Source organism: Niallia sp. FSL M8-0099, from assembly GCF_038006945.1.
Classification (GTDB): domain Bacteria; phylum Bacillota; class Bacilli; order Bacillales; family Cytobacillaceae; genus Niallia; species Niallia circulans.
Genome location: NZ_JBBOWF010000001.1, coordinates 2,650,605 through 2,708,275, shown reverse-complemented (window position 1 = coordinate 2,708,275; position 57,671 = coordinate 2,650,605). Strand labels below are relative to the sequence as shown.

Sequence of the window (57,671 nt, the reverse complement as noted above, 5' to 3'; positions counted from 1 at the left end):
CAAGTCGGCAAAAAAGAATATGCACAGTGGGTTACATTATTTGGATTTATTTACATTCTATTTATGGTAGCGAATATTGTAAATGACTTATTCCAGAAAATCAAAGCAGTATTTTTATTCCAAGGGTAAAGGAGGATATCATCATTGAAATTCTTCAAATAGTTGGAATTGCACTTGTTTCCACATTTTTAGCACTCGTTGTAAAAGAACAAAAGCCAAATATCGCCTTTTTATTAGTTGTTTTTGTCGGCTGTGCCATCTTTCTTTTTCTTGTAGACCAAATAGCTGCAATCATCCAAATGGTGGAAAGGATCGCATTGAATGCAAAAGTAAATACCGTTTATGTCGAAACGATTCTAAAAATAATTGGTATTGCCTATATTGCAGAATTTGCTGTGCAAATTACAAAAGATGCGGGACAAGGATCAATCGCATCCAAGATTGAACTAGCAGGGAAGATATTGATATTGGCAATGGCTGTTCCGATCTTAACCGTCTTAGTTGAAACTATTTTAAATATGATTCCCAATTAACTTAGGAAACCGCTTATTTCGAGGTGAAAAAATTGAAAACAAAGCTGAAAGTCGTCCTACTCGTTATGGCAGCTCTCTTTTTTCTATATCAACCGATTGTACAAGCCTCACCTCATGAATCACCAGACTCTCAAGAAGCAGAAGAAATAAAGGAAGAAGGAATGGATCCGACAAAATTAGTTGAATCTCAACTAGAATCTCTGGATCTCAATGAATTAACAACTTTTTGGGATTCCATTAAAACAGAGTATGGTGGTTTTCTCCCAGAAAGTCAAAAAGGCAGTCTATATGATTTTATGACAGGGAATAAAAACTTTGATTTACAAGGGTTCTTCCATGGAATGCTTCAATTTGCTTTCCACGAGATTATTGTAAATGGCAAATTATTAGGTTCGTTAATTCTACTGACTATTTTTAGTGTCATGCTTCAAATGCTTCAGAATTCATTTGAGAAAAGCTCCATCAGTAAGGTGGCATATGCGATTGTCTTTATGGTTTTAATTATTCTGGCATTAAATAGCTTCCATGTCGCTATCACTTATGCCAGTGATGCTATTTCGAATATGACTCATTTTATATTAGCCTTTGTCCCGCTATTGCTGGCGCTTATGGCAGCCTCTGGCGGTGCCATATCTGCTGCATTCTTCCATCCGGTTATATTATTTTTGATGAATACAAGCGGTATGTTAATTGAATATATTGTGCTGCCTTTATTATTCTTATCAACGCTGCTTCATGTTGTCAGCAGTTTGTCCGAACAATATAAAGTTACTCAGCTAGCTAATTTGCTGCGTAATATTAGTATTGGGATTCTAGGGATTTTCTTAACTATCTTCCTAGGAGTAATTTCTGTGCAAGGAGCATCTTCTGCAATCACGGATGGAATTACAATCAAAACAGCTAAGTTTGTAACTGGTAATTTCATCCCGGTGATTGGACGAATGTTTACCGATGCAACAGATACAGTCATTAATGCTTCGTTATTATTAAAAAACACGGTTGGAATCGCAGGAGTAGTTATTCTCCTTCTTCTCGTAGCTTTTCCAGCCATAAAAATTTTAATGATTTCTTTTATCTATAAATTTGCAGCAGCGATTCTACAGCCAATTGGCGGCGGGCCTGTTATTAAATGTTTGGATGTTATTAGTAAAAGTGTCATTTATGTCTTTGCGGCACTTGCGATTGTATCCCTGATGTTTTTTCTAAGCATTACAGTGATCATTGTTGCTAGTAATCTAACGATGATGGTTAGGTAAAAAGGGGGCGAAAGAATGAATTTTATTACAGAATGGGTTACAAATATTATTCTATTTATTTTGTTAGCAACGGTCGTAGATATGCTACTGCCTAACTCTACCTTTCAGAAATATGCAAAGATGGTCGCAGGCCTGCTCTTAATAACCGTCATTTTAACACCTGTATTTAAGCTGATATCCAGTGACTTTGAAGCAGTGTTTTCAGCTAGTGCCATGGGTGAACCTGAACAAAAAAATATGAATAATTCCATTGAATTAAAAAAAAGAGAAATACAAGCCTCACTTGATGAATATACATTAAATAAAATGGCTGTCCAATTAAAAGAGGATGCAAATGAGGAGTTGATAGCAAATTACGGAATGGAGATTAATTCAATTCAATTATCAATTGACAAAGAAAAAGAGGGTGGCTTTCCTGCAAATCTAACTGAAATGGTTATTCATATGAAGGAAAGCCAGGATCCCAATAATGTTGTGGAAGCTGTAAACCCTGTTCGAATTGATACACAGCAACCTCTTCTTGATAAAAAGGAAACAAAGCAAATGGACACAGAAAGTATTATTTCCTTTCTTTCTGAAAAGTGGGAAGTGCGAAATGATGCAATTGTAATTATGTACGAAGGAGGGGAGGAGGGGAAAAATGGATAAAAAGGACAAAGGGCCATTAAGCTGGTTGAAAAATGTTCTGTCAAGCGACGGAAACGAAAAAAAACAGGGGAAAACCACTTATATTGTCATCGTTGTATTATTTGGAGCAGCCATTATGCTGTTAAGCAATATGTTCTTTAAAGACAATAAAGCTCAAGAAGTCGCTGCTTATAATAATGAAGCATCTTCTGAAGAGGCGGAAGAGACATTTGGGCAAAAAGCCAATAGTAGTAATTTAACCATTGCTGATTATGAAGAACAATATAAAAAAGAAATTAAAGAAGCCATATCAGCGATAGCAGGGGTTAAAGACGCTATTGTCTATGTAAATATAGAAGGATCAGAAAAGAAAGTATATGAAAAAAACCAATCCCAAACGATCCAGAAAACAGAAGAAAAGGATACTCAGGGAGGGAATCGAAATGTGGAAGAAACATCGAATGAAGAAACAGTTGTATTAGTACCGAATGGGGATAAACAAGTTCCGCTTGTAGTGGAGACGATGAAACCTAAAATTGCAGGAGTTCTCGTTGTTGCAAAAGGAGCTGGAGATATAAAAGTAAAAACGATGATTGTAGAAGCAGTTACTCGGGCGCTGGATGTTCCTAGTCATAGAGTTTCTGTACAACCTAAACAAAACTAAGGGGGAAGAATAGATGTTATTAAAAAAGCAAACGGTATGGTTGTTAACAATGTTAAGCTTGGTAGTGGTGTTATCGGTATACTATATTACTTCACCGGAATCCCGTGTAAATGAATTTGCAGCAACAGAGGATAATAATAAAGGAAAAAGCAATGATGCAGAAGAAGCAGCGAAAGATAGCAAAGGAGAAAGCACGGTTACTACTACTGATTCTGAAGCAGTATTTGAACAAATGCGCCTAGATCTAATGGAACAACGTGACAAAATGAAAGAAGAGTTAGTAACTATTCAAGGATCTAAAGATAAAACTGCAGAAGAAAAAAATGAAGCAACTGAAAAAATCAACGAACTACAAGAAATGACAGATAATGAAAAGATAATGGAAAGCCTTATTAAAGCAGAAAACTATGAAGATGTACTTGTTCAGACTGCTGATGATGGCACAGTAAAAGTAACAGTGAAAGCAGAAGAACTTTCTGCAGATGCTGCCAATGAAATCGTTCAGCTAGTCCGCAAAAATATGGATGCACCAAATGCAAATGTTGCGGTAAAAATTGATCCGAAATAAATAGAGCTGTGAAGCAGCAAGGACAAGAAGAGGGGAAAAGCGAATAGTACGTTTAAAACTGTAGATCACTGCTAGAAAGTGACTACAGTTTTTTAAATAACTAAAAGCAGCAGGAAGAAGAATACAACTATTTCCTCTAACATAATCTTATCACTATTGAAGAGTAAATTTGGTAAAGCGTCCGAAGAGCAGCAGCCTCGTTAAAGGAATAAGCATGGAATTTTAAAATAATGGTTATTAGAGAAAAACTTCTGCTATTCATTCCTCCTCACGATAATTAATTTTTGCTCTTTTTAAAGTAAATATAATAGTAAGCGATTTCGGATTAATTGGTTAGCTTTGAATAGTTATTTTATAAAGATAGTGGTATGATAAGTAGGGAGAAAGAGAGATGATTTCCTACAGATTTAACTTTCTGAGAAAAATATGGAAAAAGGTTTAGTAGCAAAAAAGTCATGTTTTAAAGATGCTTATTGAATTATCATAAGGTCTTATCGTATGATATTAGTATCTAGTCCTAATAGAATGTTTTAAGGGGTGCAATTATATGTTAAAGATTTCAGAAATTAAAGAACTAATAAAATTAATAGATGAATCGACTATTAGCAATTTTTTATATGAACAAGATGGCGTGAAAGTTGAAATTAAAAAGAACATGGTGGAAATAGCAGCACAAGCTCCAGTTGTGACAAAAACATTTCAACCAGAAGAAGTAAAAGCAACAAAAGAAGTAGCAGTGGAAAGTGTAGTTGCAGACACACCTGCAAAATCAAGTGATGATAACTTACATAAAATTACTTCTCCAATGGTAGGAACTTTTTATCAATCAGCCTCTCCAGACTCTCCTGCATTTGTAAAAGTGGGGGATAAGGTTACAAAGGATTCTGTTGTTTGTATCGTAGAAGCGATGAAATTATTTAACGAAATTACAGCAGAAGTAGATGGCGAAATTGTAGAAATCCTTGTAAAAGATGGAGAACTTGTTGAGTACGGGGAACCATTATTCCTAGTAAAGGCGTAACAAAGAGGGGTTAATCCATGATAAAAAAACTATTAATCGCAAATAGAGGAGAAATAGCTGTTCGTATCATCAGAGCTTGTCGTGAGCTGGATATTCAAACGGTAGCTATATACTCAGAAGCTGATCGTGAGGCTTTACATGTCCAAATTGCAGATGAAGCATATTGTGTTGGACCGAAAGCTTCAAAAGACAGTTATTTAAACTTTACAAACATAATTAGTGTAGCAACTTTAACAGGATGTGATGCTATCCATCCTGGATATGGTTTTTTAGCAGAGAATGCTGATTTTGCGGAACTTTGCAGAGATTGCAAAATCACGTTTGTAGGACCTAGTCCAGAGGCTATTAATAAAATGGGGACAAAAGATGTTGCAAGAGAAACAATGCGACAGGCTGGTGTGCCAATCGTACCTGGTTCCCAAGGCATTATTAAAGATGTAGAAGAGGGAATGGAACTTGCAAAAGAAATAGGATATCCAGTAATTATTAAAGCTACAGCTGGTGGCGGCGGTAAAGGTATCCGTGTAGCCAAAACGGAAGAAGAGTTGATTAAGGGGATTAACATTACCCAGCAAGAAGCATTAACGGCATTTGGTAATGCAGGTGTTTATTTAGAAAAATATATCGAGGACTTCCGCCATGTAGAGGTACAAGTGCTTGCTGATAATTATGGGAATGTCATTCACTTAGGCGAAAGAGATTGCTCGATTCAGCGAAGATTACAAAAGCTGTTGGAAGAAACACCATCTCCAGTATTAACCGAAGAAATGCGGGCGAAAATGGGAGATGCTGCTGTAAAAGCTGCAGCTGCAGTAAATTATACAGGTGCAGGAACTGTTGAATTTATCTTTGATTATCAGAATCAAGCATTTTACTTCATGGAAATGAATACGCGTATTCAAGTAGAACACCCAGTAACAGAAATGGTAACAGGTATTGATTTAATTAAAGAACAAATACTAGTTGCATCAGGTAAACCTCTTGAACATAATCAAAAGGATGTTACATTTACTGGCTGGGCAATTGAATGCCGTATCAATGCAGAAAATCCTGCGAAAAATTTCATGCCTTCACCAGGGAAAATTAAGATGTATTTACCGCCAGGTGGTTTAGGAGTACGTATTGATTCAGCTGCTTATCCTGGTTACACGATCCCACCGTACTATGATAGTATGATTGCGAAAGTGATTGCCTATGGATCTACTAGACAAGAAGCTATTTCTCGCATGAAACGAGCACTGAGTGAATTTGTAATCGAAGGTGTCGATACTACGATTCCGTTTCACTTAAATCTCCTTAATCATGAAAAGTTTGTGGCAGGCAACTTCAACACAAAGTTTTTAGAAATGTATGATTTAATGAAATCAGAAGATTAAAAGGAGGAATAGGTAATGAGCGAAACAACAAGTTTAGAAATGAACCAAGAGTATACTGGTCTAGGAAAAGTAGAAATTGCTCCTGAAGTAATTGAGGTTATCGCAAGTATTGCTGCTTCTGAAGTAGAAGGTGTAGCTCAAATGAGAAGCAATTTTGCAACTGGCGTTGTGGAAAAGTTCGGAAAAAAGCTCCATAACAAAGGGATAAAAGTCGACCTCAGTGAAGAAGGAATAAAAGTAGAAGTATTTTGCGTAATGAATTTTGGTGTATCTATTCCGCATGTTGCTCAGCAGATTCAAGATAATATTCGTCAAACATTAATCAATATGACTGGGTTGGAAACAGAGGAAGTAAATATTCATATTGTTGGTGTTCAGTTCGAAACAGCAAAACAAGAACCTGAATTACAGCAAGAAATGTAAGGAATAATACTCCCTAAAAATTAGCATAGAATGACTTTAAATAACAAAGGCTGAACAGGAAAGAATAAAATAGAAACTAATAGGTCTTCCTCTTAGTTTCTATAAGTTTTTTCTATGGACAGCCTTTGTTTTTGTGAGAATGACCAGAATAGTAAACTAATTATAGGTTTTTTTCTCGTAAGATAGAGTTTTGTTTTTATTTATGCTATTATTCATGTAGCATAGATAAATAGGTTGTCTTAAACCTATGGAAGGATTTTAAAGGAGCTTAAATAATGAAGAGAAGAACTGCCAGAGAAAAGGCCTTACAGGCACTATTTCAAATTGATATTAGTGATATAGACAAAGAAACAGCAATAGAGCATGTATTAGAAGGAGAAAAATCTGATCCCTACCTTACAAAATTAGTGGATGGGGTATTAAATAATCAAGTTTCTATTGATGAAACCATAAAGCAATATTTAGAAAATTGGACGCTAGAAAGAATTGCAAATGTAGACCGAAACATTCTACGTCTAGCCACATATGAAATGATTTATGGACAAGCAGATGATGTACCTGTAAATGTTGCGATTGATGAAGCAGTGGAGATTGCCAAACTTTATGGTGATGATCAATCTGGTAGATTTGTTAATGGATTATTATCTAAGATAAAAGAAAATCAGTAATATTAAGAGAAACGTTGGTTTGATGAAAAAAGCTGATTAGTGGACAATGTAAATCTTTTATGCAATATCGGCAAATAAGATTTGTTATCATCCTAAATTGTTTCCTTCTATAACCTATAAACATGAATGATTAAGGGATGTGGTGTATGATACTACACCCCTTTTTCCATCCTGTATAAGGAGTTTTTATAAATGGAATCACGGTATTTAACAGTACATGCTTTGACGAAATACATAAAAAGAAAATTTGATGCAGATCCTCATTTACAGCAAGTCATGGTAAAAGGGGAAATATCCAATTTTAAGCAGCATTCAAGTGGGCATATGTATTTCACCTTAAAAGATGAAAAAGCCAGAATTTTAGCAGTTATGTTTGCCCGGAATAATCAGCAAATGAAGTTTACGCCTGAAAATGGGATGAAGGTGCTGATTAAAGCAAGTATTACCGTATACGAATCAAGCGGTCAATATCAAATGTATGTGGTTGATATGCAGCCAGATGGAATTGGTCAGCTCTATCTAGCTTATGAGCAGTTGAAAGCTAAATTGGAACAAGAAGGATTGTTTCTTGCAGACCATAAACAGACAATTCCTAAATATCCGAAAACAATTGGTGTTATTACCTCACCGACTGGCGCTGCAATTAGAGACATTATTACAACCATTAAAAGACGCTATCCGATTGCTAACATCCAGATTTACCCCGCGTTAGTACAAGGTGAAACAGCGGCTCCTTCTATTGTAAAGGCGATTCAACAGGCGAATGAACAGGAGTCTCCTGCAATTGATGTCCTCATAGTAGGCAGGGGTGGCGGTTCCATTGAAGAATTATGGGCTTTTAACGAAGAAATCGTTGCTAGAGCCATTTACACTTCCAGAATTCCCATTATTTCTGCTGTCGGTCATGAGACAGACTTTACCATTGCAGATTTCGTTGCAGATATGCGGGCACCGACACCAACTGGTGCAGCAGAGCTCGCTGTTCCTCATATCGATGAGCTGGTGGAAAGGATTTTGTCTAGACAAAGCCGTTTAATAAGAGGGATAAAAGAAAAAGTAGAATTGCAAAAGTTACGTTTAAATAGAATTAAACGTTCCTATGCTTTTCGTTATCCTAAAGTTTTATACGATCAAAAAATGGAGCAATTAGACAAACAGACAGAATTATTAATACGTAATGTTCAAAGAGTTTTTGAGCAAAAGAATAATCAGCATCAATTAATAAAAAAGCAGCTAGTAAGGAATCACCCGCATCAATATGTGATGAAGGCCCAACAAGATTTGGCTAATTTACAAAAAAACATGATTCGTAATACGGAGCTTATTCTTCAAGCAAAAAAGCAGTCTTTTCTTTCGACAATAGGAAAGATGGATGCATTAAGTCCGTTGAAAATAATGGAAAGAGGCTACAATGTAGCATATGATCAAAATGGGAAATTAATAGCTAGTATAAAGCAAGTTAAGCCTAAGGAGCATATTGAATTAAACTTGGCTGATGGTACGGTAGAGGCAGAAATTATGGAGATAAAGGAGAGATAAACATGGCAACTAATCGAGAAAATAAGCCAACCTTTGAAGAAGCTATGGAAGAATTAGAACGAATCGTTGAAAAACTAGAAGAAGGAGATGTTCCATTAGAAGAGGCTATCAACACGTATAAAAAAGGAATGGAGCTTTCTAAATACTGTCATGAAAAATTAAAAAATGTCGAAGAACAATTAGCAGAAGTAGTGCTAGAAAACGGCAAAAAACAACCTTTTTCCATCGCTGAGGAGGAATAACACTTGAATAAAATTTCTTTGTCAGCATTTACAAAAAACTATAAAGAAGTACTGGAAAAAGAACTAAAGAAAAATGTCGAAAAGCTTAATGCTCCTTCCAGTTTAAAAGATTCTATGCTCTATTCCCTAAATGCAGGGGGGAAGAGAATCCGGCCGCTGCTTTTATTTGCTACCCTGCAAGCATTTGGAAAAGATCCACTTGAAGGTTTGCTTCCAGCAGCTGCCATTGAAATGATTCATACGTATTCTTTGATTCATGATGATTTACCAAGTATGGATGATGATGACCTGCGAAGAGGCTTACCGACGAATCATAAAGTTTACGGAGAAGCGACAGCTATTCTAGCAGGAGATGCACTTCTTACATATAGTTTTCAAATGATGACATATATGACAAAACAAAATATTCCATCTGAAAAGATTCTTACTAGTATTGGCTTTTTAGCAAAAGCAGCTGGAGCAGAAGGGATGGTAGGTGGACAAATTGCCGATATTGAAGGGGAAAGCAAGACTTTAAATCAAAGAGATCTTGAACATATACATCTACATAAAACAGGAAAGCTAATAGAAGTAAGTATTTTAATTGGCGCGATATTAGCAGATGCTGCTGACGCGGAGTTAGAAACATTAAAACGTTTTGCTTATCATCTAGGCTTAGCCTTCCAAATTAGAGATGACATTCTCGATTTAGAAGGGGATGAAGAAGTGATTGGAAAGCCAATTGGCAGCGATATGGATAACCACAAAAGCACCTATCCGAAAATATTAACTATGGATGGAGCAAAAAGAGAATTGGATTTGCATATTAAACAGGCTAAAGGTCTTCTAGCCGGTTTAAATTTTGATCGCTTTCTATTAGAAGAAATTACAGATTTAATTGCCTATAGAAATAATTAAAATATCCTCTTTAAACGGTTTAAAAGCTTTTTATAGATGGTATATAATAAAACTAAGCGAAATATATATAAGGGAAATTTAGAATAACGAATAACACATATCAGGGTGTCTCAATATTTGACATCACTAGAGCTTTTTCAAAAGATAAATTTGTAAAATGCGCTAGTGATGCTCCGCTTTGAGGCATCCTTCTTTTAAGCACGGAAAGTCTTCTGTGTGCTAACTATGTAGAATTACTACTATTATCAGTGAAGGAATGGTATAATACATATTTAATAATACGAATAAATTAGGTTTTTTGATAAAAATAAGGTATTCTAATATATAATACAATCTTGACAAAAAGAAATGGTTAAACGGAAGGAAGATATACCAATTAATGAGTGGTTTTCATCGCTTTATTGGTTATATACTGAATGAAAGTGAGTTGTTACAAATGGATTTAATGTCAATAGAAAATCCAGCATTTTTAAAAGGATTATCGAACGAGGAACTGAATATCCTTAGTGAAGATATCCGTCACTTTTTAATTAATAGACTTTCTCAAACTGGCGGCCATATTGGTCCGAACTTAGGAGTGGTGGAATTAACCATTGCTCTTCATAAATGTTTTGATAGCCCAAAGGATAAATTTCTTTGGGATGTAGGTCACCAATCTTATGTTCATAAAATATTAACTGGCCGTGCTAAGGATTTCGATACGCTTAGACAATACAAAGGCTTAAGTGGTTTTCCAAAAATGAATGAAAGTGAGCACGACGTATGGGAAACAGGTCATAGCTCTACTTCCTTATCTGCTGCAATGGGTATGGCTGTTGCAAGAGATTTAAAAAAGGAAGATTCCTACATCATTCCTATTATTGGGGATGGAGCTTTAACAGGGGGTATGGCTCTCGAGGCACTAAATCATATTGGCGATGAAAAGAAAAACATGATTGTTATCTTGAATGATAATGAAATGTCGATTGCTCCAAATGTTGGTGCTCTTCACCAAGTATTAGGCAGATTAAGAACTGCTGGGAAGTATCAATGGGTAAAAGATGAACTAGAAATGCTCTTAAAGAAAATTCCTGCCGTAGGTGGCAAGATGGCTGCAACTGCTGAAAGAATTAAAGATAGTCTTAAATATTTGTTAGTTTCCGGTGTTTTTTTCGAAGAGTTAGGTTTTACGTATTTAGGTCCAGTAGATGGTCATGATTATAACGACTTATTTGAACAGTTAAACTATGCAAAGAAAACATCTGGCCCAGTTTTACTGCATGTCATTACGAAAAAAGGCAAAGGATTTTCTCCAGCTGAAAAGGATAAAATCGGTACATGGCATGGAACAGGTCCTTATAAGATTGAGACAGGAGATTTTGTAAAACCTGCTATCACTGCACCTGCATGGAGTAAACTAGTGAGTGATACAGTGTTAAAGTTGGCAAGAAAAGACGAGCGAATCGTTGCTGTTACTCCTGCCATGCCAGTTGGTTCAAAATTGGAATCATTTGCAAAAGAATTTCCTAGTCGAATGCTTGATGTCGGGATAGCGGAACAGCATGCTGTAACATTAGCAGCTGGACTTGCCACACAAAAAATGAAGCCGTTTTTAGCCATTTATTCGACATTTTTACAAAGAGCATATGATCAAATGCTTCATGATGTTTGCCGCCAGAAATTAAATGTCTTTATTGGCATCGATCGTGCCGGCTTAGTAGGAGCAGATGGAGAAACCCATCAAGGTATTTATGATATTGCGTTTTTACGTCATATGCCAAACTTGGTTTTAATGATGCCAAAGGATGAAAATGAAGGGCAGCACATGGTAAATACGGCTATCCAGTACAATGATGGCCCAATTGCGATGAGATTTCCGCGGGGAAATGGGATTGGTGTGGAGCTTGATTCTACATTAAAGACGATTCCAATTGGTACATGGGAAGTATTAAGAGAAGGTTCTGATGCTGCAATTCTTACATTTGGAACAACGATTGAAATGGCAATGGAAGCAGCCAGCCAGCTTGAATTACAAGGGATTCATGTTAAAGTGGTAAATGCGAGATTCATTAAGCCGTTAGACGAGAAAATGCTTTCTGACTTATTGAAAAAGCAAATACCAATTTTAACGATTGAAGAAGCAGTACTGCAAGGCGGATTTGGAAGTTATTGTATCGAATATGCCCATGACCATGGTTTTGGAGCAAATGTAATAGATCGCATGGGAATTCCAGATGAATTTATTGAACATGGAGATGTAAATTCATTATTAGAAGAAATAAATTTAACAAAAGAGGAAGTTGTAAAAAGAATTTCAGCCATTGCTAGAAAAAAACAAAAGAGGGCTTAGAGCATTCATGAAGAAAGAAAGAATTGATGTATTATTAGTTGAGCAAGGTTTATTCGAAACAAGGGAAAAGGCAAAAAGAGCTGTAATGGCTGGGATTGTCTACTGTGAAGAGAATAGACTAGATAAACCCGGTGAAAAAATAAATACAGATTCTAAGTTATCTGTTAAAGGAAAGACACTTCAATATGTGTCAAGAGGTGGCTTAAAGCTTGAAAAGGCACTTAAAATATTTGATGTCGATATGAAAGATAAAGTCTTACTTGATATTGGCTCCTCGACAGGAGGATTTACGGATTGTGCCCTGCAAAATGGTGCAAAACAATCTTATGCCTTAGATGTAGGCTATAATCAATTAGCGTGGAAGCTTAGACAAGATGAACGTGTGATTGTCATGGAAAGAACCAACTTTCGTTATGTAACTCCTGTCGATTTAAAAGGTGAGATGCCGAATATTGCTTCAATTGATGTTTCTTTTATTTCGCTAAAGCTAATTTTACCAGTTTTAAAGACACTATTAGTATCCGGCAGTGATGTTATTGCTTTAGTGAAGCCGCAATTTGAAGCTGGAAGAGAACAAGTTGGGAAAAAAGGGATTGTCAGAGACCGTAAAGTCCATGAGTCCGTTTTAGAGAAAATTATAGCTTTTTCTATAGAAGAAGGATATATTGTTAAAAACCTATCATTTTCACCAATTACAGGCGGAGATGGAAATATTGAATTTTTACTCCACCTCTATTGGGATGAGCGTGCAGAGGAAAAAACGCATTATTTTCAAATAAAAGAGACGGTAGAAGCGGCACATTCCGAATTGAAAGCAAAAAAAGAAACGGAAGAATAAGCTATGTAAAAGGGTTTGACTGCAGCAAGAGAACTATTAGTAACGTGGGATGCTAATAGAAAGGTTCTCCATGCAGGCTGACCCTTTTTGGTTTGTCTATCATGAATAAAGATAGAGCGGAGATGTAATTTGTTTTCTTTGTTCTTGTAAAAAGACGAACAAACACGGTAAAATAGATAAAAGGAAGATTGTCTAAAAAAATCGAATGAACGTATGATAAGGAACAAATACTTTTAATAAAAAGTGATACATATGGAATAAAAATGATAACCAATGATAAAGGATGGAATATATGAATAAGGGCCAGAGGCATATAAAAATAAGAGAAATCATTACGAATAATGATATCGAAACACAAGACGAATTAGTAGATGAACTGAAAAGTGCTGGATATAATGTAACACAAGCTACTGTATCAAGAGATATTAAAGAGCTGCATTTAGTGAAAGTGCCACTTCAGGATGGCAGATATAAATATAGCTTACCAGCTGATCAGCGCTTTAATCCATTACAAAAATTAAAAAGAATGTTAATGGATTCCTTTGTGAAAATCGATTCAGCTGAAAATTTGCTTGTCCTAAAATCACTGCCAGGGAATGCACAAGCGATCGGAGCATTAATTGATAATCTTGATTGGGATGAAATATTAGGAACGATTTGTGGAGATGATACTTGTCTAATTATTTGTCGCACTGCAGATGATGGCAAGAAAATTAGTGATCGTTTTCTTGATATGCTTTAATTTGGGGGGACATTAATTGCTAAGTGAATTATCGATTAAAAATTTTGCAATCATTGAAAGTCTATCCATATCATTTAAAAAGGGACTGACCGTATTAACTGGTGAAACAGGTGCAGGAAAGTCTATCATTATTGATGCGATCAATTTATTAGTTGGAGGACGCGGTTCGGCGGAATTTGTTCGCCATGGAGAAGAAAAAGCAGAAATAGAAGGGCTATTTTATATAGAAGACGGTCATCCTTGTTTTCAAAAAATGAATGAGTTTGGTATCGATATAGATGAGGGTGCTATTGTATTAAGAAGAGATATAGCTTTATCTGGTAAGAGTGTCTGCCGGATAAATGGCAAGCTTATCACAATCGCTGTATTAAGAGAAATAGGTTCCACTTTAATTGATATTCATGGTCAGCATGAACATCAAGAATTAATGGATGAAACGAAGCACTTACAGTTGCTGGATACTTTTGCAATGGGAGAATTAGCTCCTGTTTTAGAAGAATATGAAGAAATTTATCGCTCTTATACTCAAACTCAAAAGAAACTAATGAATTTAACAGAAAATGAACAGCAAATGGCTCAAAGACTTGATTTATTACAATTTCAGTTTAATGAAATTGAAAGTGCTCATTTGAAAATTAATGAAGATGATGAGCTGTTAGAAGAAAGGAAGAAATTAAGCAATTTCGAGAAAATTTATGATAGCATACAAACAGGCTATACTGCTCTTAGGGGAGAACAAAAAGGGCTGGATTGGCTTGGTGAGGTCATGGGGAATATGGAGGAAGCTGCAAGCTTAGACACTGAATACAAGGATATGGCTGAGTCTGTCTCCAATAGCTATTATATTTTAGAGGATATTGCAAGACAGATGAGAAGTGCTTTAGATTACCTAGAATATGACCCCGAAAGGTTAAATGAGATTGAAACAAGACTAAATGAAATCAATACCTTAAAACGCAAATATGGAAAAACAGTAGCAGAGATCCTAGAGTATGCTGCAAAAATAGAGGAAGAATTAGAAACATTACAAAATAAAGAAACCCATATCGATTTATTGGAAAAGGAGTTAGCTTCTCTTAAAAAAGATCTTTTAGTGGAAGCAAAGGAATTGACTGCCTTAAGAAAGAGAGCAGCTCTTCGTCTGACAGATAGTATTCATCAAGAATTAAAAGAACTCTACATGGAAAAGACTGTTTTTGAAGTAAGAATTCATGCTGATGAGAACAATGTTACGAAAAAAGGGATAGATGAAGTGGAATTTTACATTTCTACAAATCCTGGAGAACCGTTAAAACCACTATCCAAAATTGTGTCCGGTGGAGAGCTTTCCAGAATGATGCTTGCTTTAAAAAGCATTTTCTCTAAGCATCAAGGGGTGACATCCATCATATTTGATGAGGTAGATACTGGGGTGAGTGGAAGAGTAGCACAAGCAATCGCTGAAAAAATCCACCATGTGTCGGTTGATTCTCAAGTGCTCTGTATTTCCCATCTGCCGCAGGTGGCAGCAATGGCAGATACCCATTTATTTATCGCAAAAAAAATTGAGGATGGCCGCACATCTACGTCTGTCACACCATTAGTGCAGCAAGATAAGGTAAAAGAGATCGGACGAATGATTTCAGGAGCGGAAATTACGGAATTAACAAAAAAACATGCAAAAGAACTGTTAAAATTAGCGCAAAAAGCTAAGAATAAAATATAGACACGTAAAACCTCTGTATATGTGCAGAGGTTTATTTTATTCTTATGAAGAGTTGTCTATTTAATGGTGCCTGGGAAACTAATTGCAAGGATTATCCATTATGGGTAGGTTTTTAAAATTTTTAACAGTTATAAATGATGCTGTTACAGGCAAACTTATAAATGTAGCCGGAGAAGTAGTGGTGAAAAGAAGCGAGGAGAGTGAAGTGAATTGAAAAGTGATATCCTTAGAAAAATAATTGGTGGGATTCTCCTTGTTTCATTAATATCTTTAGTATGTAATCAATCATTTCAAGAATATCTTCATATCCCAAAAAGCATTACATTGTTTGAAGGACAATCAATGGAGATCAACAATAGTGAGGCGATTTCTGTGACAACAAATGTGGCAGACGAAGATTCGGTTGTTGCATTAAGTCAAGAAAAAGGGAAATTTTCCTTGCAAGGAAAAGTTAGTGGGAAAGATGAGATGATGCTTGAACTTGCAGGTTTTCCAATAAAAAAAGTGGATGTGAATGTTCTTAAAGACTTTAAAGTAATTCCCGGTGGTCAGTCCATTGGGGTGAAACTAAATACTGTTGGCGTACTGGTGGTTGGGCACCATCAGGTAAATACAGAAGAAGGAAAGCAATCACCTGGTGAAAAGGCCGGGATAAAAGTTGGCGATATGATAGTCGAAATAAATGGAATGAAAATAGAAAAAATGGCAGATGTAGCACCTTTTGTTCAAAAAGCAGGCGAAGGAAACAAACCTTTAGAGTTGGTTGTAAAAAGAGAGAAAGAGGAGTTTAAAACAAAGTTAATGCCCTTAAAGGAAAAAGGGGATAACATATTTAAATTAGGGCTTTATATAAGGGATTCAGCAGCTGGGATTGGAACAATGACTTTCTATCACCCAGATTCCATGAAATATGGAGCTTTAGGACATGTAATCTCAGATATGGATACAAAAAAACCAATCGTTGTGGATGATGGAGAAGTACTAAGATCTACTGTAACAAGTATTGAAAAAGGAAGTAACGGAAATCCTGGTGAAAAATTAGCGAGATTTTCAGAAGATAAAGAAATAATCGGGGATATCAAAACAAATAGTCCTTTTGGAATATTTGGTGTATTAAATAAACAAATTAAAAATGGAATAATGGATAAGCCGATGCCGATTACGTTATCAGACCAAGTGAAAGAAGGACCAGCGCAAATTTTAACGGTTGTGGATAATGATCAGGTGAAGCTATTTGATATAGAAGTAGTAAGCTCTGTACCTCAAAAGTATCCTGCAACAAAAGGGCTAGTCATCAAAGTGACAGATAAAGAATTATTAAGCAAAACAGGCGGTATCGTTCAAGGAATGAGCGGAAGTCCAATTATTCAAGATGGTAAGGTCATTGGTGCTGTAACCCATGTATTTGTAAATGATCCGACAAGCGGATATGGAGTTCACATTGAATGGATGTTAAATGAGGCAGGTATCGATATATATGAAAAAGGGCAAAAAGCTTCATAAAAATTAAAATGTCTCATGTAAAAGGATGAATCGACAATCCTTTTACATGAGACATTATACTACTACATATTTTGCATGATAAAATCTAACAAATAACCAACTGTGATAAACAATCCAAACATGGTGTTTGTTAAACCAGTGTTTTTCATGGCAATCGGTGTTTGGCTTCGATCTCCTTTGAAGCCCTTAATGGCATCTAATGGTTTTTTGAAACTAAGCAGTACGATTAATAACCAAGGACTAAAGAAACCGAGAGCAACGAAAATAATAATCCAGAGGTAGGATAAGATAAATAATGCCGCAAGTAGGTTAACCGCTTTGTTAAAGCCGATAAGTATAGCAATCGTTTTTCTGCCGCCTAATGTATCCTCTTCAATATCTCTAATGTTATTCGATAAATTAATCGCACCAATAAGAATAGCGATTGGAACAGAAATAAGGATGCTTTCTTGGCTAATGTGACCTGTTTGGATAAAGAAAGAGATAAGGATGAAGATACATCCCATACATATACCAGAAAACACTTCTCCAAAAGGTGTATAAGCTATTGGAAGCGGGCCTCCTGTATATAAATAGCCAATCGCCATACCGAGTAAGCCGACTAATGCAATCCACCAAGAAGTATTAGAACAAATATAAATACCTAAAAGTAGTGCAAGTATATATAGGCTGATCGCCATATTTAAAACTAATTTTGGCTTCATCCCATGATGAACAATTGCTCCGCCTATTCCTACTGAATCAGCAGTATCAATTCCTCTTACATAATCATAGTACTCATTAAATAAGTTGGTTGCGATTTGAATAATCAAACAAGCAAACATCATGGCAAAAAATAAACCCCAGTTTGTTGAGGCATGAGGGAAAGATAATACCGTACCAATGGAAACTGGTACAAAAGAAGCTGTTAACGTATGCGGTCTCGTTAGCTTCCATAGTATTTTATAAGTGTTGTTTTCCTTAGTGACGTTCTCCATAAAAAAATCCTTTCTATACTTTGGGAAAATGAAAACACAAATACTTAATAAATTTGTGCAACCTTTATCTGTTTTATGCAGATAAAGGTAAAAACAAAAAAACTAGACGTTTTTTTGTCCAACTTTAATAATACCGTATAAAGTTGTATCCCAACAAGAAAATATTCATAAAAAAGTCATAATTTTTTCTTCCAAATAAAGAAGTGTTTGGCTATATGGAAGATAAGTAACTTGATTGCTTTTGCTATAGGCTAGTGTTGTGTATAATATAGCCATAAAGATTTTTCGACAAAAAAATGAAATGTATCGAAATCAGTCGAAAACGTGAGAAAATGAGAGAATTAATAGGGTTTTTCCTATTTTTTAAGTTTTTTTTATAAAATCAAAGGATTTTTGGTTGCTTTGTCGAAAATGTCCTTTAGAATAAAAATATAGATAAAATTAGAGACATTTGGATTGAGGGAGGAAACAATCGTTGAAGAAAATAAAAGTATGCATTGTTGATGACAATCGTGAACTGGTAGGATTATTGGAAGAGTATATAGATGCTCAGGACGACATGGAAGTAATTGGTGTAGCGCATAACGGCCAGGAGTGTTTAGAACTAGTGGAGCAGCTTGAACCAGATGTGATGGTGCTAGACATTATCATGCCTCATTTAGATGGTTTAGCCGTATTAGAAAGAATGCGCCAAATGAATAAACCTATGCCTAACGTGATTATGTTAACTGCCTTTGGTCAAGAAGATGTTACAAAAAAAGCGGTTGAATTAGGTGCCTCTTATTTTATTTTAAAACCGTTTGATATGGAGTATTTAGCAAGCCATATTCGCCAAGTAAGTGGCAAAACAACCGGATTTGTCAGAAAATCTTCTTCTTCTTTCAAAACACAAGAACCAAAAACGAAGAATTTGGACGCAAGCATTACAAGTATTATTCACGAGATTGGAGTTCCTGCCCATATTAAAGGATACCTCTATTTACGCGAAGCCATTTCCATGGTTTATAATGATATCGAATTATTAGGATCCATTACAAAAGTATTGTATCCAGATATCGCAAAGAAATTTAATACAACAGCAAGCCGAGTCGAGCGGGCAATCCGTCATGCTATTGAAGTGGCATGGAGCAGAGGCAACATCGACTCCATCTCATCCCTATTCGGCTACACTGTCAGCATGTCCAAAGCAAAGCCGACTAACTCAGAATTTATCGCGATTGTGGCAGATAAATTAAGGCTGGAACATAAGGCTTCTTGAGAGGGTTAGGGCTGTTGGTAGGAGAGGGTTTTAGAGAAACGGTAAATTGTTTACAACTTGTCACAAGTGATGTAGCCGATAACTTTACTGACCAACTAACAATATTTTAAATAGCAATTTATAAAAGCATCTCTTAGTTTATTGAGTTTGTATTAAACTCGATAATTTAGGAGGTGCTTTTTCTTTTGAGTATGAGCGAAATGGACTATCAAATCGATTCTTTTATGTTGTATTGCGATTCTAAACATTTATCCAAGAAAAACCTCGCAAGTTAAGAACAAACACTTTAACTCTTCGCAATGTACTTATAAAACGAGTTTAAGATTGATGATGCAAGTAAGGCCAAATCAAGTCATATTAGAAATTACATTAAGTATTTACAAGATGTGGTAAGTATACAGTGGTTGTTAAAGAGAGATGTATTAATTCCTAAAAAACCCCAATTTATTATATAGTAGTAATATATTCAATTAGGATAGTTCAGAATGTATATGAAAGTGAAAAGATTTGGAGTATTTTTCCTATGTTTCACATATTAATTTTGAAAAGTATGATGAGACATTTGGAATGGCTGAAAATATTGAGCAACTAAAGAAAGAGAGTTTAGATATATCTAATGAAGAAGTTACAAAATCTTCAGATTTAATTAGTACGTTTTCAATTAGTAGAACTCCTTCTTGGTATCCAAGTCAAAATAAGCGAGATAAATTGATGGTTGTATTTGAAAAAAATAAAGGATAATTATAGGGATACTTTATCAATTGCAGCTAATACAACTTTGGTTCAATATGTTAAGGATGGAAATTATAAAAAGATAGCTAAAAGAATATTAAAAATGGGTGTTAAAAATAATGCGTTATCAATGGCTGTTACTCTAGTATATTTCACACGCAATGTAGCTAAATATCACATTTGAAATAAAAGGACTGAGGATAATGTTTTTAAAGAATTTTGTTTATTCTTTTGTCGTTTATCCTGTTATCTTCTTTACTGTATTTTTACTATATGGGATATTTGATGATAGACCTTATCATAGTACTCCATCTGAAGTAGCAATTATTCTTTGCATTTACTACTTTTTCCTAAGTGTATATCATGGAATTATTAAAAAGTGGACTAAAAAAGAGAATGAATCTTAGTGAAGGAACCAAATTATTATTCTTTAAATTCTATAAAGATAGTTAATTTTCATAAAAAGAGGGTGGGACAAAACAAAATATATATTGGATAAAGACGAATAATCTCTAATTCAGTGGTGAAACCAATTCGTTCCTTTACACTACAGACACACGATGCGCGGGGGAGCAACCTAAGTCTCCTCGGCTAAAGCCTGTGGGGTCTTAGGCTTTGCTCTGCTTCCCGCAGGAGTGGAGTATCCTCCGTTCCATTTCACTCCTTTTTTAAAGCTTATTTAGTTTTTAAGCAAACTACAATTACTAGGAAAAAAACAGAGCAGACTGAATACACGTAGACTCCTATGGGAGCTGCGAGAAAGTCCAAGACCCCGCAGGAACGAGGAGGCTTGGCGCTCGCCCCATGGAAAGCGAAGTGTATTCAGTCTGCGGGTGATTACCACAAACCTTTTTTCTTAAAATACATAAAAACCCCGAACAATTATAGGAATATTTTCTAATATGTACGTGTAATTGTTCGGGGTTATATTGGGTTGAAATACTTATGTCTCACCCTCTTTTATTTTGAAAATAACGTAAAAAATACTAAGGATAAAGTGTGTTTTAAATGTTAATATGGAAACTTAACAAAAGAAGATGTCAACTTATAATTATAAAAGTAACTATTAGAAATCAGCCGGATTCCATTTTGAATCGGGGTTACTTTAAAGGAGAGATTATAATGGAGACAATCGCTTTTAATGATTTCATGAAGGAAATTATAAGAAAGAAAAATACTACTCATCCAAAAGTAGAAATACGAAATCAGTTTCGCATTTAAAGGAGAATCTCACTCCCCAACATTGGTGGATGAAAACTTACAGACAAAAAAGTCCATGGAAGTAAGTTAATTAGTAGGGTAGGCACATCTATTAATATTCCGTTATTGTTAGCTAAACTAGTCTTTGTTGAGTTATATTACCGCGATTATTTAACTGAGTAATCCAAAATAAGGAATTTATTTTAAAAAATTGAAAAATAATCGTTCAAAGATTTGCTTTCTGCAGATTAACCTGTTACTATTAAGGAGACTTATTTTTGTTCTTTAGAAAATAGTTGAGAAATACATATTTCTTTATTTTTTACTACGAGCAAGGATAGTAATACATTTGTGCATAAAGCACATAGGAGGAAACAAGAAATGGCTACAGGTAAAGTAAAATGGTTTAACGCAGAAAAAGGTTTTGGATTCATCGAAACAGAAGAAGGACAAGATGTATTCGTACATTTCAGCGCTATTCAAACTGAAGGTTTCAAAACTTTAGACGAAGGTCAAGAAGTAAGTTTTGACATAGAAGAAGGTCAACGCGGACCTCAAGCTGCTAACGTAGTAAAAAACTAATTTAACAAAAGTAATACAGGCTCTGACTTAGGTTAGGGCCTGTTTTTTTCATCTGACCAAAAACATTACATAAATGGCCATATATAATGAAGTTCTACATAAGGAAGTGATTTGTTATGACGAAAATATTTGCACACCGAGGTTTTTCGGCACATTATCCAGAGAATACAATGATGGCTTTTATCGAGGCAGAAAAGGCAGAGGCTGATGGGATTGAAATTGATATTCAAATGTCTAAGGATGGGGAAATAGTCATCATCCATGATGAAAAGGTAGATCGAACAACGAATGCTTCTGGCTATGTGCAAGCATTCAATTATAAAGAGTTAAGATCATTTAATGCAGGACATCGATTTAAGCAAGTCGAGAATGAGCCTATTCCCACTTTAATCGAATTGTTTGATTGGATGCAAGATAATGACATAATCTGCAATATTGAAATGAAGAATAACAAGATTGCTTATGAAGGAATGGAAGAGAAAACAATTGCTCTCATCCGCAAATACGGTTTTGAAAAAAGAATTATTTTCTCCTCCTTTAATCATTATAGTCTCGTACATACCTATCGCATCGCTCCAGAAATTGAAACGGCCCCTTTATTGTCTGATGGAATTTATCAGCCTTGGATTTATGCCAATGCTATAAATGCCAAAGGATTTCACCCTAATTATAAACGGATAAATCGAGAGATAATAAAATCTTCAGAAGAAAATAATATTAAAGTTAGGGCATATACGGTAAATAATCCGAAAACGATGCAAGCATTAATGGATGCTGGAATATCTGCCATTATTACAGATGAGCCAATTATTGCACGAACTGTCCTGACACAATCATAATATAATGGGTTTTCTGCTGTAATCTCTAGTTTAGAGAAGAGGCGGAAAACCTTTTTTTGCGAAAAAAGAATTCTTAAGCAACTATTTGAATACTTCTCCTTAACATGTTAGCGATCTCAAAATGTTAAAACAGACATAACCTTTTTACTTTTCAGAAATAAAAGAAAATGGGAAAAAAATTGCATATTTTTTAGGGAGTAGGTATAGTATAGATATGAAATATATTGCACGGATAGACAGATGGGAAGTGTGCGAATGATTGATCGAATGATACAGTCAACCTCTTATACGCTTTTTGATGAAATAAAGGAAGGCATAATTATAATAGATGATCGCGGCGTTATCTCTTATTTCAATAAAAGTGCGCAAAGTTTGATGCAGAACCAATATCCGCTTCAAATAGATCAGCATATTTTATCCATTATCCCTAACAGTGGGATGATGAGAGTATTACATACGAAAAGAATAGAAGAGCAGAAAAAGTTTGCTATTTCCGAAGTGGATTATCTTCTTATTTCCCGTTATCCGCTAATAGGAAAAGATAATAATGTAATTGGTGCTGTAGCGGTTTTACAAGAAGAAAGCCAAAAAAGACAATGGATTGATAAAGATAACCTTCAAATGCTGTTAACATTGCTTTTGCAAAAAAGTGCAGAAGCCTATCTTGTAGTAGATGAATTTGGCCATATTGTTATGCAAAATTCGTCATATAAAGAATTGGCTGTTCTCCTTGATCAGCAAAATAACCATCAATTAATGAGAAAAAATAGAGAAGAAGTCATTCAAACAAGAAGAGATGCAGAAATAACCATTCAGACAGACACCTTATGTTTAACGGTAAAAAGTACACCTATTATGGTGGATGGGAAATTAAAGGGCTGTTTGCAGATTCTTCATAATGAAACAGAAACGGCTCAATTAAAAAAAGAACTTCAACAGACAAAAGCCATTATCCGAGGATTAGAACAGAGCTTTCAGTTTGATGATTTTATATATCAGTCGCCATCCATGAACTTCGCTATTGAACAGGCAAAGTTGGCGGCAGGGAGTAAACAGGTTATATTTATCCGCGGAGAAGAGGGAACTGGTAAATTTATGCTTGCTAATGCCATTCATAATTGGAGCGAAAATAAGTTTCATCTATTTAAACGGATATATCCGCAGAAGAATCGAGAACAATTACGAGCATTTTTAAGTACAATGAATTCTTTATCAAAAGGAACCGTATATCTTGAAAATATTACCTGTTTATCGATGGCAGAACAAACCTCTCTATTAAATAGACTGAAGGAATTAGCACAGGAAGAGAAGAAGCTATCCTTCCGCTTGATTGTTTCCTCCCCTATTAAGCTAGAAAAAGCATTAATGGCAGGGGACTTTTTAGAAGAACTTTATGATGAATTAATGAAATCAAATATATACTTACCACCTTTAAGGGAACGCAAAGAGGATATTTATCTTTTAGCGAAACATTTTCTTATCGAGTTGAACAAAGAAAACGGAAGATGGATAACAGAGATTGACCCAGAAGCACAAAAAGCTTTGAAAAATTATGGTTATACAAGGAATATCCTTGAATTAAAGGCAATCCTCCAGCTTTCGGTGATACAAGCTAGTGAAGAAGATTCCGTGCTTAAAGTAGAGCATCTCGCGCTTCCGCAAGTAATAAAAAAACAACAAGCGGAATTTCAAGAGGATGCTAATATAGAAAATCAACCATTATCTGTCCTGGTAGAGAAATACGAGAAAGTTATAATCGAACAGACATTGAGAAAGCTAGATGGAAATAAAACACTAACAGCTAAAACATTGGGGCTGTCAGTCCGCAATTTATACTATAAATTGGATAAGTATCATTTAAATTAATTCTTTCTTAGGGGCTTCTTAAAATGAGGAAATATCGTATATTGGTCATAAACCCACGGGCAGCAGTAACCGAAATCGCGTTATATGAAAATGAAGTACCGATTATTGTAGACGATTTACATCATGATTACAATAAATTGCTAGAATTCTCTTCGATTGTTGCTCAATATAAGTATCGATCAGATGAGATTTTGTCTTATTTGGTGAATAAAGGAATAAACCTTTCCAAATTGGCAGCTGTTTGTGGAAGAGGTGGGCTCCTTAAACCAATTGATGGTGGAACTTATTCGATAAACGCTGCTATGCAGGAGGAGCTGTTTGCCCAAACAAGAGGAGAACACCCTTCCAATTTAGGAGCACTTATCGCTTATGAAATTGCTGAACATTTAGAGATTCCTTCCTATATAGTTGATCCAGTTGTTGTCGATGAAATGGACGATATTGCAAAGATTTCTGGATATCCGAGCATAACAAGAAAAAGTGTTTTTCATGCACTCAATCATAAAGCAACGGGAAGACGAGCAGCGATGGAGTTAGGCAAAAAATATGAAGAAGCACATTTGATTATTGCCCATCTTGGAGATGGAATTACAATCGGTGCACATGCAAATGGAAAAGTGATAGATGTAAATAATGGCTTAAATGGGGAAGGGCCATTTAGTTTGGAGCGGTGTGGTACTTTGCCTCATGGTGATTTAGTTGATTTATGCTATTCAGGTAAATTTACATATGAAGAAATGAAGCATCAATTATTGTATCATTCTGGAGTAAAATCCTACCTTAGTAAAGTGCCTGAAGGTTCTTTTGATATAGAGGAAGAGCTTGGTAAACGAGATAATCCCAATATTCTTATTTATGAGGCGTTAGCTTATCAAATTGCTAAGGAAATTGGCAGTGCGAGCACCGTGCTTTTTGGCAAAGTAGATGCCATTATCTTAACAGGTGAACTAGCCTTTAGTAACCATTTTGTAAAATTAATTATGGAACGTGTTAATTGGATTGCAGATATAATGATATATCCAGGTGAAAATGAACGGCAATCTTTGGCAGAAGGTGTGTTAAGAGTATTACGTAAGGAAGAGAGACCAAAAGAATATGGAGAAAGAGAGGAGTGAAGATAGATGGCTAAAGAGTATGATCTTGTCATTTTAGGAGGAGGAACGGGTGGTTATGTTGCAGCGATTCGTGCTTCTCAATTAGGTTTAAAGACAGCGGTGGTTGAAAAAGGCAAATTAGGTGGAACGTGTTTACATAATGGCTGTATTCCAAGTAAAGCGTTATTAAGAAGTGCAGAGGTTTATGCAACGGCGAAAAAAAGCGAGGAATTTGGGATTATCACCTCGGATATAAGATTAGATTTCAATCGGGTGCAAGAAAGAAAATCCACCATTATTAACCAGCTTTACAGCGGTGTTCAGTATTTAATGAAAAAAGGAAAAATTGATGTTTATGAAGGCAATGGTAGAATAATGGGCCCTTCCATTTTTTCCCCCATGCCAGGTACTATTTCGGTTGAAATGAATAATAGAGAAGAAAACGAAATGCTGATTCCGAAACATGTAATCATTGCAACGGGGGCTCGGCCAAAAAGCTTACCTGGTCTAGAGATTGATGGTTCGACTGTCATTAGTTCAGAGGAAGCGCTGCAAATGGAAAAACTTCCTTCGTCCATTATAATCGTTGGCGGGGGAGTAATAGGGGTTGAATGGGCCTCTATGCTTGCTGATTTTGATGTTAAAGTAACTATTTTAGAATATAGTGACCGATTGGTGCCAACAGAAGATAAGGAAATTAGTAAAGAATTACAAAGAATCCTCAAGAAAAAGGGAATTCAGATTGTAACAGGTGCTAAAGTACTTCCAGAAACTTTGCAGAAGAATGTGGATAAAGTAATCATTCAAGCAGAAAAAAATGGTGAGTCCCAGTCATTTGAAGGGGAAAAACTGCTAGTATCTGTAGGCCGCATAGGAAATGTAGAAGGAATTGGTCTTGAAAATACCGACATTGCGGTTGTTCAAAATCAAATTCAAACAAATGAATACTATCAAACGAAAGAATCGCATATTTACGCAATTGGTGATTGTATAGGAGGATTACAGCTCGCACATGTTGCCTCCCATGAAGGGATAATCGCAGTGGAGCATATAGCCGGTGAAAAACCACATCCACTGGATTATAAAACAGTTTCCAAATGCATTTATACAAGTCCTGAGATTTCCAGTGTCGGATACACAGAAGAAGAAGCAATTGAGCTTGGGTATAAGATAAAAAAAGGCAAATTCTCCTTTAAAGCGATTGGAAAAGCGCTTATTTTTGGAGAACAAGATGGTTTTGTCAAAATAATTACTGATCAAGAAACCGATGATTTATTGGGTGTGCATATTATAGGTGCCCATGCAACAGATCTTATTGGAGAAGCAGCTCTTGCCAAAGTGCTAGACGCAACAGCCTGGGAAATTGGGAATACGATTCATCCCCATCCAACACTGACAGAGGCAATTGGCGAAGCAGCCCTTGCTGTTGAAGGAAAAGCCATTCATGGTTAATAAAGAAATCAAAAAATAATGTCTAGCTAAATAGGGGGAACAAACATGAATCAATTAGGAGGTAATAGTATGACAATGGTTCATAATCGCCATTTAGAGGCGGGATTAACGGATGATCAAGTATTAGAAATGTATGAGCAGATGCTCCTCGCACGAAGAATTGATGAAAGAATGTGGTTGTTAAATAGAGCAGGAAAAATTCCTTTTGTTATCTCATGTCAAGGCCAGGAAGCAGCCCAGGTAGGAGCAGCCTTTGCGTTTGACCGGGAAAAGGACTATATGCTGCCATATTATCGTGATCTGGGTGTTGTATTAACCTTTGGAATGACACCGAAGGAAATTATGTTATCAGGCTTTGCGAAAGCAGAAGACCCTAACTCAGGCGGAAGACAAATGCCAGGACATTTTGGTCAGAAGAAAAATAGAATCGTTACAGGTTCATCACCAGTAACGACTCAAGTACCTCATGCAGTGGGAGTTGCTTTAGCTGGGAAGATAGAAAAGAAGGATTTCGTAACCTTTGTCAGCTTTGGAGAGGGTTCTTCTAATCAGGGAGACTTCCATGAAGGGGCCAACTTCGCTGGTGTGCATAAGCTGCCTGTTATTTTTCTTTGTGAAAATAATAAATATGCGATTTCCGTTCCAATTGAAAAGCAATTAGGATGTGCAAATGTTTCTGACCGTGCAATTGGTTATGGCATGCCGGGATACACTGTAGATGGAAACGATCCAATTGAAGTGTATCGAGTGACGAAAGAGGCGGTTGATAGAGCAAGAAGAGGCGAAGGGCCGACTTTAATTGAAACGATTTCTTATCGTTTAACTCCTCATTCTTCTGACGATGACGACAGCAGCTATCGTGCGCGCGAAGAAGTCACAGAGGCTAAAGCAAAAGATCCATTATTCACTTTTAAAGCGTATTTGCTTTCTACAGGAATACTAACAGAAGAAATGGATCAAGAGTTAAATAAGAAATTGGCAGATGTGATCAATGAAGCAACGGATTATGCAGAAAAAGCACCATATGCACAACCAGAAGATACATTGAAATATGTATACGGGAATTAAGGGGGAAACAGAAAGATGCCAGTAATATCCTATATAGATGCAGTAACTCAAGCCATTCGTGAAGAAATGGAGAAGGATGACAAAGTATTTATTCTTGGAGAAGATGTAGGAGTAAAAGGTGGAGTTTTTAAAGCGACAACAGGACTGTATGATCAATTTGGAGCAGAGCGGGTAATAGATGCGCCTTTAGCGGAGTCGGCGATAGCTGGGGTAGGAATTGGAGCTGCGATGTATGGCTTAAAACCAATTGCCGAAATGCAATTTGCTGATTTTATAATGCCTGCTGTCAATCAAATTGTTTCAGAAGCAGCAAAAATAAGATATCGATCTAACAATGACTGGACATGTCCAATTGTTATTCGTGCTCCATATGGCGGCGGTATTCATGGTGCGCTTTATCATTCTCAATCTGTAGAAGCTATGTTTGCTAATACACCAGGACTAAAAATTGTTATGCCTTCTACACCATATGATGTCAAAGGGCTGTTAAAAGCTGCAATTCAAGACCCTGATCCGGTATTATTCTTTGAACATAAGCGTGCTTATCGATTAATTAAAGGTTTTGTTCCAGAAGAAGATTATGTGTTACCAATTGGTAAAGCAGATGTAAAGCGTGAGGGCGAAGATATAACAGTCATCACATATGGTTTATGTGTTCATTTTGCCTTGCAGGCTGCTGAAAAGTTAGCAGAGGATGGCATTTCTGCACATATTTTAGATTTGCGTACAGTTTATCCACTCGATAAAGAGGCTATTATTGAAGCCGCTTCTAAGACAGGCAAGGTACTGCTAGTAACAGAGGATAACAAAGAAGGTAGTGTTATTAGTGAAGTTGCAGCAATTATTGCAGAAAATTGTTTATTTGATTTAGATGCACCAATTATGCGTCTAGCGGCTGAAGATGTTCCGGCAATGCCATATGCACCAACAATGGAAAAATTCTTCTTGGTAACACCAGAAAAAGTCGAAACAGAAATGCGCAAGCTCGCAGAATTCTAAGTCGTACAACAAGGAGGGAAAAACAATGCCGATTGAAAAGATAACAATGCCTAAATTAGGTGAAAGTGTAACAGAAGGAACGATTAGTAATTGGATTGTTGCTGTAGGGGATGTCGTAAATAAATACGATCCTCTTGCAGAAGTAATGACCGATAAAGTAAATGCAGAAATTCCATCTTCTTTTTCGGGAACCATTAAAGAACTTCTTGCAGAAGAGGGGCAGACACTTGAAGTAGGGGAAGTAATTTGTACCATTGAAGTAGAAGGGGACAATACGCAGGTAGAGAAAGAAGCAAAAGCAGAATCGAAAGAAAAAACTGAAGCTTCCCTAACTGATGCTGCTCCAAGTCAAAAGGCAAGATATTCGCCAGCTGTTTTACGTCTTTCTCAAGAAGCGGGAATTGACTTAACGCTTTTAGCTGGAACAGGTGCAGGTGGAAGAATTACTAGAAAAGATGTTCAAAAAGCAATACAAGAAGGAGTTCCCCAAGTTCAAACAGAAGCAAAAGGTTCTGTTAATGGAACAGTTGATCATACTCCTCAACGAGAAACAATTGTACATAATGTGCCAGCAAGTGCAGGGGATAAGGAGTTTCCAATTACGGGATTAAGAAAAGCAATTGCTAACAATATGGTAAAGAGTAAACATGAGATTCCTCATGCTTGGACAATGATTGAAGTCGACGTTACTAAACTGGTTCAATATAGAAATAAAGTGAAAGACTCCTTTAAGAAAGAAGAAGGCTATAACTTAACATTCTTTGCTTTCTTTGTTAAGGCAGTTGCTCGTGCATTAAAAGAATTTCCGCAAATTAATTCGACTTGGGCAGGCGATAAAATTATCCAGAAAAAAGAGATTAATATCTCCATTGCCGTTGCAACAGAAGATGCACTGTTTGTCCCAGTTATCAAAAATGCGGATGAAAAGTCGATAAAAGGAATTGCCAGAGAGATAATAGAACTTGCAAATAAAGCGAGAACAGGCAAGCTTACAGTTGATGAAATGCAAGGCGGCACATTTACTGTCAATAATACCGGATCATTTGGCTCCATTCAGTCAATGGGAATTATCAATCATCCTCAAGCAGCGATTCTTCAAGTGGAATCAATTGTGAAGAGACCAGTTATTAAAGATAATATGATTGCCATCTCTGATATGGTGAATTTATGTATGTCTCTCGATCATCGTGTATTAGATGGTCTTGTATGTGGAAGATTCCTACAGAGAATCAAGGAAATATTAGAGACAACGTCAGAGGAAACAACGCCAATTTATTAAAGAGTGTAATGAATAAAGAAGTTTTGCAAACAAATAAATTGAAAATGAATACTTTTTTTATAATAATGTAAAAAGAAGATATTTCATAAAAGGAGCGAAACGATGAACATTGATTTTAATTTATTCATGAATGATGTTGTCCGTCAAGCACGCCAAGAAATAGTAGAGGCTGGTTACGAAGAACTTACAACAAAAGAAGCTGTAGATGAAGCTTTATCCAAAAAAGGCACCACTTTAGTGATGGTTAATTCTGTATGTGGGTGTGCAGGTGGAATTGCAAGACCAGCTGCAGGTTACTCCTTACATTATAAAAAAAGACCAGATCAATTAGTAACTGTATTTGCAGGACAAGATAAAGAAGCCACAGAACAAGCACGTTCTTATTTTACAGGTTTTCCTCCTTCCTCTCCGTCTTTTGCATTAATGAAAGACGGCGAACTTGTTAAGATGGTAGAACGCCATGAAATCGAAGGACATGATCCTATGCAAGTGGTAGAAAAACTACAAAATGCATTTGAAGAATATTGCACAGAAGTAAAATAAGCTTGCATGCACCCTGAAAGTTAAAGTGAAATTTGACTTAAGGGGTGTTTTTTTTATGGAAATAGAGGTTGTCAAATGATTTTACAGCAAGAAAAAAAGAGATTCAAACCTATATTAGATAAAGTTTTCGTCCTAATTTATCTAATACAACCTTTTGTTTGAAAATTTTATTTTTTCAGAATAGTATTTCATTTGATGAATTTGTATAAATTGTATTGAATAATTATTAGTATGTGTTAAAATTCATATTGTTGCATGAATATAAATTAAAAGACTATCTTATAATTTGCGACAAACTACTAATATTAATAGAGAATAAAAGCATAAGTAACTATAGGGGGATTTTAAGATGAAAAAATTATTAGCATTAATGCTGTTGTCTATAGTAGTCATTTTAAGTGCATGTGGTACTTCTACTGATGAAAAAGGTGCAAACAGCGGAAGCGGATCAGCTGATAAAAAAGTACTAGTGATGGGAACATCAGCGGATTATGCACCATTTGAATATATTGATACTGCAAAAAGTGATGAGATTATTGGTTTTGATATTGATTTAGCCAAAGCATTAAGCGAAAAGTTAGGTTACCAAATCCAAGTGAAGGATATGGATTTTAGCGGATTAATTTCTGCCTTACAATCTGGCAAAGTAGATTTAGTATTATCCGGTATGTCTCCAACACCGGAAAGAGCAGAAAATGTTGACTTCAGCGATATATATTTCACAGCAAAAGACTTAGTTGTAACGACAAAAGATAGCAATATTAAAACTGTTCAAGATCTTGATGGTAAAAAGGTTGGAGTACAACTAGGATCTATTCAAGAAGATGCAGCAAAAGAAATCGCTAAAACAGTAAAAGTTACAGTAGAGAACCGTGACCGTATTCCTCAATTAATTCAAGAAATTAAAGCAGGTCGTTTTGATGCAGCAATTATTGAGGATGTTGTTGCAAAAGGTTATTTAAATAAAGAGGATACATTAACATCTTTCCCAGCGAAGGAAGCAAATGAAGACGCTGGTTCGGCTATTGCATTTCCAAAAGGCAGCGACTTAACAGAAAAGTTCAATGCTGAATTAAAGAAAATGAAAGACAGCGGCGAAATTGATAAGTTAGTTGTAAAATGGTTTGGTAACTAAGATAAGGTAATTGCGGGGGATAGTTTAGGGCAGAATATGCCCTAAACATTTTCTTGTTTTTTAAGCAATATAATAGATAAAAACACCTCCGTTTTTTTTAGAAAGGATTGAGATAGTAATGGGCTTAGATTTCCAACAATTTATTCCCTCTCTCCCATATTTGTTAAAGGGAATCACTGTGACTTTGCAAATTGTTGTGGTGGCTGGAATAATTGGTTTTGTATTAGGAATTATACTTTCGATATTTAAACTTAGTAAGCTGCCAGTCCTTAGCTGGATTGCTGCTATTTATACATCAGTTTTTAGAGGAACGCCCCTTGTTCTGCAATTAATGATTATTTATTTTGGGGTACCGCAATTAACTGGTATCCAAATTGAGCCAGCTATTGCAGCCATTCTTTCCTTTGGCTTAAATTCAGCTGCTTATATTTCGGAAATTATTCGCGCTGGAATTTTAGCAGTAGATCGCGGCCAGAAAGAAGCTGCTATGGCGCTTGGTGTTTCCCCTAGGCAAGCGATGTTCGATTTAATTTTGCCCCAGGCTTTAAAGAACATTTTTCCAGCATTAATCAATGAAGCTGTTTCCTTAACAAAAGAGTCAGCGGTTGTTACTGTTATTGGTGTAACAGATATTATGCGTAGAGCCTATATAATGGGCGGAGAAAAATATGCATACTTGGAGCCGATGATTCTTGCCGGTCTTATTTATTACGTTCTAGTAATGATACTGACAACATTGGCAAAAGTAGTTGAAAGGAGAATGAGAAGAAGTGATTAATGTTGAAAATCTGCATAAATCCTATGGCTCGCTTCACGTTTTAAAAGGGATAAATACACAAGTAGAAAAAGGCGAAGTAGTGACGATTATCGGTCCTTCTGGGTCAGGAAAGTCTACATTTCTGCGCTGTATTAACTTACTTGAAGTACCTACCAAAGGAAAAGTAATAATTGATGGTACGGATATTACAGATAAAAATACAAATATAAAAAAAATAAGAGAAAACGTTGGGATGGTATTTCAACATTTTCATCTTTTCCCACACAAAACGGTTTTGCAAAACGTGACATATGCACCGATCAAAGTAAAGGGACTAAACAAGAGCGAAGCGGAAAAAATGGGGCAGGAGCTTCTAGCTAAAGTTGGTCTTGCTGATAAAGCGAATGTATATCCTAGCCGTTTATCAGGCGGACAAAAGCAAAGAGTGGCAATCGCACGTGCCCTTGCGATGAATCCAGAAGTAATCCTATTTGATGAACCAACGTCAGCATTGGATCCTGAAATGGTGAAAGAAGTGCTTGAGGTAATGAAGTCACTTGCAAACACCGGAATTACCATGCTTATTGTGACACATGAAATGGGCTTTGCCAGAGAAGCGGCAAATAGAGTTCTATTCCTAGATGGTGGAGTTGTAGTGGAAGATGCTCCACCAGCTGAGTTCTTTACCAATCCTAAAACAGACCGCGCCAAAGAGTTTTTGGAGAAAATGCTATAAAAATGTTAAACAGGTTTCTTAGTCGATAAGATCAAGAAACCTGTTTTTTTGATAAAAGAACTTTCTATTCCGTATAAAAATACAATAATCACACAAACTAAGAAAAAAAGAGAGTGTGATTGGATGTTAAAACTAGTTTTGTCTATTCTCTTAACAATTTCCCCCGTTTGGCCATTAGGGATAAATCCATTGCCAGGAGATCCTTTTCTCATTATTAATAAAAAAACGAATCAATTAACCTTGATAGATGAAAATCGAGTGCAGACAACGATAAGTGTTTCGACCGGTAAAAAAGAAGATTTAACGCCAGAGGGTTTATTTACGATAACAGTTAAAGCCGCAAATCCCTATTATCGAAAAAAAGATATTGTGGGGGGAGATGAGAATAATCCATTAGGGACAAGATGGATTGGTTTTGATGCAAATAACACAGATGGAAGAATGTACGGAATTCATGGAACAAACAATCCAGGAAGTATCGGGAAATACGTGTCACAAGGCTGTGTCCGTATGCAAAATGAGGCAATAGAATCTATTTATGATTTCATTCCTTTAGGAACAAAAGTGTTGATTACCAATTCAGATAAAGGTTTTCAAGAGCTAGCAAAGGAATATGGGGCCATTGAATAAAAGCGAAGAAGTTTTATCCTTCTTCGCTTTCTTATGGAAAATAAGCTTAAATTAAAATAACATTCCAATTCCAATCAACAGGGTAGATGCAAGCATAACAAAGATCATTAAATATACAACAATCTTTTGTAATCTATTTTTCTTTTTCTTCATAGTATCCTCCATGTCTTAACCATTCTTATTGTCTATTTTACTAAGAATAGCAGAATGGTACAACTATAAATAGATGGAATATTTGCTTGAGGAAACTTTTCTATTTTTATAAGAAGAAAAATGAGATTTCCCCCTCGTGAATTTTATTTGATGTTCTTTTTTTATAGGCGTATACTAATAATGTCACTAATTTTTGGAGGAACGAAAAATGATCAATCAAGAACGTTTATTAAATCAGTTTTTAGAACTGGTACAAATTGATTCGGAAACAAAATATGAAAAAGAAATCAGCATTGTACTAAAAAAGAAATTTGAAGAATTAGGCTTAGAAGTGATAGAGGATGATACTACAGCTATTACTGGTCATGGTGCAGGAAATTTAATTTGTACACTTCCAGCAACGAAAGAGAACGTGGATCCTATTTACTTTACCTCTCATATGGATACAGTAGTTCCAGGAGTTGGCGTAAAACCATCCATTAAAGATGGATACATAGTAACAGATGGCACAACAATACTTGGCGCAGATGATAAAACTGGTTTATCTGTTATGCTTGAAATACTTACAGTAATCAAAGAAAATAATATTCCTCATGGAACGATTCAATTTATCATTACAGTTGGGGAAGAATCTGGATTATTAGGCGCAAAAGCACTTGATCCAAAATTAATCCAAGCGAAATATGGTTATGCATTAGATAGTGATGGGAAGGTAGGAAATATCGTTGTGGCAGCACCGACACAAGCAAAAGTTAAAGCAACGATTCTAGGAAAAACGGCTCATGCTGGTGTGGCACCTGAAAAAGGAGTTTCCGCTATTACTATTGCATCAAAAGCGATTGCAAAAATGCCTTTAGGTCGTATCGATAAAGAAACAACGGCTAATATTGGCAGTTTTGCTGGTGGAAAACAAACAAATATCGTGTGTGATCATGTAGATATCCTTGCAGAAGCACGTTCATTAGTAGAAGATAAAATGCTTGCACAAGTAGCGAAAATGAAGGAAGCGTTTGAATCGGCAGCTAGTGAAATGGGCGGACAAGCAATTGTCGAGGTGGATGTTATGTATCCAGGCTTTAAATTTGGCGAAGGTGACCATGTTGTAGAAGTAGCGAAAAAAGCGGCTGCAAAAATTGGCAGAAGCTGTGAACTGCAACAAAGCGGTGGTGGAAGTGATGCCAACGTTATCTGTGGTTTTGGTATCCCAACAGTTAACTTAGCGGTAGGCTATGAAGAGATTCATACAACAAATGAAAAAATGCCGATCGAAGAATTAAATAAATTGGCTGAAATGGTACTTGCTATTATCGAAGAAGTAACTGGTCAATAATTATATGATGGAGTCGGGGTGCTTTCTTTAGGGAAGCACTCTTTTTAGTATAAATCAAACAAATGTTTCTATTTTTACTTGCATTTATCTAGAAAACAGAGGAAAATATTGTATAGGTAAATACTACTGTAAAAATAGAATCTTGGGGGAATATAAATGGAAGAAAAGAAGGTTGTTATATTTAAAGTAGCAAATGGAGAATATTCCGTAGATGTTTCTTATGTCATATCGATTGAAAAGGAAGAGCAGATTACTCCTGTTCCTCAATTGCCATCCTTTGTAAGAGGAATAAGAAAAGTAAGAGATGAGCTTATCCCTGTCATTGATTTGCAGATGGTTTTATATAATCAAAAAACAGAAGAAAATGAAAATAATAAATTAATTGTTGCGCGAACAGAAGATATTTCGTTTGCGATGATTGTAAATGATGCAAAAGAAATTCTTGATATAAGAGACGAAGTAATAAAAGAAGTCGGCATTTCTGCTTATCAGAAAACAGAATATATAACAGGTGTTCTTAATTTAGAAAATCGCTTGGTGTTAATGCTTGATCCAACTATTTTATTAGAAACACTTGAAGGTGTAAAAGAAATTAAAGACTATATGAAAAATCAGCCTGCGTAAGCAGTAAGATTTATGCTAAAAGCAGAGGAATAAGAATAGAAGTGACTATAAATGATCATAAAGAATTGGTGAAAGCAAAATGAAAGAATTTTATCCGAAAAAGGGACGAGTTATTTTACATGTAGATATGAATAGTTTTTATGCATCTGTTGAAATGGCTTATGATCCACAGTTAAAGGGGAAGCCATTGGCAATTGCGGGAAATGAAAAAGAACGCAGAGGTATTATTGTCACTTGCAGCTATGAAGCAAGAAAATTTGGCGTAAAAACAACCATGCCTTTATGGGAAGCGAAGAAAAAATGTCCGGATTTAATTGTTTTGCCTCCAAATTTTGATCGTTATCGAACAGCATCTCTTGCAATGTTTCAAATTCTTCATGAATTTTCCGATATTGTCGAGCCTGTTTCCATTGATGAAGGATATGTAGATATTACACATTGCCATGAGTTAGGAACACCGATATATATTGCAAGAACGATTCAGAAACGAATTTTTGAACGGTTAGACTTACCATGCAGTATCGGGATTGCCCCTAATAAATTTCTTGCCAAAACAGCTTCAGATTTAAAAAAGCCGATGGGAATAACGGTTTTAAGAAAGCGGGATATTCCTAAAGTACTTTGGCCGATGCAAGTAGAAGAAATGCATGGTATAGGAAAAAAAACAGGGGGAAAACTAAGAGCAATTGGCATAGAAACCATTAAAGATTTAGCGATGGCTCAGTCTATTCCACTCAAAGCAACACTTGGCATCAATGGAATTCGCTTAAAGGAGAAAGCCAACGGAGAAGATAATCGGCCAGTTGATCCAGAAGCTGCCAATGAATTTAAAAGTATTGGCAATTCGACAACATTGCCGCGCGATGTCAAGAATCAGCAGGAATTATTTCAAGTATTGGCCTCCCTAGCGAATAAAGTGGCTACAAGAATGAAAAGAAAACATGTACATGCTAATCATTTATCTGTAACCATTCGCTATGGAAACAGAAAAAACTATTCCAAGAGCAAAAAATTAGCAAATCCAATAAAATCAGAGGAAGAGATATTTCAGATAAGCAAAGAGATTTTTACGACAGCATGGGATGGAAATCCTGTTCGTTTATTAGGTATAACAGCAGGAGATTTAATCGACAATAATATTGTAGTAAAACAACTTGATCTCTTTTCCTTTGAAAAAGAAGCAGCGAAAGAACCATTATGGACAGCAATAGATAAGCTGAAAGAAAAATATGGCGCTTCTATTATTGAGCCAGCATCAGAAAGAAATAATATTTCAAAAAAAGAAGAAGACATTGGTACCAAAACTAGTTTCAATAAAGATTTTTTGCAAGGAAAGAAATTTTAGTTAAGTTATATGTGACGAAAAAAATTTTTTGAAATAATCAAGAAAAGTAGTTGCATTTTAGTTGCATAACTTAAAAAATCTTGCTAAAGTTAAGTGAATTCTACTATAAGGATACATAGTTTAGAAGGGACGTTAGGAAAAAATGACAAAACAGCAATTTGGTGTAATCGGTTTAGCGGTTATGGGTAAAAACCTTGCTATGAATATCGAAAGCAGAGGCTATACTGTTTCCGTTTTCAACCGTTCAAAAGAAAAAACAGAAGAAATGCTTAAAGAATCAGAAGGCAAGAATATTGTTGGAACATATACATTAGAAGAATTTGTACAATCTTTAGAAGTTCCACGTAAAATCATGTTAATGGTTAAAGCTGGTCCAGCTACAGACGCAACAATCGAGCAATTAAAACCTTTATTAGATAAAGGCGATATTGTCATCGATGGCGGTAACACATTCTTTAAAGATACACAAAGACGTAATAAAGAGCTTAGTGAACTTGGTATTCACTTCATCGGTACAGGTGTTTCTGGCGGTGAAGAAGGAGCATTAAAAGGACCTTCTATTATGCCTGGTGGCCAAAAAGAAGCATACGAATTAGTTGCTCCAATTTTCCGAGATATTTCTGCAAAAGTTAACGATGAGCCTTGTACTACTTATATCGGTCCAGATGGTGCCGGTCACTATGTAAAAATGGTGCATAATGGAATCGAATATGGAGATATGCAATTAATCTGTGAAGCATACTTCATCATGAAGCATGTTTTAGGCTTAGAAGCACAAGAACTTCATGAAGTATTTGCAGAGTGGAATAAAGGGGAGCTAGACAGTTACCTAATTGAAATCACTGCAGATATCTTTACAAAAGTTGACGAAGAAACTGGTAAACCTTTAGTAGATCTAATCTTAGATACTGCTGGTCAAAAAGGAACTGGTAAATGGACAAGCCAAAGTGCTCTAGACTTAGGTGTACCACTTCCAATGATTACAGAATCCGTATTTGCTCGTTTCATTTCTGCAATGAAAGACGAACGCGTAAAAGCAAGCAAAGTACTTTCAGGCCCAGAAATTAAACCTTTCACAGGAGATAAAGCAGCATTTATCGAATCTGTACGTAAAGCTCTATACTTGAGCAAAATTGTTTCTTATGCCCAAGGTTTTGCGCAAATGAGAGAAGCATCTGAAGAATACGATTGGAACTTAAACTATGGCGAAATCGCTATGATTTTCCGCGGTGGTTGTATTATTCGTGCTCAATTCTTACAAAAAATTAAAGATGCATATGATCGTGATCCAGAATTGAAGAACCTTCTATTGGATCCATATTTCAGTGAAATCACTGAAAACTACCAATCAGCATTACGTGAAGTAATCTCTGGTGCTGTCTTAAACGGTATTCCTGTACCAAGCTTTGCAGCCGCATTATCATACTTTGATAGCTACCGTACAGCAACTTTACCAGCAAATTTACTACAAGCGCAGCGTGACTACTTCGGTGCTCACACATATGAGCGTCTTGATAAAGAAGGAATCTTCCATACGAACTGGATGGAAAAATAAGAATGGCGATAAAAAGCACACTACGATTTTATATGTAGTGTGCTTTTTTTTTGAAGGAGAGGATGGAGTTTGAATGAACACCAAAAATAAGAGAGTGCAGAGGAAAAGTGGTGTTCACAAGATGGATGAAAGCCAAAAATAAGAGAAGGAGGAAGAAAAGAGGTGTTCATAGGTTGAATGAAGACCACAATGAAGAGAGAAAAGCAGAAAAAAGGCGTGCATCAGCCATTTTAGAACCAACCAAAAAAGAAAAAGGCAGTAAAGTGACCTTCATACATAAATTTTACGTATCCAAAGAGTTTAAACAACAACAAAATCTACAAACAAATTACAACGAGAAGGAAAAAAAATATGCTGCTATAGCAAGCAGCACATTTATCTAGCAAACTATTTTTTCACAAAAATAAATAACTTAAAAGTAAAGCAATTTACCCCTTGAACGTTATTTCAATATAAACAATTTCCGATCTGCTGCCAATTCTAATGGGCGGTCCCCAGAATCCAAATCCAGAGGAAACAATTGCATGAAGCTGCTTCTTTTTCTTGTAGCCCCAATCTAATTCAAAAACTCGTTTGGTAATTAAATGGTTTGGTGCCATTTGACCACGATGTGTATGACCGGATAGAATAACATCAATCCCATCATTCATTGCTGCTTCCAGTTCATCTGGCTGGTGATCCATCATCATAATTGGTAGATGGTTACTTTCACTCTCAAGAAGGCTAGGAATGGAAAGTCTCTTTTGGTCCGTTTTATCTTTACGACCGATTAATCGAATGGTTTCATCAATAGTTACTTTTTCATCCATTAAGATGCGAATACCGATTCGGTTCATTTCTTCTAGAAAGGTTGGAATCATTTTGCCGTAATATTCATGATTACCTAATACCCCATAAATGCCTAAAGGAGCTTGTAATACCTTTAATTGCTCTCCCATATTCTTTTTCAAAAAAGGAATAGGATCATCATCAATGATATCTCCAGGCAGTAAGATTAAATCTGGTTGTAAGCCGTTTATTTTTGTTACGAGACGGTTTAGATGACTTTTACCTGATAAAGTGCCAAAGTGCATATCAGAAGCCATAGCAATCCTCAGAGAGTCTCTTTTCGCTTGTTTTTTAGCTACTGCGAGTTTATAAGTTCTAATCACAGGAGAGTAAGCGTTAAATGTTCCGTAAATAAGTAAAAATAGAAGAATTGCTGCAGCAGCGCTTCCTACTATTTTGGTGGCATCTTCAGACGGAATAAATTGGTTTAATATAAGCCATCCTAAATTAGCTAGTGGGAACAGTAAGATACCATATTCAAAAATGGCAAGCCAATACGCGCCAAGTATTTTAAATATGGTAATGGACTTAAGGAAATGGCTGATAATATATGCATAGGAGAAAAGAATAACTGCTCCAATATATATGGATGGATAGGTTAATAGTTTGAAGGAATCAAGCCATGCATAACCATTCCATCCTAAGTAGAAGACGAGTAAATTATATAAAAGGAATACGAGAATGACAGATAGGATTAATTTGATTTTTTTCATGAGAAACTCCTTAGATTGAAATCATAATTTAGGGAAAGAAAAAACGTGAATACAATAAGATTCACGTTTTTTTAGACAGTCACTTGAAGGGTGAGTTAGCAAACATCTACTTCAAATTGATTAACTGGCCACCAGAAGAAACCATCTTTTTCTAATAATTCATCTGCTTCTTTTGGTCCCATTGTACCAGAAGCATAATTAGGGAATTGAGTAGCAGGTGTTTGTTCCCATGCTTGGGAAATTTTATCCACATAGCTCCAAGATAATGCCACTTCATCCCAATGAGTAAAGTTAGTAGCGTCTCCATGCAAGCTATCGTCAATTAGCTTTTCATATGCTTCTGGCGTATTGATTCCTGCAATACCAGTATTAGCATAGCTTAGCTTGATTGGTGTTGCTTCCATATTCTGTCCTGCTTTTTTAGCGTTTAAATGTAAAGTAATTCCTTCTTCAGGCTGAATATGAATAACAAGAAGATTTGGTGTAATTTCTTGATTTGGACGATTATATAAATTCATTGGAATATCTTTAAATTGTACCACTATTTTTGTTGATTTACTTTCTAATCTTTTACCAGTACGGATATAGAATGGAACACCAGCCCAACGGAAGTTATCAATCATTACTTTCCCAGCGACAAAAGTTTCTGTGTTGGAGTTAGGGTCTACCATTTGTTCTTCGCGGTAGCTCGGTACCTCAACATCTTCCACAAGTCCTTTTCCATATTGTCCTCTTACAAAGTATTTATCAACTTCATCTACTTCAACAGAACGCATAGCACGGAAAACTTTCACTTTTTCTGAGCGAATCTCATCTGGTGTAAGTTTAATTGGAGGTTCCATTGCAAGTAGTGCAACCATTTGCAGCATATGGTTTTGGACCATATCACGAAGTGCCCCGCTTGTTTCATAATATCTTCCACGTTCTTCCACGCCTAATACTTCACTTGAAGTAATCTGAATGTTACTGATATAGCGGTTATTCCATAGATTTTCAAAAATTGCATTGGAAAAACGGATTGTTTCGATATTTTGAACCATAGCTTTTCCTAAATAGTGGTCAATTCGATATACTTCATCTTCAGAAAAGGCAGTTCGAATTTGTTCATTTAGTTCTTTAGCTGATTCTAAATCATGACCAAATGGTTTTTCGATAATTAGACGTTTGTACCCTTTTACTTCTGTTAGTCCATCCTGCTTTAAATGAATCGCGATAGGACCAAAGAATTCAGGTGCCATTGCTAAGTAGAATACACGATTACCATTTAAACTATGTTTTACATCTAATTCATCAGCAATGTTTTTTAGCTCTACATAAGAACTTGAATCTGTAACATCATGTGAATGATAGCAGAAATAAGAAGCGAATGTCTCAAGATCATCATTTTTAGAACTTGCAATTGCTTCAGATACAGAATTAACAACATTTTGCTTAAACTGTTCTTGTGTTAATGTTCTTCTCCCAACGCCTACAACCGCAAAATTTGCTAATTTTCCTTTTTTATACAATCGATAAAGAGAGGGGAAAAGTTTTCTATTGGCTAAATCTCCTGTTGCCCCGAAGATCATAATAAGTGCATTTGATGTTTGTTTTTCATTCACTTTCTTGTACCTCATTTCATTTATATATGTATGAAAATTATTAAATTGCTGTTTTACAAAGGTGCATTTTCTCTTAAATAATACATGTACCTATACAGTTATAAAATTTTATCTTTTTCTTAAGGAGATAGCAACAAATTTGTTTGTAATTTTTGCAAATATTTTTACTATTTGTATTTACAGCAGAAATTTTTCATTCATCCAACATGATATTACAATATATTAGCAAAAGTTACTAGTTAAAAGATTTAGGGATTTGGATAAACAGGCATTAGTAAAGTATACTTAATTCATCTATTCTAATTTAGTATTTAATGATACGCTTTTATTTATACAGTGGATTTCATGACAGGAAGAAAACGAAAGGGGATTAGCAAGCTTATTATGAAGTTGCAATTTTTAGGAACAGGTGCAGGTATTCCGGCAAAATCAAGAAATGTAACAGCGATTGCTTTAAAGCTTTTAGAAGAGAAGGGGAGTATTTGGCTGTTTGATTGCGGAGAAGCAACGCAGCACCAGATTTTACATACCAATATTAAACCAAGAAGAATTGATAAAATTTTTATTACCCATTTGCATGGAGACCATCTATATGGTTTACCAGGTTTTCTCTCCAGTCGATCTTTCCAAGGAGGAGAGACACCACTAACGATATATGGACCGAAAGGAATTAAGGAATATGTACAGATCAGCCTTGCTGTCAGCAAAACTTTTTTAAAGTATGCGCTAAATATTATAGAAATCGATGAAGGTATTATTTTGGAAGAACATGATTTTATCGTAGAAGCAAAAATACTTGAGCATGGTGTTACAAGTTATGGCTATCGGATTATAGAAAAGGATCGACCTGGAAAATTAGATACAGCTAAATTAAAACAATATGGAATAATGCCTGGCCCTATTTATAAAAAAATTAAAGAGGGAGAAGACCTCATCCTTGATGACGGTACTGTCATAGGCAGCAAAACCTTTCTTGGCCCGAATATTAAAGGGAGAATTGTCACTATTTTAGGAGATACTAGAACTTGTGCTTCTGCTGAGGTTTTGGCAAAAGAGGCAAAAATATTGGTTCATGAAGCAACCTTCTCGGAAGAAGAAAGTTCCATAGCAACGGAATACTATCATTCTACAACGGTACAAGCTGCAAAAACAGCTAAAAGGGCAAATGTAGACTGTCTCATTCTTACACATATTAGTGCTAGATATGATCAAGCATTAACAGAACAATTGTTGCAGGAAGCGAGAGCCATCTTTCCCAATACATATATGGCAGAAGATTTTTCAGAATACGAGATATAAGCTAAAAAGGATGTTGGCAAAAAAGCACACAACATCCTTTTTATTTTTAAATAACGTTATTTAGACAGTTTAAGTTCTTCTGTAAGTGCTTTTCCTATCCTTTTTGATTGGGCCGCTGCCTCTTCCATACACGAAATGAATGCCTTCTGAACATCATATTGCTCAAGAATGTTTATTCCTGCTTCTGTTGTGCCACCAGGACTAGTTACATTCTTGCGGAGCTCAAGAGCACTCTTGGAGGACGATGCGATCATTTCTGCTGCGCCGAGGATTGTTTGCACTATCAACTCATTAGCTACTTCCCGATTTAGTCCGATTTTTACAGCTCCTTTTTCCATCGCTTCCACTAAATAATAGATATAAGCTGGGCCGCTACCAGAAAGACCGGTTACAGCATCTAATTGTTCTTCATGAACAAATGTAACGAATCCAACTGTTTCAAACATGTCAAGGACGAAAGTTTTTTGTGGTTCTTCTACAAAGGAGTTGAAGGCAATACCTGTTGCTGATTTCCCGACTGTTGCCGAAGTATTGGGCATAGCACGCGCAATGGGAACTTCCAGTCCGATCAGCCGTTGCAGACTGTCCATATTTACGCCAGCAAGAACAGAAATGAGCAGTGTTTCTTTTGTGATATAATTTTTCCATTGTACAGTAGCTTCTTTTACATCTTTCGGTTTCATTGCGAGAATAATGGCATCAGCTTCTCCAACTAATTTTTTTAAATCGAAAGAGTAGTTAACACCATAGCGATTTTGTAGTTTAATTAGTCTTTCTACATTCCCTCGGTTTGTGACGGTAATTTCTGTACTCTCCTGCAATTTACTAGAAACAATCCCAGAAATTAACGCTTCGCTCATAGAACCAGCACCAATAATAGCAATTTTCTTCATTTTTATTCCTCCTATAAAATCGTTGTATGGAAATAAGAAAACCTCTCGTCATAATGAAAGGACGAAAGGTTTTTTCCGTGGTACCACCTTAGTTCAATTATAATCTGCACATGCGCGTGATTATACAACTCTTTTCCGGTAACGACGGTTGACGTTTAGGTTTGCCTAACTACTCCTAAGTAGGTTCAATGAAATGAATCTTGATGAAGTTTTGCAGCCATAGAACTTCACTCTCTAGCAAGCCATTATCATTTACTAATCTTAATCATCGCATTCCTATGATAAATTTATTTGATTATGCAAGAAGAAAGGCTTGTCTGTCAATAGAAAAATAGAGTAGTGGGAAAATTAGTTCATTGATTGTATAATTAAATTTAGAATTTTACAAAAAAGGGAGATTCGTAATGAAGAGTAGAATAAATGGTTCTTATCTATATTTCTTGATAGATGATAATCTCATCTATTGCTACAAAATAGAGTCATACACATACATTACATTAGATGACATAAAAAAAACTAAGCATTCTGCTCTTTATAAAATTAAAAATAGACAAGAATTTCAAAGCTTTGAACATGAAAATAGTGAAGCAGTGCAAGGTCTTGGATTATTTTTGGATGAAGAAAGTTTAAAAGAAATAGTTACGTGCGTCAACAAAGCGATAAAAAAACAACAGAAGAGAAAAAACGTGAAACATAAAAAAGCTATTCATCTTGTCGCATCCCAATATATTGCAGGTAGATTAGCTGTTAATCTTCAAGAGAATGTCGAAGTGATCGGCTTAGATGGATCCTTTATGTTTGGACCATTACGTCAACTGGATGTACATAATGGTCAAAAGGAACGGTCTGAATGGATTTATGATAATATTAATCGAGAATTCGAGGAGAAAAATCCATACATAACTGCACTACAGAATAAAATGAATAGTTTAGATGACATTGATGATAAAAGACAAGTATATATATGGTATGGGAATAACATCGAAGAACAGCTAGCATTAAGATTTTTCATGTTTATATTTAAAAAAAGATCAAATCCTCTTTATCTTATCGATACAGCAGAAGTCCTTAAAAAAATTGCACCAAATGAAAAGTCAATGATTCATACAGCAGAAATAAAAAACGAATTATTACAATCTATATTAGACCATATTGATAGCAGCTATATGGTAACAACTAATCAAAGAGAAGGATTAGCAACTGAGTGGCAATCGATAGCCAATGCTGATGAACTTTTAAGGATATGGGAAAACCAAGCGATTGTATCGGTGGATTTGGATTATTTTGATCAAACGATTGTAGAAGTACTGAAACGAATGAGTGAAAAGGAAAAATTAGATTATATCAAGACTAGTCAGCTTATTTGGAGAACGATAGAGGAAGAGCATCTTTATATGGATCCCGATTTTCTTGAATATCGGATTCGTCACCTGGTTTATTCAGGGGTGTTTAAGATGAAAGGAATTCCTAAGAATATGAGACGTTATTTTGTTTGTTTACAAAAAGAAGAGTGAAGTCTATGTTGTTATTTTGAACCTTCTATGTGAAAATGAGAAAGGAATCTTGTCTTTATTAAGGCTAAGAAAGAGAAAAGTAGGTTTTAATCGATATAATATATCAATATAATGATGATTATTTAGGAAATAAGTAAATGGGCATTTTTACATCATGCATGTGCTTTTTGAGGTGGATAATGAAGGGATTAAATGGAAAGAACATTGTAATTACAGGTGCATCATCTGGCATAGGAGAAAAAATTGCTATAAAAGCTGCTCGTTTGGGGGCTCGTCCCATCCTTCTTGCTCGTTCAGAAGATAAGCTCGCTGCTATTTGCAAGAAAATAAATAATCAGTTTCCCGGACAAGCTATTTATTTTACTTTAGATGTAAGCAATCCGGAGCAAGTAAAGGAAGTCTTTGCTAAGATATATCAAGAGGTTGATTTTATTGATATTTTGCTCAATAATGCAGGATTTGGCATCTTTGATATGGTTCATGAAGCAAAGATGGAAGACGTTAATCGAATGTTTCAAGTAAATGTAATGGGGCTTATCGCTTGTACCAAAGAGGTATTGCCTTCGATGCTGCAAAATAATGGCGGGCATATCATTAATGTCGCCTCCCAGGCAGGGAAACTCGCTACAGCCAAATCAAGTGCCTATGCTGCGAGTAAACATGCTGTTCTAGGATTTACAAATAGTCTCCGACTGGAAGTAGCCAATTCAAATATAAAAATCTCTGCTGTAAATCCAGGACCAATCGAGACAAATTTTTTTCATACAGCTGACAAAACGGGGAATTATGTGAAGAATGTGCAGAAATTTATGCTTTCAGCTGATACAGTTGCTGAAAAAATAATAAAATTAATGCTACATCCAAAACGTGAGTTAAATTTACCTTTGTGGATGAATTGGGGAAGTGTTCTTTATAATCTATTTCCGGGAATTGCAGATAAGCTCGTTGGCGGGATTCTAAATAAAAAATAGAATTAGCTAAAGTGTATTCGTAATGTAACTATAAACAACATCTTGAACTAGATCATAAAGTTCATGGGCAGGATGTTGTTTTTTTAAAGCGATGATGTGGACTGCTAATCGTTCATATTCATGGAGAGGGAGTGAATTGGGTTCCATATGATATTGTTTAAGTGATTTCTGAATCATTTTTTTTATGAGTAATGTATTCATCTTATCTTTCCCTATTAATAAGTAGTTTTTCTTTTAAGTATAAAAAAATAGTATCTTTGTTCAAAGTATTATATACTAATTTTTATCTAATAAAAGGATTATCACTAATTTTTGATAAAATAAACGATAAGGCCAAACCTATAGGGAGATGAGATAAATGGAAAAAGCAACTTTTGCAGGTGGATGTTTCTGGTGTATGGTATCCCCATTTGAAGAACAGCCAGGTATTGGCGGCATTGTTTCAGGTTATAGCGGGGGGCATGTAGAAAACCCAACTTATGAACAGGTGAAAACAGGAACGACAGGACATTTTGAAGTAGTGGAAATCACTTTTGATCCTGAAATCTTTCCCTATGAACGTTTATTAGAGTTATATTGGCAGCAAATTGATCCGACAGATCCAGATGGTCAATTCCATGATCGCGGGCCACAGTATCGAACAGCGATTTTTTATCATAATGATAAGCAAAAAGAACTTGCAGAGAAATCAAAACAAGCTATGGCAGCAAGCGGAAAATTTAAAAAGCCAATTGTTACATTAATTGAACCAGCTGCCATCTTCTATCCAGCAGAAGACTATCATCAAGATTACCATAAGAAGAATAAGCAGCATTATAAAGAGGATAGAGAAAAGTCAGGAAGAGATGTATTTATCAAAGAACACTGGTAAAAAAAGAAAAAAGCGAATTTTGCTAGGAAAACTATCTTTAATGATAGATGTAGCAAAATTCGCTTTTTTGTATTTTATTCAAGCCTTTTGTACTATATTTTTTCCTAATAATCCTAAACAGTTTCGCCCTTCGAAGTTTTTTGTTTTTTAAGCTAAAGTATCGTCGATATATGTCGATATGATATAAGGATTAGATCAATGAAAAGAGGTAGCTTTAATGAAATTTTTACAAAATATCAATATTTCTAAAAAAATATTGATTATCATTATGTTTAGTACTATTGGACTAGTGCTGATCGGATTATTTGGAATATATGGTATAAAGGAGATGGCGAAAAGTTCTAAAGAAATGTATGAAGAAAATTTAATACCTAATACTTACATAGCAAAGATCCAAAACTATCGCCGCACAAACGACAGCTTAGTTATAGAGCTAATGATAACAGAGGATAAAAAGAGAAATGAAGAGTTATTAGAGACTATTAAAAGGAATTCGGAAGAATCGGATAAATATGTCAAAAAGTTAGATGCTATTTCGCTTTCCAAAAAAGAAGCGGATGAATATAAAATTTTTAAAGATGCCTATACAGGCTTTAGTAGTATTCAAGATGAAGTGATATCATTAGCAAACAATAATTTTAATGACTCAGCCTATAATCTTTATACGAAAAACCTTGAATCGAAGAGAAATATTATTAACAGTCAATTGGATGAACTCCAAACAGCAAATGAGGAAAATGCAGAACAGATATCAAATGAAAATAACAAGTATTATAAGACAATGCTATATATTTCTTGGGGAGTTATATTTGTTGCTGTAATACTTGCTGTATTATTAGGTCTCTATATATCCGCAATGATTGTCAACCCAATTAAACGTCTACAGGCTTTAATGGAAAGAGGAGGACAAGGAGATTTCTCTGCAAGATCAAGTTATCAGGCGAAGGATGAAGTAGGTTCTTTATCTGATAGTTATAATAGGATGGCGGATGGAATGAAGGGGCTTATTGAAATGTTATCGGAAACGTCCCATCATCTCGCTTCATCATCGGAACAATTGAGCTCCAGTTCAGAAGAAAGCAGTAAAGCAAGTGAACATATTTCAGAAACAATCCAGCAGCTTGCAGAAGGTTCTGAAACCCAAATGAGATTGATGGAATCAAGTACAGCTGGCATCCGTAATGTAAATGAAACGACTGGCCATATAACAGTGCGTGCAAAAAAAGTGGCTGAAACAGCAGAGCAGACAGCGGATGTATCGCTTGAAGGTGCAAAACGTATTTCAGAAGTAACGACACAAATGAAATCCATTAATAATAATGTGGTGACACTTGCTAAATCAATAGCTACATTAGAAACTAGAATAAATCAAATAGGAGATATTACTATGGTAATATCGGACATTTCTTCCCAAACCAATCTACTAGCATTAAATGCAGCTATCGAAGCGGCAAGAGCTGGGGAACAAGGAAAAGGTTTTGCTGTTGTAGCGGATGAGGTAAGGAAATTAGCGGAACAAACAGCAGGATCGGCTGAGCAAATTACTAATCTTATCAGCCAAATACAAATTGATTCTAAGAATACTTCTTTATCGATGACAACTGCTGCAAATGATGTAGATACAGGATTAACAATTGTTCAAGATGCAGGAGAATCATTCCATAGAATCGAACAATCTGTGCAAGAACTAGTTAAATTAGTAGAGGAAGTAAGTCAATCGCTTGATCAATTAAAAGAACATACTAATACGATTAGTGGTTCGATTTTGGAAGTGAATTCAATGGCAAGTGAAGCAGCAGCTAGTACAGAAAACGTATCTGCTGCAACCGAAGAGCAGGTTGCATCCATGCAAGAAATAGCAGCTTCTTCTACATCATTAGCACAATTAGCTTCTGATTTACAAGATAAGATAAAGCAATTTAAAATATAAAATTTCATAGAGAATTGCTTAAAATGTATGGCAGTTCATTTCATTTAGTATACGAATAGAGTATACAACAAATATAACCCCAAACCCTTATACGGAAATGGTAGTCAAAATTTCGTATAACGGTTCGGGGTTTTATTCAAAAGAAATGAAAGAATGATAGATTTAGAATTTGATCTAAGAGGTTATAACAAAAACTTTTTTATGGGTTCAAAGGAATATCGTATAGTATTATGCGTATTTAAAGATCGTTATCCTTTCGGCAGTATCTTCTAAATTAATATATTGTAAAATTAATCATAGTTTGAAGGAAAGTCGTAACATTTGGAGAAAGCTGGATAGTTTTTGTCACGATAAAATAAATTTGAGGAGGGGTAGCTATGAAAACTCACTATTATTTAGGTTGGTTTAACAATTTTTTCCCAGAGAAGCTAGGAAGAATATTGCAGGAGGATATAACTGATAGAAAATCGCTTGTAATGATCAGCTCGAATCCTCTTTGTGCTCAAGAGAAGGGGGCTACAGAACGATCTTGGCTTGACCAGGCTGGCATTATGTTTGATACATATCATTTAATTAATTATAGTGTTCAGAAAAAAGATGCGCATGCTCTAATCGAAAATGCTTCCGTTATATTCTTATTGGGTGGAGATACACTTAATTTAAATAGTTTTTTGAAGGAATATGAACTGTCGGATTTGATACGAAAAAGCAAGGCTGTTGTAATGGGGGCAAGCGCTGGTGCGATCAATATGTCCGCAAAATGGTTATGCTCTGAACACTTTGGCTATGAAGTGGAAATAAGCACTGTTTATGATGGAATTAGTCTTGGCAATTTTTCGGTTCTGTCTCATTTCGATCTAGAAAATAACCTTGCATTGGTTCAAAAGGAACTATCTTCTTTATCAGAGGAAATAGACATTTATGCATCGAATAAAGATTGTGTTGTACGAGTAAAGGAAGATAAAGTGGACATTTTTGGTGATGTGTATTTAATATCCCACTCAAAGATTCATAAATTAAAGGAGACACTCTAATTTATTTAGTAATATACAGAAAATTCTTATGTTAACTTCTTTTATTTTCCTATATTATGGTATGATTTAATTAAGAATAATGAGGGTTCGTTACTGAAAGGGAGGATATGAGTTGAGAAAGTATATTTTTACTGCATAGCAAAGGCTATGTAAAATGCATAATGTAGCTTTTGCTTATTTCTAATAAAACGAAAAAAATTATTAGGAGTGCAAAATGAGCTATAAAAACGCAATGGAACTTTTACCTTCTGAACTGTTGAAGGAGGTTCAAAAATATATCGATGGTGAATGTATCTATATACCAAGGAATGAAAGTAATAAGAAAAGCTGGGGGACTAACACAAGTACAAGGCAAGAATTGAAGGAAAGAAATAAGAATATATATAATGATTATCTAGCTGGTACTGATATGAATATATTAAGTGCAAGGTATTATTTATCTGTCAAGAGTATTCAAAGAATAGTATTAAAAGAAAAAAAGAATAATAGTTAAAAATAAGCCAATGCGTTTTTAAGTGTCGCGTTGGCTTATTTTTATTTATGAGTTAAATATTAGGTGTATCTTACAGATTTAGCAAAATATAATTTAATGAGAATGCTAAGATTCTTTTATTAGATTATATTGGGGGGAAGCGGAGGATGGCAAAATATCAACTAATAAGTGACTATAAACATATCGAAACATATAAAGAAAGCTTTAATGAATTAGCTCAAAAGGTATTTGGAATAGACTTTAGTAAATGGGATGAAAATGGTTGCTGGAATGATAACTATATATGTTATTCGTTTATCTATAGGGAACAAGTAATAGCAAATGCCTCTATCAACAAAATGACCGTTGTGTGTAACGGGATTGAATATAAAGCTATTCAAGTTGGTACAGTAATGACACATCCTGAGTTTCGTAATCAAGGTCTTTCTAAAAAATTGCTGAACCATATCATTGAAAAGCATGAAAATGAAATAGACTTTATCTACTTATTTGCGAATGAAACCGTTTTGAACTTTTATCCGAAGTTTGGATTTGAAAAAGTACAAGAAAGCAGCTTTTCTCTTTGTATAGCTGATTTAAAAAAACAAACGGTGCCAACCAAGACCATACGCCAATTAGATATAGAAAATCTAAGTGATTTGCTACTGATGAAGGAATTTGCAAAGAAACGGACATCTATTTCAACCAAATTAGCTGTCGAAAATAACGAGCAACTATTAATGTTTTATTTTCTCCAAGTATTTAACGACGCAATTTTTTATATCGAAGAGGAAGACGTAATCGTTCTCTTTAAGAAGGAAGATGAGCAACTTCATATTTATGATGTCATCAGTAGAAAAGAAGTGGAATTGGAAACCATTATAAATTATCTAATTTCCGATGAAATAAAACGAATTCATTTCTATTTCACACCAAATGACAAGATTAAAAATATCGATACAAAATTTATAACAGCGAGTAATGATACATTGTTTGTCCGTCCATTACTAAAAGCTCTACCGAACCATTTCTTATTTCCTTTGACATCCCACGCATAAATTGTAAGAGAATATATATAAAGAGAAGGATAGAAATTAATATTCTAATTGGGGAAGTATGGAACAATCTACTTACATTAAACTAAAACGGGTAAGAAATTATATCAATGGGATGAGAAATGATCAAAAGGGAGTTAGAGGGAGTGTGGTAATAATTAAAGATACAGATATTATCTCTTCTAAAGGTTTTGGCTATGCTTGAAAACAATCCTCAAATAGCGGGATGGATGTGATTCTTTAAGAAAGGGAGATTTCTCGTGAATGAAATGGAAGTAACTCCATCAAGCAATACTTTAGACTACTAAGGATGATATATATTAGAATTAACGGAGTATTAGAAATATTAACGAAAGAGGGGATATAGATAATGGAAGTAAAACTGTTAACTCTGCAAACGAATAATATCAAAAAAATGAAGAGTTTTTATGTAGAGACTCTTGGATTTCCATTGATTAAGGAAGATAGACATAGCTTTTGCATTAAAGCTGGTTCAAGCAAATTGAAATTTACATCAGAAAATGTATTGGGGAATCCATATTACCACTTTGCTTTTAACATTTTTGCTAATAAATTTGCAGAAGCAAAGTCGTGGGTAAAAGAAAGGGTTGCCTTAAATATTAATGATGAGGGAGAAGATGAAGTGTATTTTTCCAATTTCCAAGCTCATTCTCTCTATTTTTATGATCCTTCTGGAAATATAGTAGAGTTTATTTCAAGGAACTCTATTTCCGAACAAGATGAGGCTCCTTTTTCTATTGAAAGTGTTATAAACATCAGTGAGATAGGGGTAACGGTCAGTGATGTAGCAGCCGCAGGGAAAAGATTGATGGAAGTGGGAATTAATGAACGGGATAATAAACCTTTAGATCTAACATCCATCAACTTTATGGGAGATAAATCAAAAGGCATCTTCTTAATCCTTAATAAACCAGGAAGAGAATGGTTCTTCTCTAATAAAATTTCAGCTGTATTCCCTCTGGAAATTATCACCTCGCAGCATCACACAATTGTGGTTGATGTAGAAGGGAATTTAGAAGTTCTATAATGAAACTCAACAGCTGTATTTTTTTAAAATTTAAATGTTGTTTTATATAAGAAGAAATATAAATTGTATAAATTTATATTTGAAACTAAAAGGTTAATTATTCGTATAAGGTATTATAGATTAGAGGAGGTTGGAGAAAATGGATTATACTAAAATATATAGTGAGGAACTGATTACCTTAGTACAAGAAAAAATAAAGTCCGTCGGTGAAATTAAGGCGGTGAAGTTTGTGAGAGAACAAACAGGCATGTCCTTAATACAAGCAAAAAAGTTTGTAGATTTTTGTAAAGAATAGATATAGAATTTAGAGTCACTATATTGTGGCTCTAAATTCTATTAAGAATAGCTTCCATTTTTTATCTGCAAATATATAAAGTTCAACTATCCAAACTGTTCTTAAACACAGCCAAATATAAGTATAGATTGATATTCTAGAAAAGTTAAGTGAAATTAGGTTTAAATGTAACCTTATTAATTATTCTTTTCAAACAAAAATGAGGTTGAGAAATTTTATGGATAGAGATAAAGACTACATTCGTTATATTCGAGGAAAAGTGGGACATGATTTAATATTCCTTAATTTTGCTGGTGGTATTGTTTATAACGAACGGAATGAAATTCTTTTACAAAAACGAGGAGATAGAAATGAATGGGGGTTTCCAGGTGGTGCGATGGAACTTGGAGAATCTCTAGAAGAAACAGCTAAACGAGAAATACTTGAGGAGACAGGAGTAAATGTTGAGGTTGAATACCTTATTGGTGTTTACTCTAAATATTTTGGTGAGTTTCCGAACGGAGATACAGCTCAGACTATCACTCATTTTTTTCAATGCAAACCCATTGATGGAGAACTTATCGCAGATGGTTCGGAGACTTTAGATTTAAAATACTTTCCAAGAGACAAAGTACCGAAATTATTCACCAAACAACACGAGGATGCTTTAGAAGATTGGCTTTCCAATAGAAAAGCGGTATTTAAATAATATCTACATTGTATAAGTATTTTAATAAAATTAGCCTATCGGGCAATAAAAAATGTTCAGATTGCTGACAAAAGCTCATGAGAATTGGGATATTCTCATGAACTTTCAAGGTCTTATTATAGGAAAAGCACTAATGAGTATGTGTATTCAGTATTATTCCTCCATATAAAACGCTGCTTTCGAAGGCCGTGTATTAAAGATAAATAATATAATTGTTACTGCAAACATAATGATGCTTCCTAATATGATAACAGACTTAATGGAAATCATTTCAGCCATTATCCCAAAAAGTATGGTCGAAATAATGATAAAAAAGGCTTCAATGCATCTGTACACACTACCAACCCTTCCCATTATATGTATGGGAACGTTCTTTTGATAAAATGTGTTAAATCCAGTGTTAAGAAAAGCCATGGAAAAGGAAAGAATAAAAAAGCCAATTGCCGCTATCAAAAAATTAGCGGAAAATGCATAAATCAGATATCCGATTGATACCATTAAGGATCCAAGACCAATCAGCCAAGAGGTAGCAACCTTTTTAACAATTATGATATTTACTAGTGCACCAACAATTATCCCCGCACCAGCAATACTCACCAGAAATCCATAATCTCTCTCTGACAATAGAAGCACTTCTCTCGAAAACGCTGCTTCCAGTGAATCTACTGCAGTTGCCAAAACCATTACTGTACTAAAAAGTAAATAAATAATGATAATATACAGGTGGTTCCGGCTAAAATCTACAACTAATCTCCAATCTTGTTTTAAAATCTTTAAAGTAATTTTTTTATCTTCTGTTTCAATAAAATCATTTCTTTCAATATTTGGCATAATAAGTGTGATAAGAGCTGAAATGAAAAGGGCTATTGCATTACTATAGATGGCAAAATTAGGTGAACCAATCATAAATAGCATTCCCGCAATAGCAGGCCCTATCACAAATGCTCCAGAATCAATTAAGCTTCGAAGTGAATTAAACCTTTTTCTTTGATCTGGAGGAATTAACTTGGTAATGTACGGTACTGACGTTTGTTCATACATGGAACTAGCTACATTAATAAAAAAAACGAGTGTATAAATGGCAGAAAGAGATGCTAGGGAAGGCAATATGGCAATGAAAACTGCTTGGAATATGTTTAGCAGAACCATCAGATGTTTTTTATTCAATCGGTCTATTAAACTACCGGACCAAAAGTTTGTAAAAAATGCAGATAGAGCCCTAAGTATATACAACCCCGAAACAGCAAGTACTCCCATCCTATCAAGAACGATTAAATTTAGTGCTATAAAATAGACCCATTCTCCAATACTGGAAACACCAATGCTTGATAATAAGATAGAAGGGTATTTCCACGACTTCACTAACTTGTTTATACGCAATTTATTTCCTCCTTAAAAATGTAAAATTGGATAATAAAAAAACTCACCCCCAAGATTTTAGTCTTGAGGACGAGTTGCTGCGCGCCGTGGTGCCACCCCAGTTTGACAATATGTTACCATATTATCCTTTGTAGGTACGGTATGAAGTCCATATGTATACCCTAGCTCGATAACAGGAGCACCTGTCACACCATCACCTATATGGATCCGATGTGCCGCTCAGAGGCTTGCTTCCAACCATTATTCCTACTCCTTTCCACCAACTGGAGCTCTCTTTGAAGAATTGCATGATTGTACTCTTCTCTTCATCGCATGTATTTGTTTATGGCATTTTAATGTTATTTACCATATCAAACCTTCTAGGGGATGTAAAGAAATTTTTAAAAATAATGAAATAATAATTATTATAATGAATGTGTATAGTTTCTCTTTTACGAAGGGGCAAGATGAGCTTTTCAAGAAGGCGATCTTATAATAAAGAATTATAAGAAAAGCCATCGTTTCGATGGCTTTATCTGAATACATTATTATATAGTAGAATTAATGTTGTTAAGCCTTAAATTTTAACTTTGCACATATTCCTTTAAAAAATCATCAACGGCTTTTTCATAAGCCTCTTTGTTCTCATTATAGCTTTGAGCATGTGTACCATTAACAGCAAAAAATAATTTTTTAGGACCTTTCTTTTTATCGAAAAGTTTTTGCGTCATTTCTGGCAAGATAAAATCATCTTTCTTGCTATGGATAAATAACATCGGACTTTTTATTTTATCAATGACAGAGATAGGAGAAATATCTTTAATGGAATAGCGAGCTCTGGCACGTAAAAATAAATTAGCGATAGGAATAAAGATTTTTCCAGGTAGTTTTATTTCCTGTTTGATGACATAATCTAAAAGCTCCTTGAAATCGGAAAATGGACAATCCGCAATATAGAAATCGGCGCCATCCTCGATTCCGCCAGCATAAAGAATCATTGTTGCTGCACCCATCGATTCACCATGAATCCCTAAAAGAATATCTTTTCCTTTTTCTTGTTTAAGCCAATCAACAATTTGCTTTAAGTCAAATTTTTCGTAATAGCCAAAGCTTGTATTTTTCCCGCCCGACTCTCCATGTCTGCGATGATCGTAAATAATACCATTGAAGCCTCTTTCTAAAAATAAGTTCATATATTTAATCGAACTCGTTTTATTTTCCGTGACTCCATGGGAAATGATGACATATTTCTTCGTATCAAAAGGCTCTACTAGGATTGCTTTTAAATCATAACCATAAGGAGAAGGAATGGTAATTTCTTGTTTAGTTAAATTTTCATAAGAAACAGGGTCTAATCTGCCAGCTTCTTTTTCTCTATTTACAATAAAGTCATTGTCTTTTTTCTTCATATACATTAATCGATTGGAACAGTATAAACCAATGGAAGTAATAAATAATAACACAGAAAACAAATAACGAAACAGCTTTCTCAAACCGATTCCTCCAGTAAGTTGAAAAATTTAGCAGAAACTAATTTGAGTGTATCATTTCTTTAGAAAGAAACAAAATGGACAACTTCTTTAATTATCAAAAATTAGACTTATACAGATGGCTGTTATGATAAAAAATTTTATGCAAAATGAAATAAATGGTTACAGATAAAGGTAGCTGGGAGAGAGAAAAGCCACACCTTCGTAGAAGGTGTGGTGTGGCTTGGACTACTGTTTAGAATTTTGTCTGTTTGTTGGATGGATGGCCTTTTCTAATTCTTCTGCGGCAATTGTTTGTTTGACAGTATCTGCATTAGGCTTACCAGCTTGACTGTAGCCTTTGTCGCGTTTCTGAGTCATCATGCTTCCCCCCTTTTTTATAGAAGTGAAGATACTAGCAATCGTCTTCGTATCCAATTCTCTAATATAACTTGAGTAAAAAAATATGTTATTATACATACAGCATAGTAAAAAGAAGGGTGAATTATGGCAGAACATCATTTTTATTTAAAAGCTGATTGGCCA

61 protein-coding genes and 2 other annotated features (2 of these 63 cut by a window edge) are annotated in these 57,671 nt (G+C 35.2%); of the genes, 52 read left to right on the top strand and 9 right to left on the bottom strand.

The window, feature by feature from the left end; all coding sequences use genetic code 11:
* From spoIIIAC to spoIVB, 18 genes are all read left to right on the top strand, one after another.
* Nucleotides 1–129 carry the 3' portion of a stage III sporulation protein AC gene (gene spoIIIAC, locus NSQ92_RS13485; RefSeq protein ID WP_016204918.1) on the top strand. The gene continues 78 nt to the left of window position 1, outside the view, so only the last 129 of its 207 coding nucleotides appear in the window; its start codon lies off the left edge, out of view; it ends in the stop codon at nucleotides 127–129.
* An 8-nt stretch (nucleotides 130–137) separates the two neighbouring features.
* The gene (spoIIIAD, locus tag NSQ92_RS13480; RefSeq protein ID WP_047941134.1) at nucleotides 138–533 is read left to right on the top strand and encodes a stage III sporulation protein AD; all 396 of its coding nucleotides are present in this window, start codon (nucleotides 138–140) and stop codon (nucleotides 531–533) included.
* 23 nt (nucleotides 534–556) lie between these two features.
* Nucleotides 557–1,789, top strand: coding sequence for a stage III sporulation protein AE (spoIIIAE, locus tag NSQ92_RS13475; RefSeq protein WP_047941133.1), 1,233 nt, complete (start codon nucleotides 557–559; stop codon nucleotides 1,787–1,789).
* A 15-nt stretch (nucleotides 1,790–1,804) separates the two neighbouring features.
* Nucleotides 1,805–2,437 (top strand): stage III sporulation protein AF, encoded by a 633-nt coding sequence (gene spoIIIAF, locus NSQ92_RS13470; RefSeq protein ID WP_061798454.1) that lies wholly within the window; start codon nucleotides 1,805–1,807, stop codon nucleotides 2,435–2,437.
* Nucleotides 2,430–3,080, top strand: coding sequence for a stage III sporulation protein AG (spoIIIAG, locus tag NSQ92_RS13465; RefSeq protein ID WP_047941131.1), 651 nt, complete (start codon nucleotides 2,430–2,432; stop codon nucleotides 3,078–3,080). Before spoIIIAF ends, spoIIIAG begins: the two co-directional genes overlap by 8 nt.
* Nucleotides 3,081–3,093: 13 nt before the next feature.
* A complete protein-coding gene (locus NSQ92_RS13460; protein ID WP_047941130.1) occupies nucleotides 3,094–3,648 on the top strand; it encodes a SpoIIIAH-like family protein in 555 nt (184 codons plus the stop codon).
* Between the two features lie 547 nt (nucleotides 3,649–4,195).
* Nucleotides 4,196–4,669 carry an acetyl-CoA carboxylase biotin carboxyl carrier protein gene (gene accB, locus NSQ92_RS13455; RefSeq protein ID WP_047941129.1) on the top strand — a complete coding sequence of 158 codons (474 nt, stop codon included), beginning with the start codon at nucleotides 4,196–4,198 and terminating at the stop codon, nucleotides 4,667–4,669.
* A 17-nt stretch (nucleotides 4,670–4,686) separates the two neighbouring features.
* Complete coding sequence (accC, locus tag NSQ92_RS13450; protein ID WP_047941128.1) at nucleotides 4,687–6,045, top strand: acetyl-CoA carboxylase biotin carboxylase subunit; 1,359 nt, start codon at nucleotides 4,687–4,689, stop codon at nucleotides 6,043–6,045.
* A 15-nt stretch (nucleotides 6,046–6,060) separates the two neighbouring features.
* The gene (locus NSQ92_RS13445) at nucleotides 6,061–6,468 is read left to right on the top strand and encodes an Asp23/Gls24 family envelope stress response protein (protein ID WP_047941127.1); all 408 of its coding nucleotides are present in this window, start codon (nucleotides 6,061–6,063) and stop codon (nucleotides 6,466–6,468) included.
* Between the two features lie 275 nt (nucleotides 6,469–6,743).
* Complete coding sequence (nusB, locus tag NSQ92_RS13440; protein WP_047941126.1) at nucleotides 6,744–7,136, top strand: transcription antitermination factor NusB; 393 nt, start codon at nucleotides 6,744–6,746, stop codon at nucleotides 7,134–7,136.
* A gap of 192 nt (nucleotides 7,137–7,328) precedes the next feature.
* A complete protein-coding gene (gene xseA / locus NSQ92_RS13435; RefSeq protein WP_047941125.1) occupies nucleotides 7,329–8,675 on the top strand; it encodes an exodeoxyribonuclease VII large subunit in 1,347 nt (448 codons plus the stop codon).
* Between the two features lie 2 nt (nucleotides 8,676–8,677).
* Nucleotides 8,678–8,917: an exodeoxyribonuclease VII small subunit gene (xseB, locus tag NSQ92_RS13430; RefSeq protein ID WP_047941124.1), complete on the top strand. Its 240-nt coding sequence runs from the start codon at nucleotides 8,678–8,680 to the stop codon at nucleotides 8,915–8,917.
* 3 nt (nucleotides 8,918–8,920) lie between these two features.
* Entirely contained in the window at nucleotides 8,921–9,814 is an 894-nt protein-coding gene (locus NSQ92_RS13425; RefSeq protein ID WP_047941123.1) for a polyprenyl synthetase family protein, read from the top strand.
* 436 nt (nucleotides 9,815–10,250) lie between these two features.
* Nucleotides 10,251–12,143, top strand: coding sequence for a 1-deoxy-D-xylulose-5-phosphate synthase (gene dxs, locus NSQ92_RS13420; protein WP_047941356.1), 1,893 nt, complete (start codon nucleotides 10,251–10,253; stop codon nucleotides 12,141–12,143).
* 7 nt (nucleotides 12,144–12,150) lie between these two features.
* Nucleotides 12,151–12,981 (top strand): TlyA family RNA methyltransferase, encoded by an 831-nt coding sequence (locus NSQ92_RS13415; RefSeq protein ID WP_047941122.1) that lies wholly within the window; start codon nucleotides 12,151–12,153, stop codon nucleotides 12,979–12,981.
* Between the two features lie 292 nt (nucleotides 12,982–13,273).
* Complete coding sequence (gene ahrC, locus NSQ92_RS13410; protein WP_047941121.1) at nucleotides 13,274–13,723, top strand: transcriptional regulator AhrC/ArgR; 450 nt, start codon at nucleotides 13,274–13,276, stop codon at nucleotides 13,721–13,723.
* Between the two features lie 16 nt (nucleotides 13,724–13,739).
* Nucleotides 13,740–15,428: a DNA repair protein RecN gene (recN, locus tag NSQ92_RS13405; RefSeq protein ID WP_061798446.1), complete on the top strand. Its 1,689-nt coding sequence runs from the start codon at nucleotides 13,740–13,742 to the stop codon at nucleotides 15,426–15,428.
* A 210-nt stretch (nucleotides 15,429–15,638) separates the two neighbouring features.
* Nucleotides 15,639–16,931: a SpoIVB peptidase gene (gene spoIVB / locus NSQ92_RS13400; protein ID WP_144545220.1), complete on the top strand. Its 1,293-nt coding sequence runs from the start codon at nucleotides 15,639–15,641 to the stop codon at nucleotides 16,929–16,931.
* A 62-nt stretch (nucleotides 16,932–16,993) separates the two neighbouring features.
* Here the strand turns inward: spoIVB and NSQ92_RS13395 are convergent, their stop codons facing one another.
* Nucleotides 16,994–17,908, bottom strand: coding sequence for a 1,4-dihydroxy-2-naphthoate polyprenyltransferase (locus NSQ92_RS13395; RefSeq protein WP_047941118.1), 915 nt, complete (start codon nucleotides 17,906–17,908; stop codon nucleotides 16,994–16,996).
* Nucleotides 17,909–18,383: 475 nt separating this feature from the next.
* Between NSQ92_RS13395 and spo0A the strand changes: the two genes are divergently transcribed.
* From spo0A to NSQ92_RS13310, 17 genes are all read left to right on the top strand, one after another.
* Nucleotides 18,384–19,166, top strand: coding sequence for a sporulation transcription factor Spo0A (gene spo0A / locus NSQ92_RS13390; protein ID WP_047941117.1), 783 nt, complete (start codon nucleotides 18,384–18,386; stop codon nucleotides 19,164–19,166).
* A gap of 567 nt (nucleotides 19,167–19,733) precedes the next feature.
* On the top strand, nucleotides 19,734–19,907 hold the full coding sequence (locus NSQ92_RS13385) for a hypothetical protein (protein ID WP_161798385.1): 174 nt from the start codon (nucleotides 19,734–19,736) through the stop codon (nucleotides 19,905–19,907).
* Nucleotides 19,888–20,082, top strand: coding sequence for a hypothetical protein (locus tag NSQ92_RS13380; RefSeq protein WP_047941115.1), 195 nt, complete (start codon nucleotides 19,888–19,890; stop codon nucleotides 20,080–20,082). The genes NSQ92_RS13385 and NSQ92_RS13380 overlap by 20 nt, the downstream gene beginning before the upstream one ends.
* A 19-nt stretch (nucleotides 20,083–20,101) precedes the next feature.
* Nucleotides 20,102–20,305 (top strand): hypothetical protein, encoded by a 204-nt coding sequence (locus NSQ92_RS13375; protein WP_047941114.1) that lies wholly within the window; start codon nucleotides 20,102–20,104, stop codon nucleotides 20,303–20,305.
* A 1,174-nt stretch (nucleotides 20,306–21,479) separates the two neighbouring features.
* A complete protein-coding gene (locus NSQ92_RS13370) occupies nucleotides 21,480–21,680 on the top strand; it encodes a cold-shock protein (RefSeq protein ID WP_047941113.1) in 201 nt (66 codons plus the stop codon).
* Nucleotides 21,681–21,796: 116 nt separating this feature from the next.
* Complete coding sequence (locus NSQ92_RS13365) at nucleotides 21,797–22,519, top strand: glycerophosphodiester phosphodiesterase (protein ID WP_047941112.1); 723 nt, start codon at nucleotides 21,797–21,799, stop codon at nucleotides 22,517–22,519.
* Nucleotides 22,520–22,774: 255 nt separating this feature from the next.
* The gene (locus NSQ92_RS13360) at nucleotides 22,775–24,385 is read left to right on the top strand and encodes a sigma 54-interacting transcriptional regulator (RefSeq protein ID WP_341152853.1); all 1,611 of its coding nucleotides are present in this window, start codon (nucleotides 22,775–22,777) and stop codon (nucleotides 24,383–24,385) included.
* A 23-nt stretch (nucleotides 24,386–24,408) separates the two neighbouring features.
* Nucleotides 24,409–25,500: a butyrate kinase gene (buk, locus tag NSQ92_RS13355; RefSeq protein WP_341152852.1), complete on the top strand. Its 1,092-nt coding sequence runs from the start codon at nucleotides 24,409–24,411 to the stop codon at nucleotides 25,498–25,500.
* Nucleotides 25,501–25,506: 6 nt separating this feature from the next.
* On the top strand, nucleotides 25,507–26,931 hold the full coding sequence (lpdA, locus tag NSQ92_RS13350; RefSeq protein WP_341152851.1) for a dihydrolipoyl dehydrogenase: 1,425 nt from the start codon (nucleotides 25,507–25,509) through the stop codon (nucleotides 26,929–26,931).
* 75 nt (nucleotides 26,932–27,006) lie between these two features.
* Complete coding sequence (locus NSQ92_RS13345) at nucleotides 27,007–27,999, top strand: thiamine pyrophosphate-dependent dehydrogenase E1 component subunit alpha (RefSeq protein WP_047941355.1); 993 nt, start codon at nucleotides 27,007–27,009, stop codon at nucleotides 27,997–27,999.
* Between the two features lie 15 nt (nucleotides 28,000–28,014).
* Nucleotides 28,015–28,998 (top strand): alpha-ketoacid dehydrogenase subunit beta, encoded by a 984-nt coding sequence (locus tag NSQ92_RS13340; RefSeq protein WP_047941108.1) that lies wholly within the window; start codon nucleotides 28,015–28,017, stop codon nucleotides 28,996–28,998.
* A gap of 25 nt (nucleotides 28,999–29,023) precedes the next feature.
* Nucleotides 29,024–30,277 (top strand): dihydrolipoamide acetyltransferase family protein, encoded by a 1,254-nt coding sequence (locus tag NSQ92_RS13335; RefSeq protein WP_341152850.1) that lies wholly within the window; start codon nucleotides 29,024–29,026, stop codon nucleotides 30,275–30,277.
* Between the two features lie 102 nt (nucleotides 30,278–30,379).
* Complete coding sequence (locus NSQ92_RS13330) at nucleotides 30,380–30,820, top strand: BrxA/BrxB family bacilliredoxin (protein ID WP_047941106.1); 441 nt, start codon at nucleotides 30,380–30,382, stop codon at nucleotides 30,818–30,820.
* Between the two features lie 349 nt (nucleotides 30,821–31,169).
* Complete coding sequence (locus tag NSQ92_RS13325) at nucleotides 31,170–31,955, top strand: transporter substrate-binding domain-containing protein (RefSeq protein ID WP_047941105.1); 786 nt, start codon at nucleotides 31,170–31,172, stop codon at nucleotides 31,953–31,955.
* A 118-nt stretch (nucleotides 31,956–32,073) separates the two neighbouring features.
* On the top strand, nucleotides 32,074–32,733 hold the full coding sequence (locus NSQ92_RS13320) for an amino acid ABC transporter permease (protein WP_047941104.1): 660 nt from the start codon (nucleotides 32,074–32,076) through the stop codon (nucleotides 32,731–32,733).
* Nucleotides 32,726–33,448: an amino acid ABC transporter ATP-binding protein gene (locus NSQ92_RS13315; protein WP_047941103.1), complete on the top strand. Its 723-nt coding sequence runs from the start codon at nucleotides 32,726–32,728 to the stop codon at nucleotides 33,446–33,448. Before NSQ92_RS13320 ends, NSQ92_RS13315 begins: the two co-directional genes overlap by 8 nt.
* 123 nt (nucleotides 33,449–33,571) lie before the next feature.
* Complete coding sequence (locus NSQ92_RS13310) at nucleotides 33,572–34,078, top strand: L,D-transpeptidase (protein WP_061798427.1); 507 nt, start codon at nucleotides 33,572–33,574, stop codon at nucleotides 34,076–34,078.
* A 51-nt stretch (nucleotides 34,079–34,129) separates the two neighbouring features.
* On the opposite strand, the gene prli42 is transcribed toward NSQ92_RS13310, so the two are convergent.
* Nucleotides 34,130–34,231 (bottom strand): stressosome-associated protein Prli42, encoded by a 102-nt coding sequence (gene prli42 / locus NSQ92_RS13305; protein WP_152679997.1) that lies wholly within the window; start codon nucleotides 34,229–34,231, stop codon nucleotides 34,130–34,132.
* 208 nt (nucleotides 34,232–34,439) lie between these two features.
* On the opposite strand from prli42, the gene NSQ92_RS13300 reads away from it, so the two are divergent.
* From NSQ92_RS13300 to NSQ92_RS13280, 5 genes are all read left to right on the top strand, one after another.
* Complete coding sequence (locus NSQ92_RS13300) at nucleotides 34,440–35,561, top strand: tripeptidase T (protein ID WP_047941100.1); 1,122 nt, start codon at nucleotides 34,440–34,442, stop codon at nucleotides 35,559–35,561.
* A 156-nt stretch (nucleotides 35,562–35,717) separates the two neighbouring features.
* A complete protein-coding gene (locus NSQ92_RS13295; protein WP_144545226.1) occupies nucleotides 35,718–36,185 on the top strand; it encodes a chemotaxis protein CheW in 468 nt (155 codons plus the stop codon).
* Nucleotides 36,186–36,264: 79 nt separating this feature from the next.
* Nucleotides 36,265–37,530, top strand: coding sequence for a DNA polymerase IV (locus tag NSQ92_RS13290; protein ID WP_144545228.1), 1,266 nt, complete (start codon nucleotides 36,265–36,267; stop codon nucleotides 37,528–37,530).
* Between the two features lie 142 nt (nucleotides 37,531–37,672).
* Nucleotides 37,673–39,085 (top strand): NADP-dependent phosphogluconate dehydrogenase, encoded by a 1,413-nt coding sequence (gene gndA / locus NSQ92_RS13285; RefSeq protein WP_047941097.1) that lies wholly within the window; start codon nucleotides 37,673–37,675, stop codon nucleotides 39,083–39,085.
* Nucleotides 39,086–39,210: 125 nt separating this feature from the next.
* The gene (locus NSQ92_RS13280; RefSeq protein ID WP_341152849.1) at nucleotides 39,211–39,468 is read left to right on the top strand and encodes a hypothetical protein; all 258 of its coding nucleotides are present in this window, start codon (nucleotides 39,211–39,213) and stop codon (nucleotides 39,466–39,468) included.
* Between the two features lie 45 nt (nucleotides 39,469–39,513).
* On the opposite strand, the gene NSQ92_RS13275 is transcribed toward NSQ92_RS13280, so the two are convergent.
* Nucleotides 39,514–40,626 (bottom strand): metallophosphoesterase, encoded by a 1,113-nt coding sequence (locus tag NSQ92_RS13275; protein WP_341152848.1) that lies wholly within the window; start codon nucleotides 40,624–40,626, stop codon nucleotides 39,514–39,516.
* 95 nt (nucleotides 40,627–40,721) lie between these two features.
* Nucleotides 40,722–42,194, bottom strand: coding sequence for a glucose-6-phosphate dehydrogenase (zwf, locus tag NSQ92_RS13270; RefSeq protein WP_047941354.1), 1,473 nt, complete (start codon nucleotides 42,192–42,194; stop codon nucleotides 40,722–40,724).
* Nucleotides 42,195–42,611: 417 nt separating this feature from the next.
* Between zwf and rnz the strand changes: the two genes are divergently transcribed.
* A complete protein-coding gene (gene rnz, locus NSQ92_RS13265) occupies nucleotides 42,612–43,526 on the top strand; it encodes a ribonuclease Z (RefSeq protein WP_341152922.1) in 915 nt (304 codons plus the stop codon).
* A gap of 56 nt (nucleotides 43,527–43,582) precedes the next feature.
* Here the strand turns inward: rnz and proC are convergent, their stop codons facing one another.
* Complete coding sequence (proC, locus tag NSQ92_RS13260) at nucleotides 43,583–44,419, bottom strand: pyrroline-5-carboxylate reductase (protein WP_341152847.1); 837 nt, start codon at nucleotides 44,417–44,419, stop codon at nucleotides 43,583–43,585.
* Between the two features lie 54 nt (nucleotides 44,420–44,473).
* Nucleotides 44,474–44,697, bottom strand: a binding site (T-box leader).
* Nucleotides 44,698–44,823: 126 nt separating this feature from the next.
* Here proC and NSQ92_RS13255 point away from each other — a divergent pair.
* Nucleotides 44,824–45,933 (top strand): DUF1835 domain-containing protein, encoded by a 1,110-nt coding sequence (locus NSQ92_RS13255; protein WP_341152846.1) that lies wholly within the window; start codon nucleotides 44,824–44,826, stop codon nucleotides 45,931–45,933.
* Nucleotides 45,934–46,112: 179 nt separating this feature from the next.
* The gene (locus NSQ92_RS13250; RefSeq protein WP_047941092.1) at nucleotides 46,113–46,904 is read left to right on the top strand and encodes an SDR family NAD(P)-dependent oxidoreductase; all 792 of its coding nucleotides are present in this window, start codon (nucleotides 46,113–46,115) and stop codon (nucleotides 46,902–46,904) included.
* Between the two features lie 6 nt (nucleotides 46,905–46,910).
* On the opposite strand, the gene NSQ92_RS13245 is transcribed toward NSQ92_RS13250, so the two are convergent.
* Nucleotides 46,911–47,105: a YqzH family protein gene (locus tag NSQ92_RS13245; protein ID WP_047941091.1), complete on the bottom strand. Its 195-nt coding sequence runs from the start codon at nucleotides 47,103–47,105 to the stop codon at nucleotides 46,911–46,913.
* Nucleotides 47,106–47,262: 157 nt separating this feature from the next.
* Here NSQ92_RS13245 and msrA point away from each other — a divergent pair, with 157 nt between their 5' ends.
* The 8 genes from msrA (at nucleotide 47,263) to NSQ92_RS13205 (ending at nucleotide 54,297) form a co-directional block, all read left to right on the top strand.
* Nucleotides 47,263–47,775: a peptide-methionine (S)-S-oxide reductase MsrA gene (msrA, locus tag NSQ92_RS13240; protein ID WP_047941089.1), complete on the top strand. Its 513-nt coding sequence runs from the start codon at nucleotides 47,263–47,265 to the stop codon at nucleotides 47,773–47,775.
* Nucleotides 47,776–47,992: 217 nt separating this feature from the next.
* Nucleotides 47,993–49,705, top strand: a complete 1,713-nt coding sequence (locus tag NSQ92_RS13235) for a methyl-accepting chemotaxis protein (RefSeq protein ID WP_341152845.1) — start codon at nucleotides 47,993–47,995, stop codon at nucleotides 49,703–49,705.
* Between the two features lie 377 nt (nucleotides 49,706–50,082).
* On the top strand, nucleotides 50,083–50,739 hold the full coding sequence (locus tag NSQ92_RS13230) for a Type 1 glutamine amidotransferase-like domain-containing protein (protein WP_047941086.1): 657 nt from the start codon (nucleotides 50,083–50,085) through the stop codon (nucleotides 50,737–50,739).
* Nucleotides 50,740–50,953: 214 nt separating this feature from the next.
* The gene (locus NSQ92_RS13225; protein WP_047941085.1) at nucleotides 50,954–51,232 is read left to right on the top strand and encodes a CD3324 family protein; all 279 of its coding nucleotides are present in this window, start codon (nucleotides 50,954–50,956) and stop codon (nucleotides 51,230–51,232) included.
* 146 nt (nucleotides 51,233–51,378) lie between these two features.
* Nucleotides 51,379–52,269 carry a GNAT family N-acetyltransferase gene (locus NSQ92_RS13220; protein ID WP_047941083.1) on the top strand — a complete coding sequence of 297 codons (891 nt, stop codon included), beginning with the start codon at nucleotides 51,379–51,381 and terminating at the stop codon, nucleotides 52,267–52,269.
* A gap of 367 nt (nucleotides 52,270–52,636) precedes the next feature.
* A complete protein-coding gene (locus NSQ92_RS13215; protein WP_341152844.1) occupies nucleotides 52,637–53,314 on the top strand; it encodes a VOC family protein in 678 nt (225 codons plus the stop codon).
* 139 nt (nucleotides 53,315–53,453) lie between these two features.
* Nucleotides 53,454–53,609: a hypothetical protein gene (locus NSQ92_RS13210; protein ID WP_156485413.1), complete on the top strand. Its 156-nt coding sequence runs from the start codon at nucleotides 53,454–53,456 to the stop codon at nucleotides 53,607–53,609.
* 217 nt (nucleotides 53,610–53,826) lie between these two features.
* Nucleotides 53,827–54,297, top strand: a complete 471-nt coding sequence (locus NSQ92_RS13205; RefSeq protein ID WP_336045513.1) for an NUDIX hydrolase — start codon at nucleotides 53,827–53,829, stop codon at nucleotides 54,295–54,297.
* A 153-nt stretch (nucleotides 54,298–54,450) separates the two neighbouring features.
* Here the strand turns inward: NSQ92_RS13205 and NSQ92_RS13200 are convergent, their stop codons facing one another.
* The 3 genes from NSQ92_RS13200 to NSQ92_RS13190 form a co-directional block, all read right to left on the bottom strand.
* On the bottom strand, nucleotides 54,451–55,671 hold the full coding sequence (locus NSQ92_RS13200; RefSeq protein ID WP_418789675.1) for an MFS transporter: 1,221 nt from the start codon (nucleotides 55,669–55,671) through the stop codon (nucleotides 54,451–54,453).
* 68 nt (nucleotides 55,672–55,739) lie between these two features.
* Nucleotides 55,740–55,995, bottom strand: a binding site (T-box leader).
* A gap of 245 nt (nucleotides 55,996–56,240) precedes the next feature.
* Nucleotides 56,241–57,149, bottom strand: coding sequence for an alpha/beta hydrolase (locus NSQ92_RS13195; RefSeq protein ID WP_047941075.1), 909 nt, complete (start codon nucleotides 57,147–57,149; stop codon nucleotides 56,241–56,243).
* 225 nt (nucleotides 57,150–57,374) lie between these two features.
* The gene (locus NSQ92_RS13190) at nucleotides 57,375–57,509 is read right to left on the bottom strand and encodes a hypothetical protein (RefSeq protein WP_268874817.1); all 135 of its coding nucleotides are present in this window, start codon (nucleotides 57,507–57,509) and stop codon (nucleotides 57,375–57,377) included.
* Nucleotides 57,510–57,632: 123 nt separating this feature from the next.
* Between NSQ92_RS13190 and NSQ92_RS13185 the strand changes: the two genes are divergently transcribed.
* On the top strand, nucleotides 57,633–57,671 hold the 5' portion of the coding sequence (locus NSQ92_RS13185; protein ID WP_061798399.1) for an OsmC family protein. 411 nt of this gene lie beyond the right edge of the window; the window shows 39 of its 450 coding nt (coding positions 1–39); it begins with the start codon at nucleotides 57,633–57,635; the stop codon falls past the right edge of the window.

What these genes read in the sequence shown, in the direction of transcription:
- spoIIIAF (WP_061798454.1), top strand. Translation starts at nt 1,805, where the DNA reads ATGAATTTTATTACAGAATGGGTTACAAATATTATTCTATTTATTTTG.
- spoIIIAG (WP_047941131.1), top strand. Translation starts at nt 2,430, where the DNA reads ATGGATAAAAAGGACAAAGGGCCATTAAGCTGGTTGAAAAATGTTCTG.
- NSQ92_RS13460 (WP_047941130.1), top strand. Translation starts at nt 3,094, where the DNA reads ATGTTATTAAAAAAGCAAACGGTATGGTTGTTAACAATGTTAAGCTTG.
- accB (WP_047941129.1), top strand. Translation starts at nt 4,196, where the DNA reads ATGTTAAAGATTTCAGAAATTAAAGAACTAATAAAATTAATAGATGAA.
- accC (WP_047941128.1), top strand. Translation starts at nt 4,687, where the DNA reads ATGATAAAAAAACTATTAATCGCAAATAGAGGAGAAATAGCTGTTCGT.
- NSQ92_RS13445 (WP_047941127.1), top strand. Translation starts at nt 6,061, where the DNA reads ATGAGCGAAACAACAAGTTTAGAAATGAACCAAGAGTATACTGGTCTA.
- nusB (WP_047941126.1), top strand. Translation starts at nt 6,744, where the DNA reads ATGAAGAGAAGAACTGCCAGAGAAAAGGCCTTACAGGCACTATTTCAA.
- xseA (WP_047941125.1), top strand. Translation starts at nt 7,329, where the DNA reads ATGGAATCACGGTATTTAACAGTACATGCTTTGACGAAATACATAAAA.
- xseB (WP_047941124.1), top strand. Translation starts at nt 8,678, where the DNA reads ATGGCAACTAATCGAGAAAATAAGCCAACCTTTGAAGAAGCTATGGAA.
- dxs (WP_047941356.1), top strand. Translation starts at nt 10,251, where the DNA reads ATGGATTTAATGTCAATAGAAAATCCAGCATTTTTAAAAGGATTATCG.
- NSQ92_RS13415 (WP_047941122.1), top strand. Translation starts at nt 12,151, where the DNA reads ATGAAGAAAGAAAGAATTGATGTATTATTAGTTGAGCAAGGTTTATTC.
- ahrC (WP_047941121.1), top strand. Translation starts at nt 13,274, where the DNA reads ATGAATAAGGGCCAGAGGCATATAAAAATAAGAGAAATCATTACGAAT.
- NSQ92_RS13395 (WP_047941118.1), bottom strand. Translation starts at nt 17,908, where the DNA reads ATGGAGAACGTCACTAAGGAAAACAACACTTATAAAATACTATGGAAG.
- NSQ92_RS13385 (WP_161798385.1), top strand. Translation starts at nt 19,734, where the DNA reads ATGGCTGAAAATATTGAGCAACTAAAGAAAGAGAGTTTAGATATATCT.
- NSQ92_RS13375 (WP_047941114.1), top strand. Translation starts at nt 20,102, where the DNA reads ATGTTTTTAAAGAATTTTGTTTATTCTTTTGTCGTTTATCCTGTTATC.
- NSQ92_RS13370 (WP_047941113.1), top strand. Translation starts at nt 21,480, where the DNA reads ATGGCTACAGGTAAAGTAAAATGGTTTAACGCAGAAAAAGGTTTTGGA.
- NSQ92_RS13365 (WP_047941112.1), top strand. Translation starts at nt 21,797, where the DNA reads ATGACGAAAATATTTGCACACCGAGGTTTTTCGGCACATTATCCAGAG.
- NSQ92_RS13360 (WP_341152853.1), top strand. Translation starts at nt 22,775, where the DNA reads ATGATTGATCGAATGATACAGTCAACCTCTTATACGCTTTTTGATGAA.
- buk (WP_341152852.1), top strand. Translation starts at nt 24,409, where the DNA reads ATGAGGAAATATCGTATATTGGTCATAAACCCACGGGCAGCAGTAACC.
- lpdA (WP_341152851.1), top strand. Translation starts at nt 25,507, where the DNA reads ATGGCTAAAGAGTATGATCTTGTCATTTTAGGAGGAGGAACGGGTGGT.
- NSQ92_RS13345 (WP_047941355.1), top strand. Translation starts at nt 27,007, where the DNA reads ATGGTTCATAATCGCCATTTAGAGGCGGGATTAACGGATGATCAAGTA.
- NSQ92_RS13340 (WP_047941108.1), top strand. Translation starts at nt 28,015, where the DNA reads ATGCCAGTAATATCCTATATAGATGCAGTAACTCAAGCCATTCGTGAA.
- NSQ92_RS13335 (WP_341152850.1), top strand. Translation starts at nt 29,024, where the DNA reads ATGCCGATTGAAAAGATAACAATGCCTAAATTAGGTGAAAGTGTAACA.
- NSQ92_RS13330 (WP_047941106.1), top strand. Translation starts at nt 30,380, where the DNA reads ATGAACATTGATTTTAATTTATTCATGAATGATGTTGTCCGTCAAGCA.
- NSQ92_RS13325 (WP_047941105.1), top strand. Translation starts at nt 31,170, where the DNA reads ATGAAAAAATTATTAGCATTAATGCTGTTGTCTATAGTAGTCATTTTA.
- NSQ92_RS13320 (WP_047941104.1), top strand. Translation starts at nt 32,074, where the DNA reads ATGGGCTTAGATTTCCAACAATTTATTCCCTCTCTCCCATATTTGTTA.
- NSQ92_RS13310 (WP_061798427.1), top strand. Translation starts at nt 33,572, where the DNA reads ATGTTAAAACTAGTTTTGTCTATTCTCTTAACAATTTCCCCCGTTTGG.
- prli42 (WP_152679997.1), bottom strand. Translation starts at nt 34,231, where the DNA reads ATGAAGAAAAAGAAAAATAGATTACAAAAGATTGTTGTATATTTAATG.
- NSQ92_RS13300 (WP_047941100.1), top strand. Translation starts at nt 34,440, where the DNA reads ATGATCAATCAAGAACGTTTATTAAATCAGTTTTTAGAACTGGTACAA.
- NSQ92_RS13295 (WP_144545226.1), top strand. Translation starts at nt 35,718, where the DNA reads ATGGAAGAAAAGAAGGTTGTTATATTTAAAGTAGCAAATGGAGAATAT.
- NSQ92_RS13290 (WP_144545228.1), top strand. Translation starts at nt 36,265, where the DNA reads ATGAAAGAATTTTATCCGAAAAAGGGACGAGTTATTTTACATGTAGAT.
- gndA (WP_047941097.1), top strand. Translation starts at nt 37,673, where the DNA reads ATGACAAAACAGCAATTTGGTGTAATCGGTTTAGCGGTTATGGGTAAA.
- NSQ92_RS13280 (WP_341152849.1), top strand. Translation starts at nt 39,211, where the DNA reads ATGAAAGCCAAAAATAAGAGAAGGAGGAAGAAAAGAGGTGTTCATAGG.
- NSQ92_RS13275 (WP_341152848.1), bottom strand. Translation starts at nt 40,626, where the DNA reads ATGAAAAAAATCAAATTAATCCTATCTGTCATTCTCGTATTCCTTTTA.
- zwf (WP_047941354.1), bottom strand. Translation starts at nt 42,194, where the DNA reads ATGATCTTCGGGGCAACAGGAGATTTAGCCAATAGAAAACTTTTCCCC.
- rnz (WP_341152922.1), top strand. Translation starts at nt 42,612, where the DNA reads ATGAAGTTGCAATTTTTAGGAACAGGTGCAGGTATTCCGGCAAAATCA.
- proC (WP_341152847.1), bottom strand. Translation starts at nt 44,419, where the DNA reads ATGAAGAAAATTGCTATTATTGGTGCTGGTTCTATGAGCGAAGCGTTA.
- NSQ92_RS13255 (WP_341152846.1), top strand. Translation starts at nt 44,824, where the DNA reads ATGAAGAGTAGAATAAATGGTTCTTATCTATATTTCTTGATAGATGAT.
- NSQ92_RS13250 (WP_047941092.1), top strand. Translation starts at nt 46,113, where the DNA reads ATGAAGGGATTAAATGGAAAGAACATTGTAATTACAGGTGCATCATCT.
- NSQ92_RS13245 (WP_047941091.1), bottom strand. Translation starts at nt 47,105, where the DNA reads ATGAATACATTACTCATAAAAAAAATGATTCAGAAATCACTTAAACAA.
- msrA (WP_047941089.1), top strand. Translation starts at nt 47,263, where the DNA reads ATGGAAAAAGCAACTTTTGCAGGTGGATGTTTCTGGTGTATGGTATCC.
- NSQ92_RS13235 (WP_341152845.1), top strand. Translation starts at nt 47,993, where the DNA reads ATGAAATTTTTACAAAATATCAATATTTCTAAAAAAATATTGATTATC.
- NSQ92_RS13230 (WP_047941086.1), top strand. Translation starts at nt 50,083, where the DNA reads ATGAAAACTCACTATTATTTAGGTTGGTTTAACAATTTTTTCCCAGAG.
- NSQ92_RS13225 (WP_047941085.1), top strand. Translation starts at nt 50,954, where the DNA reads ATGAGCTATAAAAACGCAATGGAACTTTTACCTTCTGAACTGTTGAAG.
- NSQ92_RS13220 (WP_047941083.1), top strand. Translation starts at nt 51,379, where the DNA reads ATGGCAAAATATCAACTAATAAGTGACTATAAACATATCGAAACATAT.
- NSQ92_RS13215 (WP_341152844.1), top strand. Translation starts at nt 52,637, where the DNA reads ATGGAAGTAAAACTGTTAACTCTGCAAACGAATAATATCAAAAAAATG.
- NSQ92_RS13210 (WP_156485413.1), top strand. Translation starts at nt 53,454, where the DNA reads ATGGATTATACTAAAATATATAGTGAGGAACTGATTACCTTAGTACAA.
- NSQ92_RS13205 (WP_336045513.1), top strand. Translation starts at nt 53,827, where the DNA reads ATGGATAGAGATAAAGACTACATTCGTTATATTCGAGGAAAAGTGGGA.
- NSQ92_RS13190 (WP_268874817.1), bottom strand. Translation starts at nt 57,509, where the DNA reads ATGATGACTCAGAAACGCGACAAAGGCTACAGTCAAGCTGGTAAGCCT.